Source organism: Pectinatus frisingensis (genome assembly GCF_014076555.1).
Classification (GTDB): Bacteria; Bacillota; Negativicutes; order Selenomonadales; family Selenomonadaceae; genus Pectinatus; species Pectinatus frisingensis.
In genome coordinates, this window is the sequence record NZ_CP045424.1 from 57,672 (window position 1) to 115,342 (window position 57,671).

Sequence of the window (57,671 nt, forward strand, 5' to 3'; positions counted from 1 at the left end):
AGTTGATATTATAGTTGACGTAGTTGACGCATCGTCATTGGAACGCAATTTATATTTGGCTTTGCAGCTTATTGAGTTAGGAAAACCATTGATAATAGCACTTAATATGATGGATGTTGTTGAAGAACGCGGAATGGACATAGATCTACATCGATTACCGGAAATGCTGGGGGTTCCTGTTATACCTGTTTCAGCTCGTAAGAAAAGGGGGCTGGAAATTTTGCTTCATGCTGTAGCACATCATAACAGACGGCATGGCATGGATAAAATTGAGCATCAGCATAAAAATGAGCGCGAAAAAAAAAGCAGTCATCAGCATCGACATCACAGAAATATTGTAGTAGTTTATGATGATTGGTTAGAAGATAAGATCGATATAGTAGAAACTGCTTTAAAGGAAAAATATGGACCAATAAATAATTTGCGTTGGTATGCTTTGAAAGTACTGGCGCATGATGAAGAAATAATGAATAAATACCCGCTTGATATAGCAACTGTAGCGGAAAAAAGTTATGAAAAAGAAATTATCAAGCAAAAATATGATTTTATCGAGGAAGTAATTGAAGAAGTTCTTGTTCACAAAGATAAAGAATCAAAGAATACTGACAAAATAGATACCATATTGACACATCGTTATTGGGGAATACCGATATTTTTATTGATAATGGCATTCATTTTCTTTTTAACATTTACAATTGGTGATTTTTTCCAGGATTGGATCGTTTTGGGAATTGATAAAGTATCTGATATAATAAAAAATTTTCTGACCTATATTAATGTCAGTCCTGTCTTAACATCACTTTTGGTTGATGGGGCAATCACCGGTGTTGGCAGTATATTATCATTTCTGCCCAATATTTTTATATTATTTTTGGCATTGGCCGTTCTTGAAGACAGTGGTTATATGTCACGAGTAGCTTATGTGATGGATGGAATAATGGGTAAAGTAGGGTTGTCCGGCAGGGCTTTTATTCCATTGCTGCTTGGATTTGGCTGCAGTGTACCGGCAATAATGGCTTCAAGGGCACTGGAAAATCCACGGGATAGATTGAAAACAATATTGATTACACCATTTATGTCATGCAGCGCGCGATTACCTATTTATATACTGATAGCAGGAATGTTTTTTGGGGATAATGCGATGTATGCAGCATTTTCTATGTATGTTTTGGGAATTGTAGTCGCAATAGCTTTGGCGTTAATTTTTTCTCGCATTGATAAAAATAAAAATACCAATACGCTTTTAATTGAATTGCCGGAATATAAATCACCTAATGCAGCATCAATATTCATCTACGCCTGGGAAAAAGTGAAATCATACCTTTCAAAGGCGGGAACTACTATTTTTGTGGCATCATTACTGATATGGTTTATTTTACATTTTAATATGTCCGGTATGGTAAGTGATATAGGACAAAGTTTTGGCGGTTTTATCGGCAGAGTTATAGCACCAATTTTAGCACCGGCGGGGCTTGATGTATGGCAGATCGCAGTGGCTTTATTATCTGGTGTGGCTGCAAAAGAGGTTGTGGTTTCAAGCATGAGTATCCTTTATGGTGTGAGTGATATAAGTTCACAGATGGGTATGACCAATGTTGTCAGTAAGCTGTCACAAATTGGTTTTTCACAGCTGAATGCATATGCTTTAATGGTATTTTGTTTGCTATATACTCCTTGTGTGGCAACTTTAGTAACGATAAGAAAAGAAACAGGTAGGGCGAGATGGGCATTGTTCTCTGTATTTTTTCAATTATTTGTTGCATGGGTTGCAGCAACAATTGTATATCAGGTGGGTAGCATATTTTTTAGGTAGGTATGTAATTATATATTAAAAAACCAAAGTCATTATAAATATTAAGATGATTTCCGAAGGTTAGACTTTTGTATCGAGATAGGTTTCGGCTATCTCGATATTTTTATGCTGTGGAAAGCTTCAGCCTGTACTGTACAGGCCTTAACAAGCTAAGTTTCTCTTTTCAACACTTAACAGGACCAGATCCCGACATATCATTTGCTTTTGCTAAACTTCCATATCCACCTTTTCCATTCAAGTACTCTTGTACGATACATTTTTTGAATTCATAAATATATTTTACCATGAAAATACCGACCTCCCCAAAGTTAGATTTTTAGGTCTGACTTTGGGGAGGTCGGTAGGTATGCTGCGGTTCTTTTTGTCCTTTTGTATGTAATTATAAATAACTGAGAATTACCATGTAGATAGGAATAGTAATTATTGAAAATATAGTGGTTATAGAGACAATGACAGTAGCATATTCAATATCAGTCTTATATAAACTGGATAAGACTACCGTTTGGATCATTGCCGGCAATGATGCCATGATGATAAAATCTTTAAACATAAGTTCTGGGATAGGAAAAAATGAACCTACTATGTAAGTTATAATTGGTGCTATTATAAAGCGCCCTGTAAGTACACCGTTAAGATCACGGTCAAATTTAAGTTGTTTGAAATTCATGGAGTATAGAGTTGATCCAATAAAGATTAAAGCGACAGGAGTCGTCATATAACCGAGATATTTGGCAGTATCCATTAAAAAAGGCGGCAGCGTTATATCAAATAAAATTAATAAAACAGAGATTAAAAAGCCGCATATTGGTGCCGAAAAAACTTTTTTTAAAGTAGACAGTGTCATGTAATCCCGCCATGATGCCGATTTGTTAGCGTCGGATTGAATTGAAGCATTGCCTATTGTCCAAAAAAAAGTGGTATTGGCGAAAAAAAATAATAAAGCGTAGGGCAGAGCTTTTTCACCGAAAAGAGCCAAGGTGACGGGGACACCAACAAAAATGGAATTGGAATTAGTGAAAGAAGCACTGAAAGTTCCACGATGTCCGTGTCGTATATGAAGAAGGCGGACGAATAATAAGCTGAGAAAATAACAAATAATCATTGAAATGAACGGGACAGCAGCTCCGGAAATTAAATGTTCTAATTGATCTTTGCTGAAAGTGGTGGTGAGATTATAGATAAAAAAAAGCGGCAGCGAAATATAATTTACCAATTTGGGTAGAAGCGATTTATTATTTTTATCTATCCAGCCTTTATAAGCCATATACCAACCGGCAAGTCCCATTAATAAAAGTGTTATAACACCTTCTATAGCGTGAAGAAAAACAGACAATATAAACGCCCCCTATAGTAAATTTAAAAATTAATCAGAATAAAAATACCGGTCATTAAATTGACCGGCACGTCAAACAGTAAATAAATCTGTTATGCTGTCATATAAAACATAATATAATGATTTGAAACTAAAGCCCCTATTGCTGGATCTGTCAGCGAGCATAGGAACTTCTCCTACTTTTTGATTGTTGTATAAAATATCGACGGTGCCAACTTTATCACCGGTCTTAATCGGAGCATTTACATATTTAGGAATATCAAGCTTAACAGAATAAGCTGAGCTGTCTTCATCATTGATCAATGGATAATATATGTCGTTTGCAGGGGTTATATTAATTTGGGCAACTTGTCCGTCATGTACATGGATTGAACGTTTTAAATCGGCTTTTTTATAAGCTGAATGGGATCGAACTTTTTTGAAACCATAGTCGAGAAGCTGACGGGCTTCGGTAAACCTTTCTTCTCCATCATCGGTGTGCATGACAACAGCGATTAAAGTGACGCCATTGCGGGTGGCAGAAGCGGTCAGGCAACCACCGGCTTCATCTGTATAACCGGTTTTTATACCATTGGCACCTGGGTAGTCCCATAAAAGATGATTAGTGTTATCAAAAACCATTTTTTTGTTGGGGGTCAGCCAGTGAATCTCTTGTTCTTGGACTGTGACTATCTTACGAAATTCTTTATTGCGATAAGCATATTGGGCAATTTTAGCCATGTCGCGGGCTGTAGAATAATGATTGGGATCGGGTAATCCATTGGGATTAGCAAAATGACTGTTAATAGCACCAATCTGTTTGGCCTTTTGATTCATGACTGCAGCGAAAGCCGTAGTGTTACCGCTTATTGCATCAGCAATAGCTACTGCAGCATCGTTACCTGATACCAGCATCATTCCTTGACGAAGTTCATCCATTCGCATGATGTCGCCTTTTTCCAGATATAATGAGGAGCCATCTACATCAGCGGCTTCATCTGCTATGTGAACTATATCATCGGGGCTGGACATTTCCAGTGACAAAATAGCTGTAAGTATTTTAGTCATACTGGCTGGATATTCACGGGCATCAGCGTTTTTTTCAAATATTACGCGTCCGGTAGAAGCTTCAATTAATATGGCGGATTTAGCAGTAAGACCATATTCCGGTGCGGCTGCTGTATTGAATTCTGTCGGCAGGCCGTCTGCCGAAACGAAAGAAATTGTCGATAGAGAAAATATTATTGTAAAAATAAAATAGCGTAAAAATTGCACATGAATGCTCCTTTGCTTTTATTTCTGCAATTGTCCGACAACAAACATTGTAGCACGGCTTTTGCAGCATAACTTATTGGTTTCATCGAAAATGGAACATTCTGCAACGACTGTCTGCTTACCATTATGGATAATTTCTGTTTGGGTTTTTATTGTATGCCCCTCTGGTACAGCTCTTAATAGGTTTATACTGAAGTCGAGTGTAACGACACGTTTGTTGAGGCTTAAACATGCAGCGCCTATCGCAGCATCTGATAATGACATCAAGACACCGCCGTGAGTTATTTGATAAATATTGGTATGGCGATGTTCTACCTTGAGGCTTATATCAATGCGGCCATAGTCAATTTTGTCGATTACTACGCCTAAATCCTTAGTAAAAGGGTTATCATCATAGAAAGAACGAATAGCGCTTTCTAAGGATTCATTTAAATGAAAATTAAATTTTGACATGTAGATGAGTGCTCCTTCGATTTTGAAATAAAATACTGTGAAAAGTGGGTGAATTAAGTATATTGATATGCTTACAGAAATAATTTAATATTATACACCATTGTAATTTAAACCTCAATCGGCGAACCGATAAATGCGCTTAATTGCGATATATAATATCAGTACTATAAAAGATGAATATCTTTAAAAGAAAAAGTAAAAGTTGCGCCTTTATTTAAGATACTATCTATTTTTATTTCAATATCATGGTGTAAGGCTATTTGTTTGGCAATGGCCAAACCCAGGCCGGTACCTTTTTTATTGCGCTCGTCATTGGTTTTGTGAAAACGATCGAAAATATGCGGCAGGACAGCCGGGTCTATACCACAGCCATTGTCACTTATGGAAAGAAAGGCGGTAGATTTTTTTTCTGGTTTATTATAAAGATGGATGGTAATAAAATCATTTTTTTGCGAAAATTTTATAGCATTATCGATTACGATCATCAACATTTGCCGTAGTCGTCCATAATCACCGATTAATTGGGCAGGTGGTAATTCGATGTTGGTGTTTATGTGTATTTGCTTGGCTGCGGCAAAAGGCCGCATTGATCTTGAGGCATCATTTACCAAATCATTGAGAATAAATTTTGTCATTTCTATTTTAAAATCAGGATTTTGTAATTTTGAAAGTTCCAGCATATCGTTGACCAGCCGCTCGAGATAAATAGTTTCATTAAGCATTTGTTGATGATATTCTTTTTGCTGGACATCATCTTTTATAAGACCATTGGTCAATGCCTCGAGTGAGGCACGCAAAACAGTAACAGGTGTCCTCAATTCATGCGATACATTGGCAATGAAAATACGGCGGGCTTTATCAAGCCGTCCACTTTCTTTTGCGGCAGCATCAAGCCGCACAGCCATTTGATCAAGTGATGAGGCGAGATCGCCAATTTCATCAGATTGATGGACGTGTGCTCTTGTAGCATAATTTCCCTCGGCAATGGAAAGAGCCATTGTTTTCATTTTCCGCAAGGGTTCTGTGCAATAATAAGATACCAGTAATGAGGCCGGCAGGGAAATAACCATGGCAAAAAGTGAACTTATAATGAGAAGCCTTATAGCATAAAAAATGGAATTATTGACTTCATTTAAGGGGACATGCATTAATACGGCACCAACGTAACTGCCATCGGCACCACGTATGGGAGCTGCCGCTGTAGTAGCCGGTGTACCCAAAACTCCGCTGAAACTGTCAGCAACGACAATATTTCCTTGTAAAGCTTCATTTATTACATCAACACCACCTGTAGGCAGTTCATTGTATTGTACGGGATGATGATGTCGGTTATTGCTGATTAAAAACTGGTGATTATCGTTTATCAGCCAAATATCTGACATATCCATACGATTCAATAGTTTTATATAGTAAACTAATGCCCGGTAATAAGGCATAGCTGTGCCGGACATACCCATATGCATGTGCATATTTTCATGCGGCGGAACTGTTTGTACCGATGGAGATGGCTGTTGGTCATCTGTCGGGGCGTCATTTTGCAAAAACATACTTATTGTGTTGGCGATTGTTCCAACTTTTTCCCGAAGATCGTTGCGGCGCAGCTCAACGGTCTGTTTGTTGAAAAAAAAGTAGAAAAAACCGTTTAAAATAAGCATGAAGATAAACAATACTGCCGTAAAAAAAGCAAATAATTTATAAACAATTTTAATCTTCATTTTCGGCGGCTTCAAATTTATATCCCACTCCCCATACCGTTTTTATCATTTTACCATAGTCACTTTTGGTATTCAATTTGGCACGCAGTCTTTTTATATGTGAATCTACTGTTCTGGTGTCACCAAAATAGTCATATCCCCAGATACTGTCCAAAAGATTATCACGGGAAAAAACTTTGCCATAGTTAGAGGCTAATAACCATAGCAGTTCGATTTCTTTTTTTGTTAAAGAAACATCTCTTCCGTTAATAGAGACAGTATAGCTGTTAAGATCGATGGACATATCATTATATTTTAAAAGCCGTTTTTGATCGCTGGAAGTGACTTCCATGCGGCGTAAGACAGCTCTGACTCTGGCCATTACTTCTCCTGGGGAAAACGGTTTTACAATATAATCATCGGCACCGATATCAAGGCCCATTATTCGTTCAAAATCTTCACCACGTGCGGTTATCATTATGACCGGAACATTAGAGGTTTGACGAATTTCACGACAAACGGCAAACCCATCTTTTTTTGGCATCATTATATCAAGGAGAATAATATCGAGGCTTTCTTTATTAAAAATATCAATGGCTACTGTACCATCTGAAGCAAAAAAAACATTAAAATTTTCCTGTTTGGCGTATTCTCCTAAAACTGTGGCAATTTGTTTATTGTCTTCAGCAATGAGCATATTTTTCATAGTATATCCCTCTTTTTATAACAGTTTTGAATTTATTTAAAGTATTTAATATATTTCAGTATATAAATTTATTGTTATAATAACAAATAAATTTGTTTTTTTTATGGAAAAAAATAAATTGAGAAAAATATCTGTGATATATTTTTCATACGATAATATAAATATGAAGTGACATAAATTTGCCATATTTTAATGATAATATAATATAAATGATAAATATGGTATTGGTTGATAAGTGAAATTATTTATACGAAGGAGACGTTATAATGTCAAATAAAAAAATGAATATTATTACTGCAACAATATTTGCTATAGGATTGGCATCGATTACAGCGTTTTCGGCAACAGCCAGTGAAGCTGGAACAGCAAAAATTGTTGCGGATTTGACTGATAGAAGTGTGAATAGTGTAATGGAAGAAAGCTATAAACAGCACAAATCATTTGCACAAATTGCTGATGAGGCCGGTAAACTTGATGATTATAAGATGCATGTAATGGTTGATGGTAAGAAAACAGGACAATATAGCAGTAATAAAAAAATTACAGAACTAAAGATAGATTAAAATCAATATTATTTAATAAATATTATTGCGATAAAATACTATAAATACTTGACAATTTCCAGGGGATAAAATATTATATAGTTAATCGGATATATATAAATGAGAGGAGGATCTGCAATGGCTATAATACATGCAGACAAGGAGCTATTTAATAAAATGATAGCGGAAAAGAAAACATTTATGGTTGATTTTTTTGCTACGTGGTGTGGCCCGTGTAAGATGTTGGGGCGTGTTTTTGAAACAATAGAAGGCAAGAATGAAGTAGATATAGATATTGTTAAGGTGGATATAGATCAGGAACCAGAATTAGCACAAAAATATAATGTAACAGTTGTACCTACACTTTATTTTATCGTTAATGGTGAAGCTGAAAATAGTATGAGTGGTTTTATTCCTGAAAATGTCTTACTTCCTAAACTTAAAGAATTGGCAGCTAAAAAGGTTGGCTGACATTATGGAAAACAATGTTGTTTATGATGTAGCTATAATTGGTGCAGGACCTGCCGGGATGACAGCAGCCGTATATGCCTGCCGTGCGGGATTAAAAGCGCTTATTTTGGAAGCTGATGCACCAGGGGGCAAGTTAGTCAAGACATTCGCAATTGAAAATTGGCCGGGAACAAAATCAGTAAATGGTGCTGATTTGGCCTGGTCCATGTATGAACAGACAACTTCATTCGGGCCGGAATTTGTTTTTGCTGAAGCAGCAGATATTGTTGATGAAGGAAAAGTGAAAACAGTTATATGTAAAGATGGCAAGAGATTTCAAGCTTACAGCGTGGTAATTGCATCAGGGACAGTCGAACGTTTGATGCATATTCCGGGTGAGCAGGAAATGATTGGCAAGGGAATAAGTTTCTGTGCTGTTTGCGATGCCGGTTTTTATAAAGATAGAGATGTTATAATCGTTGGCGGCGGCAATTCTGCCTTAGAGGAAGCTATTTATTTAACAAGAGTGGTAAATAAGGTAACAATTGTTATCCGGCGTGATGTGTTCAGAGCGGATGAAGTTGTTCAGAAAAAAGTTTTGACTAATAATAAAATCGAGATTATTAGAAATAAATTACCGCAACAAGTGCTTATTGAAAATGATAGAGTATCCGGTTTGACTGTGAAGGATGCAAAAAGCGATGCACTCATGCAGATTCATGCCAGTGGAATTTTTCCCTATATTGGCAGTGATCCGGTAACTGGGTTTGCTAAAAAATTAGGAATCACCGATAAAGACGGTTATATTATAGTAGATGAAAATATGCAAACGAAAGTTAAGGGCATATATGGTGCCGGTGATGTTTGTAAGAAGTTTTTGCGCCAAATAGTAACAGCCGTTAATGATGGTGCAATTGCGGTTCAAGTTGCTGGAAAATATATAGAAGAGTTTCATGATTAATATGCCTGTGTAAAGTTAATCCCCCTTTAGTAGAAAATTCTATTAAGGGGGGATTAATTTATAATGGCGTTTTATTTATTCGATAAGCCGAGTCGTTCGAGTATTTCCAAATCATCATGTATCGTTGTACCGGAGGTGGTCAGCATATTGCCTGTAATAGAGGCTGATGCACCGCTGATAAAGGCTGTTTCACCATTATCGGGCAGTAGTTTCCTTCCTGCAGCAAGCCGAATATTAGCTTCTGGGTTGATAAATCGGAAGAAAGCAATTGTCCGAAGAATGTCCTTATCGGCGAGCCGGGGCAGATTTGCCAGCTTAGTGCCTTTTATTGGCATTAATGCATTTATTGGTATTGATTGAATACCAAGTTCAGCTAAACTGACCGCCATATCAAGCCGGTCATTCCAATTTTCTCCCATTCCGATAATTCCACCCGAGCAGACGCATAATCCCTCATCCTGAGCTAATTTTATTGTGTGGATTTTGTCATCGTAAGTGTGCGTGGTGCAGATACTGGGGAAAAAACGACGGGAAGTTTCAATATTATGGTGGTAGCTTGTTACACCGGCTTCATGCAGCTGATGAAATTGTTCAGCGGTCAAAAAACCATGTGATGCGCAAAGTTCTATATTTAGAGTTTGTTTCATTTTTCGATATGTTTCTAAGGCACGTGAAAAATCTTTTCCGGTTAATGCCCGTCCGGAAGTGACGATGGCAAAACGATTCACACCGGCTTTTTCATTGGCACGGGCATTATTGATGATCTCATTTTGTGGCAGCAGATCGTATTCCTCGATACCGGTGTGATGGCAAGATGCTTGGGCGCAATACTTGCAATCTTCACCGCAGCGACCGCTGCGGCCATTTATTATGGTACAAAGATCTACATGATTACCACAAAAATGTTTTTGTAAAATGTAGGCATTTTTTTGCAGTTCATCAAGCGGAGCATCTAGAAAAATCGAAAGATCGTCGCCACGCATAATACGATCTCCCTGGATAATTTTTTCGGTAAGTTCGGCAAGGGTTGTACCAATATGCATTATTATAGCCTCTTTATCATTCTGCCCAGCTGTGATCTGAATAGATGCCGGCAGAGTAGTTTTCCTTAAGTATATTAATTAATGCATATATTGTCAACTGGTATTAGCAATAAAGTTAACTATATTTAATGATTGATAACTGCTGTTAATTTTTAATCTAATGTTTTGTTTAATGCAGTTTTTAAGCGATTTAAAGTACTTTCCAGGATCGATGTCGGGCAAGCCAGATTTATTCGTTCGAATCCGTCACCTGAGTGCCCGAAAATATAACCTTCATCACCAAATATTAAAGCCTGCTGTGTCATAAAAGTTTCCAATTCATTTTTTGTCATACCAAGAGCACGACAGTCCCACCATTGCAGATAAGTACCTTCCATGTTTGTTATCTTTATTTGTGGAATGTTTTCTCTTATAAAGTCTTCACAAAGGGTTTTGTTTTTAGCAATAAGCAATATAAATTGATCCAGCCACGCAGAACATTCAGTATAAGCTATTTCACATGCTTTATAACCAATTATATTGAGAGCACCATAGCCTGCTTTTACCGCTGTGCTGATAAACTGACGGCGCAACAGATCATTTTTGATGATGATATTTGATACCTGCAGACCAGCCAGGTTGAAAGTTTTGGAAGGGGCAGTACATATTATACAATTTTCAGCTATGGTATCATTCAATGAAGCCAGTACGGTGTGCCGATAACCAGGCAAAACTATATCGGAGTGTATTTCATCAGAGACGATGTTAACGTTATTGGACAAACATATATCGGCAATCTTTTGCAGTTCTTTTTTTGTCCATACACGTCCCACCGGATTATGCGGACTACAGAGAATTAATAATTTGTTTTTTGGATTATGAGCTTTTTTTTCAAGATCGTCAAAATCAATATAGTAATCAGTACCCTTCTTTAATAGAGAATTTTCTATTATACGGCGATTGTTTTTGGTGATGGCACGGGAAAATGGATGATAAACAGGAGGCATGATTATAACACCGTCGCCTTCTTCAGTAAAAGCCCGGACAGCATTAAACAATGCCGGAACCACACCTGGAGATGGAACTATCCAGCTGTGGTCAATTGTCCAGTTGTGACGCTGCTGCATCCAGTTGGATATGGCATGCAGATATCCTTTTGTCGGAATAGTATAACCGAGAACTGTGTGCGAGAGAAAAGCCTGCAGGCCGGAAATGATTTCCGGCGGTGTCATGAGTTCCATATCAGCTATTGAAAGAGGGACTATTTTTGATGGGACTTGTGGGTTTATTTTTTTCATGGCTGACCATTTAACCGATCCCGAATCGGCTCGATCGGGGTTTACAGAAAAATTATACATGTTAATTACCTTCCTTTTAGAGGATATAAATGATATGTTAATTTTGCAATAACCTTACATTCGATTATGAATATAAGAGTTAAATAAAATAGTAATTATATATGACTATATAATTTCAGAGTGTAGACAATAACCCCAAATTCCTCCCCAATATGGTAAAATTATATTGGGGAGGAATTTTTTATGTATGAAAAGAAAAATAGACAATCACAAAAACAAATACAATTTGTAGCACTGGACGATTTAGTTCCCAAAGATCACATACTTCGTGCTATAGATGAAGCAATAGATTTTAGTTTTATTTATGATGAAGTGGAAGGAATGTACTCAACTTCACAAAAAGGCAATTTAGGAGTAGATCCTGTATCCTTATTTAAAATAGTATTTATTCAATATTTGTTTGGAATAAGAAGCATGCGTCAAACAATAAGAGAAATAGATGTTAATGTTGCATACCGCTGGTTTATAGGCTACGGATTAATGGAGTCAGTCCCCCATTTTACAACGTTTGGTAAAAATTACAAACGAAGATTTGAAGGTACAGATATATTTGAACGAGTGTTTTATAGGATTTTAGATGAAGCACAAAAAGCAGGTTTCGTAGATACCAGTGCAATTTTTATAGATGGAACTCACATAAAGGCCAATGCTAACCGTAATAAAAAAGAACGTGTAAAAGTTGATCAAACAATAAAAAATTACCAGCAAGAATTGGAAAAAGAAATAGATGCTGATCGAAAAAAGCATGGTAAAAAACCTACAAAAAAAGGGCCTAAGCCACCATCAGGGAAAAGCATCTGCAAAAGTAAGACAGATCCAGAAAGTGGATTATTTGTAAAAGGAGAACATGAACGTTGCTTTGCCTATGTAGCTAATACAGCTTGTGATAAAAATAATTTCATATTGGATTTTGTTGTTGGAGCCGGCAATATCCATGACAGTCAAATGTTTCATGGCGTATATAAAAAACTAGATAAATACAATGACACAAATGAAGTAGTTGCGCTAGATGCCGGCTATAAAACCCCTGCTATTATGAGAGAGATTATAAAAAATGGAAAAATACCATCAGTTCCTTATAAACGACCAATGACTAAGCAGGGATTTTTTCGTAAGTACGAGTATGTATATGATGAATATTATGACTGTATGATTTGTCCAGCAAACCAAGTTTTAAAGTACTCAACCACCAATAAAGAAGGCTACCGTGAATACAAAAGTGATGCTAAAACATGTAAAAACTGTTCACTTTTAAGTCAGTGTACTAATAGTAAAAATTGTGTAAAAGTCATAACCTCGCATGTATGGTCAAAATATATGGAGCTTGCAGAAGAATACCGGTATGTTCCTAAATACAGGGATATTTATAAATTAAGAAGCCAAACAATAGAGCGCGTTTTTGCTGATGCAAAAGAAAAACATGCAATGCGTTATACAAGAATGAGCGGCCTAGAAAAAATTAAACTACAGGTAACGCTCACTTTCGCATGCATGAATTTAAAGAAGCTGGCAATGTGGAAGAAAAAGAAGAGGAAACTACCACCAGCAGTTTCCTCTTCTTTGACATTTTTAATGAAAAAATTCATTTTAAGATTAAATTTTGTGGATAAATATGATGAAAGCACCTGCTGTGGATAAATGCAGGTGCTTTCGTCTTTAGCCTGTAATTATATATGACTATATAATTTGTTTTTATTGATAATATCAATGCTGTTTTGATAACTTTAATCAAATAAGTTTATTTACAATTATATAATATTTTTTGGAAAAATAACAATTATTTAAAATATCGGTGAGAAGCAAAAAAATCGGCAAGATAAAAATAGTAATATTTATGTTAAATGATAATATGGTTATGTAAATTTTTGCTGGTAATTTTACTGTGTATTCGGTATAATTTAAGAAGTGCAGTGTAACTGCTAGAGAATTAATTTTTTATAAAAGGGGATATAACTCATGGAAAAAACATTAACTATTGAAAACAAAACAGGTCTGCATGCTCGTCCGGCCTCGATGTTTGTTCAGACAGCAAACAAATTTAAATCAAAAATCAAATTAACAGCTAAGGGCAAGACCATTGATGCTAAAAGTATTCTTATGATCATGAGCCTTGGTTTGCAGCAAGGTACAGATGTTACAATCAGTGCTGAAGGTGAAGATGACCAGGCAGCTATTACTGCATTGTCAGATCTTATAAAATCTAAATTTGGTGAAGAATAATAAAATGATCTTTTAGTATGAAAATGGCTCCAAGGGGGGACTATCTATGTCAGTTAAATTGCGTGGCAAGGGTGTCATTACCGGTATTGCTATAGCCAAGGTTCTGCTCGTTGGGCAGGATTTTGAAAAATACATGGATTTATATACACCGGAGAATGTTGAATCAGAAATCAGCAAGGTAGAAAAAGCATTTGCTGCTGTTGCTGATGACCTCGCAGAAAATGTTAAAACCTTGAAAAGTAAGGGAATGACCGAACAGGCGGGCATTATGGAAGCACATCGTACGATGGTGCAGGATCCAATGTTTAAAAATAATGCCATTGCCAAAGTAGGAGAAGTTAAGTCTGCCCCAAGGGCTGTTTTATTGGCATCGGAAGAAACGGCTGCTATTTTCGAAAATATGGCTGATGAATATTTTCGTGAACGTGCTGTTGATATTCGTGATGTTGGTAAACGTGTCGTAAGTCGTATTTTAGGGTTAAAAGGTCCGGATATAGGTAATGATCCGATTATTCTATGCGGACATGAAATTGAACCATCCGTCATTGCTAACATTCCTACAGAACAGATCGCTGGTGTAATTTTAGGGCAGGGAAGCACGACATGTCATGCCGTTATTATTGCCAAAGCACGCGCTATTCCGACTGTTGTTGGTTTGGAAAAGAGCATTGATGAGATTAAAAATGGCGATGAAGTGATTGTAAATGGGGAAACTGGGGAAATATTTGTCAATCCTACTGAAGAATTGATGGAATCGTTTGAAAAGCTTATTGATGAACAAAATAAGCTGAAGCAGCATTATGCGGAGCTTACTTCGCTGCCGGCAGAAACCACTGATGGGCATAGGGTAATGCTTGTGGCTAATATTAGCACGCATCTTGATGTAGAAACTGCCGTCACTGACTTTGGTGCTGAGGGTGTTGGGCTTTTCCGCTCAGAATTTTTATTTATGGGAAAAGATGAACCCCCTGATGAAGAAACTCAATTTGAAGCTTATAGGGATGCTGTTGAAAAGTGTAATGGTAAGTTGTGTGTAATCCGTACAATGGATATTGGCGGTGATAAACCTCTGCCTTATCTTAATGTACCTAAGGAAGAAAATCCGTTTTTAGGCTGGCGGGCATTGCGTATTTGTCTGGCACGCCGTGATATATTCATGCCGCAAGTGAAGGCGATATTGCGTGCTGGAGTGTATGGCAAAGCTGCAATGATGCTTCCGATGGTCATAAGGCTCAGTGAAATTGATAAGGTTAAGCAGATCATTGGAGAGGCTAAGACTATGCTAAAGCAGGAAGATAAAGTCTTTTCTGATAATGTACAGCTTGGTATAATGGTGGAAACACCAGCAGCGGCGGTTATGACACCAATATTTGCCAAACATGTGGATTTCTTTAGTATCGGGACAAATGATCTTATTCAGTATACCCTGGCAGTTGACCGCGTCAATAGTAATGTAAGTTATTTATATGATCCGTTTAACCCTGGTGTGCTTGCGCTTATTAAGCGGACTATTGATTCTGCCAATGAACATAAAATATGGGCAGGAATGTGTGGCGAAATGGCCAGTGATCCGTATGCAGCAGTTATTTTAATGGCTATGGGAATCACTGAACTTTCAATGAGTGCACCTTCCATACCGCGTGTCAAAGAATTGATTCGCAGTGTTAGTATGGCTGAAGCCAAAGAAGCCATGAATAAGGTAATGTCCATGGAACATGCTGCGGATATTAAGGAATATCTGCAGGGAAAATTTGGTAAGAGAAATAATCTTTGATGCAGCGTGTGAATAATGAATAATAAATTTATTGAACCGGCATATGGTAAAGATCAAAATATAAAAATGGATATCATGAAGATGATTAATGAGGGAAAAAATCCTTATGAAATAATTTATTATATTGTTGATTATTTAGAAAAAGTGTCGGGTGAGAAGGGCTATGCCGCAAATGTGCGTGAGTGTATAGATTCTATTTATGGTATAGGACTGGGTGCAAAGCAGCCATTGACTGATGAGCTTTTTGCAGTACAGCAGCGCTGTCATAAAATGGAAGAAGCGTTGAATGATATTGATGATGAAGATGTAAAAAAACGCATCGGTTTCGCTATTGGTCAGCATAAAAAATTTGCTGCCTTTCTTGAAGAAAAAATAAAAAAAGCAAAAAAATAAAATCGGTAGTAATAGATATCAATTGCACAGCTATTGATTTTGTTATATATATTATTGACACGTATTGGGGCTTATATATTATTAGTAGTATAATTTATTTTATATAATGTATATTGTAGGGGCTGTGACAAAATGAGAAATCATTTTGTCACAGCTCCTTTTTGTATCCATTTTGAAATTTTCACAAGATAAATCCAAAAAAAGAGTATACTTCCCCTTTCCCCATAAGAACTGCAATTTTTCAGCTTATGCAGCTTTTTTGATTCTCAATCTTTTATTGTAATATTTATATAGATTGTAACCGATAGAAACTAGGAAAATCTCTAAACGTACCTGTTCCATGCCTTTTCGAACTATTCTTTTGTACCAGCGGTTGTTTTTCATGATACCAAAAGTACCTTCAGATTGAATGGAGCGATTCATACGAAGAAGCGCTCCTTGAATGCTTTCTAGGTTGTTCACTACTTCTTGATGCATAGAGGTTAGTTCTTGATTAAGACGAATCGTCCTGTTTTTATCCGTCTTTTTACATTCGGCAGCATAAGGACAATCTGTACAATTTTCGCACTGATAAACCTCTTCCTGACGTCCGTATCGATTCCCGTTTACATTTTGTCTGTATTGCAGATGAAATGCTTGTCCAGCCGGACAACGCAGAGTGCCTTCTTCATCAATCTTGAAATTTACTGGGCGAAACGGATTATCTCGATACTTTGCATTCGTGGTTTCTTTCTTGTACATTGTAAATTTCATGTATTTTTCCATACCGTGTTGCTCACAGTAAATATAATTGTTGTATGAACCATACCCTGCATCTGCAACAGGATACTTTGGATAAAATCCGTAGGTATTATGAAATTTCTCCAGTAAAGGAACAAAACAATCCATATCTGAGCGGTATTGATTTACATCAGTTACAGCTATGTACTCATCCGCAATACCAAATTGAACATTGTAGGCTGGCAGAAGCTGGTCGTTGCCCATATAATCTGTCTTAATCCTCATGAATGTAGCGCAATGGTCTGTTTTGGAATAACTGTTCCGGTCTGGACCACAAACTTTTATCTTTTCAACATATTCTTTAAGTTTGGCTGTATATTTCTGAAGACATTCATAATAGCGCTGCTGAGGTGTTTTTCGATGGCCTTTTCCATATACAAATTTTGTTTCATCTATTTCATAGATTTTGGCATACCGATCCGTTATTTCATCCAAATATTCAGGAACGTATTCGGAATTCGTATCAATTTTAATGCCAAAACTAGCAAGATCGTCGTTGATTTCATCGAGTAAAACCGTGACTTTTTCAAAAAGCCTATATCTGGATTTTTCCGTTGCTTTCTTCCATACCCAGCTATATTTATTGGCATTTGCCTCAAATTTGGAACCATCGATATACAGATGGCTTAAATCCACATGATCTTTGGCAAAAATTTTATTGTTGATCTCACTGAACAATTCCTCAACGGATGGTTTGAGCATAGTTTCGATAAAATAACCAAATGTGCGATAAGATGGAGTCTCATGTTCCATGAGATACATAAAGCGAAGATTGACTTTACAGGAATCTTCGAGCTCTCGGAGCGATATATATCCATTTGTCATAAATCCAAATAAGATTGTTTTCAACATGCTGGTTGGGTTGTATCTGATGCGTCCGATAACGTGTTCCGGAACATTTTTCAGGTACTTCTCCAAGTCGATTTCCTCCATAAATCTGTCAAAAACCAGCACAGGATCACAAATATCTAGAAAATCCGAAATGAATAGTGGCAAAAATGCCTGTTTTACTTTAAAATGATTAGGGGTAATGTTTTTCATTCGTACGTAAAATTTTACCACAAAAAGAGGTCCATCGGCTCTTCCGAGCTGACGGACCTCTTTTTTATTTGTCAGGGCGTTATTTCACAGCCCCTTTTTATTTTATGATATTTTGGTTCAAAATTATGTGATTTATGGCGTAAGAAAATGGGAAGGAATATAGCTGAATAACAGCGTATACTATATATAGAATAGTCTTATTATAAAGAGGATTTTAATTATTAATTAATAATAGATTGCATTTTATGCTGTAAAAAATTATACTATAAGAAGAATTTATAATTTAATTTTGGAGAGGAAGGGTGCAGATATGGACGTTATCACATTGTCGCGCCTGCAATTTGCTGTAACGACAATATACCATTTTTTATTTGTTCCATTATCACTTGGATTGTCGTTCTTAGTCGCTGTATTATCGACAATATATTTAAAAAATGGGAAAATTGTTTATAAACAGTTGGCGAAGTTATTTGGCAAATTATTTGTAATTTCATTTGCTATGGGCGTAGTCACAGGCATTGTACAAGAATTTCATTTTGGGATGAATTGGTCGGAGTACTCAAGATTTATGGGAGACATCTTTGGTGCACCGTTGGCACTGGAAGCATTGTCAGCATTTTTTCTGGAGTCAGTTTTTCTTGGGGTATGGATTTTTGGTGAAAATCGTTTACCAGCTAAAGTACATTGTTTATCCATATGGTTGGTAGCATTTGGCAGTAACTTGTCGGCATTTTGGATTTTGGTGGCGAATTCTTTTATGCAGCATCCGGTCGGTTATGTAATTAATAATGGCCGAGCTGAAATGACTGACTTTGGAGCATTACTTACTAATCCGTATGTATTTGGGCAATTTGCTCATGTATTGACTTCAGGGATAGTGACAGCAGGGATATTGGTTGTATCAGTGAGTGCCTATAAACTGCTGCGTCGTGAAAATGTTGCTATTTTTAAGACTGGTATTAAAATAGGGGCTATATATGCAATTATTGGAATTTTTTCAGTTATGGGCAGCGGACACTTGCACACACAGTATGTGGGACATAATCAACCGATGAAGCTGGCTTCAATGGAAGCTCTTTGGAACAATGCAGATCCCGCACCATTTACGATATATGCGAATATAGATATGAATAAGGAAAAAAATACCAATGTCATAGATATACCGTATGCATTGTCATTTATGCTCAATAATTCACCAACAGGAGAAGTTAAAGGAATAAAAGCATTGCAGTCTGAAGAACAGCAGCAGTACGGATATGATAATTACATACCAAATGTAGAACTTTTGTTTTGGAGTTTTCGTATTATGCTGGCTTGCGGCGGCATCATGCTGTTGTTGATGCTTGTAACTTTGTATATGAGTTATACAAATCGTCTTTCTGAATATAATACGGGCTGGCTTCGCCTATTGTCGCTCGCTATATTTTTACCGTTTATAGCTAATACGGTTGGCTGGATTATTGCTGAATGTGGACGTCAGCCATGGATGGTTACCGGATTGCAAAAGGTCGGCGATGCTGTTTCACAAAATATAACTTCATTGGAAGTTTGGATATCGTTGATTGGTTTTACTGCAGTATATGCTTTACTGGCAATAGCTGCGATATTTGTAGCTGTGAAGATTGTCAGAAAGGATGTAACTGAAGAAGGGAGCGGTTTATAATGGATTTGCAGGTGTTGTGGTTTATTCTTGTTGTTGTCTTATTTACCGGCTTCTTCTTTTTAGAAGGATTTGATTATGGCGTTGGCATATTATTGCCTTTTGCCGCTAAGAATGATATTGAGCGTCGTATGTTTATAAACAGCATCGGACCTGTATGGGATGGTAATGAAGTGTGGATGATTACAGCTGGAGGAGCAATGTTTGCAGCTTTTCCGCATGTGTATGCCACGATGTTCAGTGCATTTTATATGGCATTGTTTCTGATGCTCATAGGTTTAATTGTACGCGGGGTGGCTTTTGAATTTCGGAGTAAGCATGATACATCCTGTTGGCGCAGCCTGTGGGATTGGATGATTTTTATCGGCAGCTTTTTACCAGCCTTTTTATGGGGAGTAGCAGTGACTAATCTCATGAAAGGTTTTATGATAAATAGTGATAAGATTTATATGGGAACATTTTGGGATTTATTGTCAATATATACTATTGTCGGTGGAATAACATTTGTTCTTGTATTTGCTTTTCATGGCGTGACTTATTTATCTTTGAAACTTGATGCAAAGTCGCATCTTATGCCGCGGCTGCGTTTAGTCGGCACATGTCTGGGTGGTACAGCAGCAATTTTTTATGTATTATGCATGGCATTGACTTATGCTAATACGGATATGTTCAAATCTTCGTTATGTCTTGGTTTAATGATACTGGCGGCAATTGTTTTTGTACTGGCAATTATTGCTCGTCGCCAGGGCAGATGCGGTGCAGCATTTATTGGCAGTGCTTTAGCAGTTGTGTTCACTACTATAAGTGTTTTTGTCGGTCTTTTCCCGCGGATATTGATTTCTACGATGAATCCGGACTGGAGCCTCACAATAACTAATGCATCATCTTCTCCTTACACATTATCTATTATGACGGTTGCTGCGGTGATTTTTGTGCCGCTTGTATTAATTTATCAGGCATGGTCGTATTGGATATTCAGGAAACGTGTAACGGCTAAAGACTTGGAATATTAATAGTAAAATTATAAAGTGATAAGGAATTTCATTTATGTTTGATAAGAATTTGCTAAGTGAGTTACAGCCGTATAGATGCAAAATATATGCTATTATTTTAGCGGATATTGTTTTAGCAGGTGTAATTATCGCACGGTGTTATTATCTGGCAGATATAATCAATGGGATGTTATTCTTTCAATTAAGTTTACAAACAGCAGTACCACAGTTAGTACTGCTGTTTGTGCTTTTTTTGGCGGAAACGGGATTAGGATATGGGATACATGCTGTAACACATTCAATTTCTGTCGGCATTCGCAGACGCATACGTCGGGCGTTGGTGTACAAATTGAGTGAAAGCAGTCCACTTTCTTCTATATACGATAATACGGATTTGTTACCATTGCTAACCAGAGGAATTGATTCATTAGATGCATATTTTGCCCAGTTTTTACCGCAAATGATAGTCACTGTCGTGATACCGCTTGTTATACTTCCCGCAGCTTTTTATTGTGATTGGATATCTGGATTTATATTTCTATTGACAATGCCACTTATTCCATTTTTTATGATACTTATAGGTAAAAAGGCTCAAGTTGAAAATAATCGTCAATGGACAGCTTTATCGCGGCTTAGTGAGTTGTTTATGAATCTTTTGTCAGGAATGTCAGTTATTAAAGTTTATAATCAGACGAAAAATCAGTTAAAAAAAGCTGTAGATACCGGAGAACTATTTTCCCAAGCAGTTTTAAGAGTTTTGCGTATAGCTTTTTTGTCAGCATTTTTTTTGGAGTTGATTGCGACGCTGAGTATTGCAATAATAGCGGTAAACATCGGTTTTAGGTTATTATCAGGGCAAACGATTTTTTTAGCGGCATTTTTTATTTTATTATTGGCTCCGGAATTTTATAAACCACTGCGTCAAACTGGTAGTATGTTTCATCAGGCGATGGATGCTTTGACAAATTCACCTAAAATATATAATTTACTTGATGATAAGATTACCAGAGAACAGTTTTGTAAGAAAAAAATACATTTAGACTCTGCACCTTGTATTGTTTTTACCGGAGTGGGGTTTAATTATAATGCAAATCGGGAAAATGTTCTTCGTGATATCAACATGGAGTTTGCTGCCGGAAAAGTTACGGCGTTGATCGGTAGGAGTGGTGCTGGAAAATCAACTGTTTTCTCATTACTGATGAAATTTGCTAAGCCTGATAAAGGTAAAATATTGATAAATGGAGAGGATATAGGAACTATTGCAACTGATTCATTGCGGGAAAATATAGCATATGTAGCGCAGCGGGCATATATATTTAACGCAAGTATAAGGGAAAATATCTGTCTTGGCAGAAAAGTTAATGCTGAGAGATTGCAAAAAGCGATTAGCGCAGCAGGATTAACAAAGGTTATTGCGGCGATGCCACAGCAGCTTGATACCATTATCGGTGATGATAGTAGAAAATTGAGCAGTGGGCAGATGAGACGATTGTCTTTGGCACGGGCTTTTTTATCTGATGCTCCACTTTTACTACTTGATGAACCACTTGAAAGTCTTGATTCAATAACAGAAAAAGTGGTAAAAGAGGGAATTCGGCAACTGTCAGAAGGTAAAACGGTAGTAATTATTGCGCATCGTTTGGCATCAATAAAGCAGGCTGATGCCATATATGTGATGGACCGTGGAAAAATAGTTGAACATGGATCTGACAGTGAGTTGAAACGTAATAAGGCATTGTATTATAAAATGGTTAACAGTACAATGGGGGGAAGCCTGATTTGAAAGAAAAATTATGGCAGATGACAAGGCCGCTTTTGCCCATTATATTGTTGTCAGTATTGCTGGGATTTTTATGTGATATGAGTATAGTAGGTTTGATGGCGGCATCAGCATATTTGGTGACTAATGCAGCATTGCATACTCCTCTTTACATGCTTTCTTTGGCGATAACCGGTGTCAGGACCTGTGGTATTTTTCGTGCTGTATTTCGTTATGCTGAACGCTATATTTCCCATAATGCAGCTTTTTTAGTCTGGCAGCGACTCAGACAGGTAATATATATAAACGTGGCAAATGCTTTGCCATTCAGCAAGGAAGTTTTAAATAATGGTGACGTATTTACTATAGTGATAGAGTCCCTTGATGAGTTGCGTGATGCTGTTTTAAGATTAGTTTTACCACCAGTGGGTGGAATGTTGCTGACTGTTGCATTATTTTTATTCATACTGCCTTATAGTCTGGGGGCGGCGGTTGTTTTGGCTGCGGCATTTTTATCAATAGGGTTGTTGCTGCCTTATATTTTCTGCCCGCATAGGGAAAAACAAATTTCTTTGGAAGGAGAAATTTGTGAATATATTAATGGTGTAAGAGACATGGCTGCGTTTAATTACGGAAGGGTAAGAAGACAAATTACTAATGATAAAATTGACTTCTTGATCGGACAGGAAGAAAAAAGTTTTCATTTAGAAATTTTAGCAGGTACTATGGCTCAGGTCATAGCAGCAGCGGCAGTGGTTAGTATTTTGGCAATTTTTATAACGATATTACCGTATATCACTGCGGTAAAGGCAGCAGTATTGCTGCTGGCGGTACTGGCCGCTTTGGAAATATTGGTACCATTGTCCGGAATGGGAAAACAATGGAATAAGGCTGCATCAGCCATTGAACGACTTGATTCATTACTGCAGGTTCGCAATACAATGTTACCCATCCAACAGACAAAACGCATTCCAGATAAAAATTTGCTGACAGTTGAAAATATATCGTTTGGATATGATGAAAAAAATTTGTTTGACGGATTAAATTTTCATCTGCAGGTTGGAGAAAAAGTAGCGCTTGTGGGTGGCAGTGGAACTGGGAAGAGTACACTGGTAAATCTTTTAGTACGGCTTTTACCGTATAATGATGGGACTGTTTACTGGCATAACGATCCTTATAATGATATTCCTGTAGAAAAAATCAGAGAAAATATAAAAGTAGCCTTACAGGAACAGTATATTTTTGCGGCCAGCATCCGTGAAAATTTTCGGATACTTTATCCGTCAATAACTGATGAAGAGATATATAAGGCATTGATGGCAGCAGGTTTAAATGATTTTGTAACAAATACGCCACAAAAATTGGCAACTAAAACAGGACGCTCTGGCATGTTCTTGTCGGGAGGACAGCGTAAACGATTGATAATTGCTATAGCACTTGCCGGTAAAAGCGATATGCTTATTCTTGACGAACCGACAGCCGGGCTCGATGCTATAACAGCTCAGGAAATAATTGATACAATAGTGAATATTGGCAGACAACGTACAATTTTAGTAATAACACATGATTTGGCAGCCATTGAAAGATTTGATAAAGTATTAGTATTGGCAAATGGGCGCATCGTGCAAACTGGCCCACCGATGCAGCTCGCAACGGTTAAAGGACCGTTTGCTGCTATGCTGGCATATCGCAATGCAGTTTGATTATGTGTGTAATGAATGATATGACAGGATGATACAATAATAGAAGATGATGAACTGGGGATAATCTATGGAAAATAAAATAAGAATAAAAGTCTTGACGAGTATGTCAATGCTGATTGCCATATCTTTAGTATTAGTAGCTGCTGTTAATTTTCCGCTCATACCGGCTGCCCCTTATTTGAAGTACGATCCGGCGGATATTCCTATTTTGATAGGTACTTTTTTGTTTGGAACGTCGGCAGGAATTATATTAACAGCTTTTACTGCATTGCTGCAGGGAATATTGATTAGTACGGATGGCGGACCTATTGGCATTTTAATGCATTTTGCAGCAACGGGAAGTTTTGTCGTGATGGCAGGACTTTTGTATAATCATACTAGGACTAAACGTGCTGCTAAAGTTGCTCTGATCTGTGGTACAATAACGATGACCGTTGTAATGGTTGTGTTTAATTTGCTCATTACGCCATTTTTTCTTGGGGCATCAATAAAACAAGTAATTGAAATGCTGTTGCCGATAATAATCCCATTTAACTTGCTCAAGGCCGGTATTAATTCCATATTGGTATGGATTATTTATAAACCGGTCAGTCGGTTTATAAATAAAATATAATAATTATAATAAAAATAGACTTTTGCCATCAAGACAAAAGTCTATTTTTATTATAATTATTTTTAAAAGAGATACATGACCTTTTTTATGTGAATTTTATGTAATATATTTGGTAATGTAGATATTATAAAAATTCGTAAAAAGAGGTAAAAATTATGTTTTTTATAATAAACTGTTTCGATATAGTTATTTTTATGGCAATAGCAGTGTTATTTTCTAAGAAGAAAAAGTGTATTAATTGGCGCTCAGTCGGTATATTATTTGTGTTAAATATATTTGTAGCATGGTTTTTGACGCAATTTTCCGTAGGACGTCAGATTGTCAGTGCCGCTGCCGCTGGTTTTGTATAGCTGGTTGGAGCAACTTATAAAGAAATTGGATATTTTTTTATAGTCAGTGTAAAATAGCTTTTATCATACGGTAAGTGTTGGTCAATAAGATAATGCAAAAGTTTTTGTTTACCGGACATGAATTTAATAGTACCATTATTATTAGAGCTGGGGTACATTTTTGTGGCAACCAGCTGAGCCATCAGCAGTGAAAAGGAAGTATCACTTTCCAGCCAGTGCCAAAAAGTGGAAGTGGGCATGGATAAAGTGGTGCAAGGGGTAACAGCCTGCACATTTGCAGCATAAATGGGCTGTTCAGCCAAGCTTTCTACTTCGCCAATAAAACTGGGAGCTCCGAATTGGGCAAAAGTATACGTTGACCATTTTTGAATTTGCTGCTGACACTGACTATTCCTTTGATGAGAATATAAACATGCTGGACATCCTCACCTTTATAAAGGATTGTTTCACCAGCAGAGATATTTCTTTTAATCAGCTTACCTTGTATAGATTCGGGAATAGCATCTATAAGTTTGTACAACTGTTGCATGAAATCACTTCACTTAAAAAGATAACTATATTTTAACAACTATAAATTAATAAAACAATTTATTTAGAAGAGGAGACTTATCATGAGTACACATATTGAAGCTAAAAGTAATGAAATTGCCGAAAGAGTTTTATTACCAGGAGATCCATTGCGGGCTAAGTACATTGCCGAAACATTTTTAGATGATGTAAAGTGTTACAATAAGATACGAAATGCATTTGGCTATACAGGGCTGTATAAAGGGACGCCGGTTTCAGTACAGGGGACAGGCATGGGAATGCCCTCAATTTCAATATATACAAATGAGCTTATTAATGATTATGGTGTAAAAAAACTTATTCGTGTGGGTACTTGCGGTGCGGTAAACAATTCTATACGGGTACGTGATGTAGTAATTGCCCAAGGAACCACTACTGATTCAGGAATAGTGCTAAATACATTTGGAGCAGGAATAAATTACGCACCATTAGCCGATTTTTCACTTTTATATAAAGCCTACGAAGTGGCTGAAAATAATAAAATGCCAGTAAAAGTCGGTAATGTTCTTTCTGAAGATAGATTTTATAATGACGAGATAGATATTCCCAAATTGGCATCTTATGGGATATTGGCTGTGGAGATGGAAGCAGCAGCCTTGTACATGCTGGCAGCAAAATATCATGTGCAGGCATTAGCTGTTCTGACAGTCAGTAATCATTTGATTACGGGGGAAGAAACCACTGCTGAAGAACGAGAAAAATCATTTAATGATATGATAAAAATTGCTTTGGAAACGGTGAAAAAATAAAAGGAAGATAAGTGTTGACAACTATTGGAAATAAAAATAGAACAGATTTAAAGACAGAAATTATAGCGGGGACTACAGCATTTTTTGCTATATCATATATTATTATGGTGAATCCGCTTATTATGGCTGATGCAGGTGTTCCGATACAGCTTGGTGTATTTGCTACTGTCTTTGTTTCTATCATAGGTTGTTTAATGGCAGGAATATGGGCGGATGCACCGATTGTATTAGCACCAGGGATGGGAGTCAATGCGTTTTTTTCTTATACAGTAGTATTGAATATGGGATTCAGCTGGCGGGCAGCTTTGGGAATATCATTGACTTCCGGAGTGATTTTTACCATTATAGCCTGCACACCTTTGGCTGAAATTATTGCTGAAGCTGTACCACAGTCATTGAAACACGCTATTACCGCTGGTATAGGGATGTTTTTAGTTGAGATAGGACTGGAAAAAGGTGAATTAATAGAAACCGGAAAAAATTCGATTATTCAATTGGCATCACTGCAAAATTCGGCAGCAATACTAACGCTTTTAGGATTGGTATTGAGCATAATATTATATTTGCGTAAGGTAAGAGGTAATTTTTTCATTGCCATTGCAGTAGTCAGCATTATTGGTACTGCTATGGGAATTGGAACTGCTTCACCAATATCAGTCAGTTTAAACGATTTATGGTCATATAAGGATATTGTATGGCAGATGGATTTTACAAATATTTTTAGCCTTCGTTTTTGGTTGGCCGTTTTTTCAATGACGATGATATTAGTTTTCGATACAATTGGAATATTAGAAGGTATATTGCCGGATAATAAAAATTTTGGCAGAGCCTTTTCAATATCATCGATAGTAGTTGTATTTTCAAGCATGCTGGGAAGTTGTCCTACAGTCGTGGCAGCTGAAAGTGCAGCAGGAATTGCCAGTGGAGGGCGCAATGGCAAGATGGCAGTTACAGCAGGGATGCTATTTATTGCAGCGTTATTTTTTATACCGTTTTTAGGTTACATACCACCAAGTGCTATAGCACCGGTTATTATAATAACCGGCACGATGATGATGTGTCAGCTGCAATATGTAAAGTTTAATGATTTTACTGAATGGTTTCCGGTGCTTTTGTTAGTGATGATGATTACTTTTTCCGGCAGTATTTCTACAGGTCTGGCTTTTGGATTTATTATGTATCCGCTGATGAAGGTTTTTGCAGGTAAGGCAAGGCAGGTTCATCCTTTGGTATACGCATTAGGTTTGTTATTTCTTGTTGATTTATTTTCTGATTTTCAATAATCAATGATGGCAGTATTTTGTGTAGGAGGCAGTAAATGATGAAAGTGAAACGTGTATTTTTGATTGTTTTGGACAGCTGTGGTATCGGGGCAGAACCTGATGCCGCACAGTTTGGTGACAGTGATGATTGTAATACGCTGCACTCTATTACGACATCTCCATATTACGCAACACCAAATATGAAAAAAATAGGTTTATTTAATATCGATGGTATCGATTATATGGATAAAGAAGAAGGTCCAAGTGGTTCATTTGCCCGATTGAGAGAAAGATCAATGGGCAAGGATACAACTATTGGACATTGGGAAATCGCTGGAATAGTTTCATCGGAGCCATTGCCAACGTATCCCAATGGATTTCCAAATGAAGTTATAGATGAATTAGAAAATGCTTTTGGCAGGAAAATTCTGTGTAATAAGCCTTATTCAGGAACGCAGGTAATTCATGATTATGGGAAAGAACATGAGCAGACTGGTTCTTTAATCATCTATACATCAGCTGATAGTGTATTGCAGATTGCGGCTCATGAATCGATAGTGCCCTTGGAAAAATTGTATGAATATTGCCGAATTGCAAGGAAAATAATGCAGGGAGATCATTGTGTCGGACGCATTATAGCCAGACCTTTTGTTGGCAGGTTTCCCAATTATGAACGAACACCGCATCGTCATGATTTTTCTTTGCTTCCGCCGGCTGATACTATGCTGGATGTCCTGCAGAAAAATAATCTGGCTACTGTCTGTGTGGGGAAGATATCTGACATATTCGCCGCCCGGGGTGTAGGTCGTCATATCCCCATTGAGGGTAATGAGGACGGAATGAATAAGACGATAGCATTGCTGGATGATGATTTTCAGGGACTTTGTTTTGTTAATTTAGTGGATTTTGATATGAAATATGGACATCGGCGCGATGTTGACGGTTATGCCAGAGCGGCAACAGTGTTTGATAGACAATTGGGCAGTTTTATAAATAAAATGCATAATGACGATGTTTTGATGATAACAGCTGATCATGGTTGTGATCCTAAGGCTCCTGGAACTGATCACACGAGAGAATATGTACCGCTGCTCATTTATGGCAGGCCGATAAAAGCAGGGGTCAATTTGGGGACAAGGCCGACGTTTGCTGATGTTGCAGCGACAGTGACAGATTTTTTTGACGTTGAACTTATGACACAGGGTAAAAGTCTGACTGACAAAATATGGAATAGATGATTTATCTGTATGAGGTGAGTAATTATGCGAATATTTGATATTATTACCAAAAAAAAGCATGGTAATGTTTTAACTGATGCGGAAATTGAATATATGATCAATAAATTTGTTGGCGGAGAAATTGCTGATTATCAGATGGCAGCAATGTTGATGGCTATCTGGTTCGAGGGCATGAATGATCATGAGTTATCGGTTTTGACACAAGTGATGGCAAAATCAGGAGATACGATAGATCTATCAGCGATACAAGGGAAAAAAGTGGATAAACACAGTACAGGTGGTGTAGGTGATAAAACTACTTTGGTAATTGTACCGATTGTTGCTGCCTGTGGAGGTAAAGTCGCTAAAATGTCCGGCCGCGGCTTGGGACATACTGGTGGGACAATAGATAAAATGGAAGCAATTCCCGGTATGAGGACGGCACTTACTCAAAAGGAATTTTTTGCTGTTGTCAACAAAATCGGTGCAGCAGTAATTGGACAAACGGGTAATCTGGCTCCGGCTGATAAGAAAATATATGCACTACGTGACGTGACAGCAACTGTGGATAGCATTCCGTTGATTGCATCATCGATTATGAGCAAAAAATTGGCTGCAGGCAGTGATTGTATATTGCTTGATGTAAAAACAGGCAGCGGTGCTTTCATGAAAACTTTGGACGATTCTATTGAACTGGCACAAAAGATGGTTGCAATTGGTGAACATGCCGGACGGAAGATGGCGGCTGTTATCACTGATATGGATGTTCCATTAGGACATGCAGTTGGTAATTCATTAGAAATAATAGAAGTGATTGATACACTGCGGGGTAATGGTCCGGAAGATTTGACTGAAATATGTTTACAGTTGGCAGCCAATATGCTTTATCTTGTGGATAAAGGCAGTTTGGCTGAATGCCGGATAATGGCAGAAAAATCTATTGCTGATGGCAGCGCATTGGAAAAATTTATTGAAATGGTCGCGGCCCAAGGCGGTGATACCAGTGTGCTGAAAAATACGGATAAGTTTGCCAAGGCGCCGTATAGTAAAGAAGTGTTGGCTGATAAAACAGGATATATTACCAAAATGGATGCTGAAAAATGTGGCGTAGCTTCAGTTGTACTGGGAGCTGGACGTGAAATTAAGGATGCTCCTATTGACTTTTCAGCAGGTATAATAATCAAAAAGAAATATGGACAATATGTGCGGAAAGAAGAAAGTCTGGCGACACTTTACACATCTCAAAAAAATACATTGGAACAAGCAGAAAATATGTATGAGGAAGCAATACAAATAGGTAATGAAAAACCACCGGCAATACCATTGATATTTGCACGTATTGAAAAGGATAAGGTTGAAAAATTGTAAATGGGCGAGAGATATATGCAGACTGATAATTTAATTGAGGCTGCAAAAAAGGCGCGGGAATTTTCTTATAGTCCGTATTCTAAATTTAAAGTCGGCGCAGCGGTGCTGGCTAAAAGCGGAAAGATTTATAGTGGCTGTAATATTGAAAATGCATCATATGGCATTACTAATTGTGCGGAACGGACGGCAATATTTAAGGCTGTTTCGGCAGGCGAAAGAGAATTCACAGCGTTGGCGGTGATTGCTGATGCAGATGGGCCGGTAGCACCATGCGGTGCATGTCGTCAGGTGATAGCTGAGTTTAATATTGGGCAGATAATCATGGCAAATTTAAAAGGGAATATTAAGATAGTAACTTTGGAGGAACTGCTGCCATTTTCTTTTTCTGCTAGTGATTTTGCAGATGCTTAAACCAAAAGGGGCGTCGTATGTAACTGAGCCCATTCATAAATATGCAATAACTCACTTCCTTTATCTGCCCTTAAAAAGGACAGGAAACCGCATCACGGCAGTGAACTGCATCTTTATGACAGACAAGTCCATGCGATACCCCTTTTGCATAATCTGAGTCAATCAGCGGGTAGTATAACCACCATTGGCAAATATAGTCTGGCCATTTATCCACCAGCCATCACCAGTTAAAAATAATATAATTGGAACAATGTCTTCGACTTTAGTCAGATTGTTTCCTAGTGCCTGCGATTTATGAAAAGCAACTCGTTCAGGAGTTTCCTGACCATAGAAGAATGGCGTATCCATTGGCCCAGGGGCTATGGTGTTTACGGATATTCCACGTGCCATAAATTCTTTCGAAGCGGCTCGGGTATAATGTTCGAGTGGAGCTTTATTGCCGGCATAAGTGGAGTATCCATCTGTATAAGCAGCTAATAACGAGGTGGTTATACTGATGATTTTCCCATTATCATTCATATGTTTTTCGGCTTCTTTGATGAAAAAATAAGCTATTTTGTTATTTACATTATCCATTTGGTCAAATTCTTTTTCTGTTGTATCAGCAATTGGTTTTCGCAGTACTTTGCCAATGGTATTTATGGCAATATCAATTTTCCCATAAGTTTTTTCAGCAAAATCAAATAAATTTTTAAGATCGTCAGCACTTTTTAAATCTGCTTGGTAAAGGACTGCTTTTCCGTTCAGTGACTGTATTTTAGCCAAAAGCTGATCAGCCAGGGGCTGATCAGTAATACTATGATAATGGATTACAACTTTGGCACCTTGTTTGATAAATGCCTGGGCCGAAAGCCCGCCTAAATTTTTGATACCACCTGTTATTACAACGACTTTATTTTTAAATGAGAGAAACTTAGCCATTTACATCATCTCCTGTTGGTGTAATAATTATTTTGGAAATATTATAAACTTCCTGATTCAATACTACTACCTAGAGTTGACTGGAGGTCAAGTGAAAAAGTATGTATTTTAAAATAGGTGAAGCAGCAAGACGTACGGGATTATCAATATATACAATCCGCTATTATGATAAAGAAAAATTACTTAGTTTTTTAAAACGTGATAAAAATGGACAAAGAATTTTCGATGAAGATGGATTACTTTATCTGGGGATGATTTGCTGTCTAAAGGATACAGGGATGCCGATAAAAGATATTCGGCATTTTATTGAATGGAGTATGGCTGGGGAAACGACAATTGATAAACGGGAATGTTTACTGCGGGAACATAAACAAAAAATTCTTGAAAAAATTGTCAAGATGAATGGACAATTATTACAAGTGGAAAACAAGTTAAAAATGTACGCAAGACAGAAGAAAAGTATAAATGATGACTAAAATAAAAATCGACTTTCTAAATGATTATAGAAGGTCGATTTTTATTAATAGTTTTCGTTAAATCGCAGTCAGTAAGAAATTATTTATTTGTTATGACAGCCTTTTTTACACCTGGGCCATAAATAGTTTTAAAATCATTCTTCATTGAAATTACTGTCCAGCCATTGTCCTTAGCACTTTTAGCCATAGCATCAGCTTTCTGTTGATTGCCAAACTCGCGGCTGGTATCATCACAAAGTAAAGTAAAAGCAGCACTCTTGTATTTGTTATTTGTGATAGTGTACTGGTACATACTAAAATCACCGCTGCTGTTGCCGAAGGCTAATATTGGCTGTTTGCCTATTTCTCTGGCAATATTAGAAACCTTGTTCATTTTAACATTTTTAAGTATGAAATCACCGCGAACTAATTGATCATCCTTAGAATAGACATAATCGAGACCGTCTTTGCCATTTTGATGAGAAGCTAGGATAGCGGTATCGGTACCGATGATATTGTTGGGAGCAATTTTTAAAACTCCGTCAACAAGTACACGCAAAGCAGGTCTGTCAGTACCAGATACGATATAGACAGTAAAGTCGTTTGATTGTAAGTAGGAGACTACTTCAACCATTGGCATATAGAATGATTCACCGCGTTTAAGATTAATCATTCCTTCTGCAGGAGTCTGCATAAAATCACGGACGTATTTGGTATATTCAGGGAAAGTCATATTGGAAAACGCTTTCGCTTGAGAAATAGCTTCATCCCGTTCCATTTCCGGCGGCATATGACCCTCTTTGATAGCGTCTTTAACTGCGAGAGCTTCAGTACGAACATCTGCTGGTGGTGTATATGTGGGATCATCCAGAACACGATGCAGATACATCATCCATTCAAAATAAGATGGAGTCGTTTCACAAATTAATGTACCATCCAGGTCAAAAACTGCGATACGATCTTGCACAGGGACGAAATCAGGACTTTTCTTGTTGGTAATGTCTTTGACATAATTGACTAGTATCTGCTTGGCAGGGGAATTGTCCGTCCAATATTTGAAATCACCTGCTTGGGAGACATGAATACTAGACAGTTCTTCTCTGGATGCTGCTTGTGTGTAAACTGTGATGCCAATTATCATTGTAATTGCAATGATAAAAGAACACAGTTTTCTCAAATTTTTCATTTCCTTCCTCCTCTAAATATTATGAATATATTGTATATTATAACATAATAAGCAATAAAAAATCAAAAAACAACATAATAAGGATATACATTTGATAAATTTTAGGATAAAAAAATCAGAAAATAGCAGCGAGGTTTATATCAAAGGAAAATATGCATTGAATAAGTTAACCATTTATAATATAGTAAAATTAATTAAATAAATATGGGAGAGTTTTATATGTTGATAAATATTGACAGGCATATAATGGAAACACTGTCAAAAACTGAAGTCTCTATTATTCAATACATAAATGACAATGAAAAAGAATTGTCCAGTATGTCGATTGTGGACATTGCATTTGAGACTTTTACTTCACCGGCAACTGTTTCCAGGGCTATCAGAAAATGTGGTATAAATGGATTCAACGAATTGCGATATAAACTGAATTTGCCAAAAGATAATAAAGATTTAATAAGTATAAATGAAATAATGAAAAAAACATTAGTAGAGGCAAATGAAGTTTTACAAAGGATATCATTAAAAGACGTATTGGATGTGGTAAATGAAATAACGGGAGCTGTTGATAAACAAATTTATGTTTTTGGCAGAGGACCTACAGAACAGGTAGTGCGTGAATTTGCTTTGCGGCTGCAATTGCTGGGATATAATGTGCTGGCCACGGAAGACCCTACGATTATGGTTAAATTAAGCCAACGTTCCAATAATCAGCTGGTTATATTATTTTCGTTAAAGGGAGAAACCCGGGAACTTATAAAAGTGGCAGAAAATTGTTATTTGAACAAGGTAAATCTGGTGGTTATAACTTGTGCCTCCAGCAGTCCACTGCTAAAATATGCATCACATTACCTGCTGGGATATTATCATAAGAAAATTGCTATTAAAGAATTTGATGTTACCTCGCGTATTCCATTGTCGATGATTTCACGTATAATAATTGATTATTTAGTAGAAAAAAATAATGATAAAGTATAAAAAAAGAAAAGTGTTATAAGCGTTATATTAATTACTTATGCTGTAATTAATATAACGCTTTTTTCGTTTTTCAAATTGCGAAAAGATTTTCATAATTAATTATTTTATAATGACACCATAAGATGAAATGAATAGGAGTGGTAATAGTGATATTATCAACAAAACAGATGCTCATTGATGCACAGGAAAAAAATTATGCTGTTCCTGCCTTTAACATTCATAATATGGAAACATTGCAGGTTGTTGTAAACGTGGCGGCTAGAATGAAGTCACCGTTGATTATTGCTGCTACACCGTCAACTGTAGAATATGCAGGTGCTGCGTATTTGGTAGCAATGGCTCAAGTAGCTGCTGCGGAAACAACCATACCTGTTGCTGTTCATTTGGATCATTTTGAAGATATAGGAAAAATAAAGCAATCAATTGATGCGGGGGTTAGATCTTGTATGATAGATGCTTCAAAATTACCATTTGAGGAAAATATAATTAAAACTAAAGAAGTAGTAAAATATGCACATCGTTATGATACTACTGTTGAAGCAGAATTAGGTAAGCTTGTAGGAATCGAAGACGATGTGGTGGTAGATGAAAAAAATGCTGTTTATACCGATCCGGATAACGCAGTTGAATTTGTAAAAGCCACTAAAGTAGATTCACTGGCTGTAGCGATAGGTACGGCTCATGGATTATATAAGGGAAAACCTAAACTTGATTTTATCCGGCTCAAAGCTATTAAGAGTAAGATTGCCATTCCCTTGGTATTACATGGAGCATCAGATGTACCTGATGAATTAGTGGAAAAAGCTATTGGGCTGGGAATATGCAAAGTAAATATAGCAACTGATTTGAAAATACCTTTTTCACAGGCGGTAAAAGAATATTTTATCAATAATCCGGAAGCAAATGATCCACGCAAATACATGACACCGGGGAAAAAGGCAATGGAAAAAGTAGTAGAACATAAAATTAATGTTTGTAAAAGTGCAGGTAGATATTGATTTAAGGAGAATGATGAATGATTTATACCTTGACGATGAACCCTGCTATTGACTTCAACATGACAGGAGAAAATATTAAGAAGAATTATGTAAATAGAACATGGAACCCAGTATATACTCCAAATGGCAAAGGGGTGAATGTATCGATTGTATTAAAACATTTTAATTATAAATCAATTGTCATGGGATTTTTCGGTGGATTCAGCGGCAGATATATTGTGGATGCATTAGAAAATATCGGTATTGCAGTAAATCCGGTATGGATTGATGATATTACAAGAATAAATGTTTTTTTAAATGACGGAACTGATGAGTATAAGTTTGTCAATAAAGGGCCGTTTATTAAACCGACGAAGCAGATGGAGATGTTAAATGAGATAAAAAATCTTTGCGATTGTGAATACCTGTTGATAAGCGGCAGCCTGCCACCTGGGATAAAAGATGTATATTATGAACAAATAGCTCAAATATGTCGAGAAAAAGAAATAAGACTGATATTAGATATAAGCTCTCCTAAGATGAAAGATTTGCTGAAATACAGACCTTTTCTAATAAAACCGAATGATGATGAAGTCAAGGAAATCTTTGGTTATGAACTTGACACGAATAAAAAAATCATTGTCGCATTGCAGAATCTTATTGCCCAAGGGGCGCAGAATATTTTGCTTACGATGGGAGACAAAGGAGCCTATTTTACAGATGGAAGCCAAATATATTATTCAACAGCACAAAAAATAAAATTACTCAGTTCTGCCTGTGCTGGTGATTCGGCTTTGGCAGCATTCTTGAGTGAATTTTTGCAGGGGGGTGAAGTCGAACTGGCATTGAAGAAATCTGCGGCGACAGGTGCTAATGTTGCTGAAAGTAATGCTTTAGGAGATTTTTCTAATGTGGAAAAATATATAAATAATATAAATGTGATAAAATTGTAAATAATTTGAAAGGGAGGTCATATAATTGATTGGTATTTTATTGGTAACGCATGGTGGTTTTGCCGACGGATTAAAAAGTGCTGTTGAATTGATTGCCGGCAAGCAAGAACAATTTCAAACGGTAGGACTTTATTACGGAGACAGCATGGAGAAATTTACTGATAAGATTTTGGAAACGATAAATAATCTTAATTGTGATAAGGGTGTTTTAGTGTTTGTGGATATCTTAGGAGGTTCACCATCTAATGTAATTTTGAAACTGTTGAAAGATAATAATTTTAAAGCTATTGCCGGTGTTAATATGCCTATGGTATGTCATGCTGTATTATCGAGAAAATCAGATATAGAGCTGGAGGAACTTTTTAAAGATTGTCTTTTAGTTGGGAAAGATGCATTGATTTCATTAAATAATGTATTTTCTGATATGCAGGAAGATATTAAAAATGATTTTTAGGGGGAGTTTATAGTGAAAAATGTGGTATTGATCAGAATAGATGATCGACTTATTCATGGACAAGTTATGACATCGTGGCTCAATTTTACCCAAGCAACCAAAATAATGGTAATTGATGATGAAGTGGCAGCAGATCCATTTATGAAAAATATTTTAAAAAATGCAGTGCCAGGGAATATTGGATTAGGTGTTTTTTCAGTTGATAGGGCGGCTGAACGATTAATAAAAGGATTCAAGGATGGGGATAACGTTATTATTCTGGTTAAATTTCCAAAGACAGTATCGAAGCTGATTGAAAAAGGAATTAAATTTGATTGTATAAATATAGGTGGTATGGGAGCTAATATAAATAGGCATCAATTTTATAAAAATATATCAGCATCAGATGAGGAGCGTGAGATATTTAAAAAAATACTGGATAGTGGCTGCAAATTAGAAATACAGATTATTGCTGAAGATAAAAAAATTAATGTCGCAAAATATTTGTAAATTTCAAATTTTTATTAAAAGGAGAGAAGTTAGTATGGAAATTTCTGTATTACAGGCATTTTTGATTGGTATAGTTTATTATTTGGGTATTAATGGGACACCTTGGTTGACGTGCATGGGAAGCACTATTATACAAAAACCACTTGTTTCAGGGCTTATTGTTGGAATAATTTTAGGTGATCCATTGGCAGGAGCAATAATTGGTGCAGCAATAAATTTACCATTTATTGCTTATATTTCAGCAGGTGGTGCTCCACCAACTGATCCTGGGTTGGCCGGAACTTTAGGAACTGCACTGGCATTGGCAGCAGGAGTAAGTCCTGCTGTTGCAATAACTATAGCTGTTCCATTAGGTTTATTGGGCACAATAATTTGGGTGGTGCATATGACTGTAGATGTATTTTTTGTTCATATGATTGATAAATGCGCACTGAATGGAGATATGAAAAAAGCTTGTTTTCTGCACGTCGTACCTCCACAGATAATAGCTTTTATAATAGGGGTAATTCCTGTTGCACTTGGTTGTTATTATGGTGCTGGTGTAGTGTCGAATATTATTGCAACACTAGATGGAACACCTCTCAAAGTACTTGAAGTAATAGGTGGAATTCTTCCTGCTATTGGTATTGCGATGAATTTACGGGCTATAAGTAAACCAGGTATTCTTTTATGGTTTATTTTAGGATTTGTGGTTACAGTATATTTAGGACTTACAACTATGCCTGTTGCCATTATTGCTGGGATAGTTGCTTATTTATACACAGGATTAACAGCAAATGCTGCCACAGTATCTGCAGCTGATGATGACTTTTAATAATAAGGGAGAAAATATTAATATGGAAAATAAAGTCAGTCTTAGTAAAAAGGATGTTCTCAGTGCTTTTTGGAAATGGACGTTTTTTTCTCATGCCAATTATAACTATGAACGTTTGCAGGCAAGTGGTGTTTTGTTTTCTATGTCACATTTGCCTAAGAAATTGTATCCTGGTGATGAAAAAGCCCAGAAAGCTTTTATGCAACGTCATATGCAATTTTATAATACAGAACCACATTTTGGCGGTATAATAAACGGCATGGTTTTATCTATGGAAGAAGCTAGAGCTAACGGAGCTGATATTCCAGATGACGCTATCAATAGTGTGAAGACAGGACTGATGGGACCATTTGCTGGAATTGGTGATACTTTATGGCAGGGAACATTACAACCAATATTACTTGCAGTTGGTATAGGTATTGCTTCAGCAGGAAATATGCTTGGTGCAGCAGTATTTGGAGTGACAGAAGCTATAATAATGCTTACGATTGCCTATATTATGTACATGCGTGGTTATAAAACTGGTAAAGAAGGTGTACAGGCAATTTTAAGCGGAGGGAAAATGAAACAACTTATAGCAGCAGCTTCTATAATGGGGGCGACTGTGTTGGGATCATTGACCGCTAGTTATGTAAAAGCACAGTCAACGATGAATATACCTTTGGGGCAAGCTCAATTGTCTTTGCAAACAGATATATTGGATAAATTATTTAAAGGCATGATTCCTTTGGGAATTACTTTGCTGACATTATATCTGTTAAAGGATAAACAGTTAAAATCAACTACAGTTATGGGAATATTAGTTATAATAGGAATTATATTGGGTGTAACGGGAATTGTTGGTTAAAGGAGTAAGATGGTAATGAAAACAGCGGTATTTACGGGAATTAGAAAAGTGGAGTTACAAGAATGCGAAACTCCGCATGTAAGTGGTAATAAAGTTTTAGTTAAGGTCAATTCCTGTGCAATATGTACATGGGAGCAAAGAGTTTATACAGGGGTAAATAAGGTTGAATTTCCTTTTATTGGGGGGCATGAAATCGCTGGTGAAATTGCGGCACTTGGTGAAAATGTCAATAAAATTGAGTGGGGTGTTGGTGATAAAGTAGTTGTAGGTGCTACATTGCAGTGTCGTAATTGTTATTATTGTAAAACGGGGAATTCGCAAAGTTGTGAGCATTTTGACCATAGTGCTCATTTGGAAGGATTACCATATAAAGGAATGGGCGGATTAAGTGAGTATTTATTGGTATCACCTGATTGTATATTTAAATATAAAAATGTAACTCCAAATGAGGCTTGTATCATAGAACCGCTGTCATGCGTAATTCATAGTGTAGAAACAGCAAATGTGCAAATGGGTGATTTTGTATTGATCATTGGTTGCGGAATTATGGGATTGATTCACACGATATTGTGTCAAAAACGAGGAGCCGCGGTAATAGTTTCAGATGTGAATGAAGCAAGATTAGAATTGGCTAAGAAATTGGGTGCAATATGTACGATTAATCCGGCAAAAATCGATTTGAGTGAAGCGGTAAAAGATATCACGGGAGGAATAAAAGCACAGGTGGTTTTTGATACAACACCTATTCCTACAGTGGTGCAGGATACTTTTGGATGTGTCAGCAATGCGGGAAAGATTGTCTTGTACAGTTCTATTCATCCAGCAGAACCGGTTTTGTTCGATCCTAATTGGGTGCATGGAAAATCAATACAAATATTGGGAACAGCTAATTCCAATGATCGCGATTTTATGCGGGCAGCGCAAATGGTATCAGAACATGTAATTGATTTAAAACCATTCATAAGTGAAATATATCCGATAGAAAAGATAGAGAAAGCATTTGAATCAGCGGCTAAAGCGGATAAATTCAGAGTAGTAGTAAATTTTTCGTGAATTGAAATAAAATTTATTTCCTAAAGGATGATGGAATATATATGCCAATAAAAAATAAATCAGTGGTAATAACAGGTGCTGGCAGTGGTATAGGAGCTTTTATAGCAAAAGCATTTTCACAAAAAGGGGCTAATGTATCATTACTAGACATAAACGAAGAGGGGCTCAATAACAGTTATGATGAAATAAATAAAATGGGAAGGATATGTTTAAAACAAAAAATAGATATAACATCTAAAAATGATGTATTTGGTGCAGGAAATACAATTATTAATAAATTTGGTAAAATCGATGTTTGGATAAATTGCGCGGGAATTTCAATTATTATTCCTTTTTTGGAGTGTACTGAAGAGATATGGGATAAGACACTGGCGGTAAATTTAAAGGGAATGTATTTAGGATGTCAATGTGCTGTGTCCAAAATGCTTAAAAATGGGGGAGGTAGTATTATTAATTTTTCGTCGCAATCGGGCAAAAAAGGTGGTGCAAGATATCAGGCATATTGTGCAAGTAAGGCAGGGGTTATTGGTTTAACACAATCAGTGGCTGTGGAGTTTGCCAAGCAAAACATTAGAGTAAATGCTATTTGCCCAGGTGTTGTTAAGACACCTATGTGGGATAGACAAATAGGTGATTATGCCCAAAAACGGAAGTTGAAACCAGAAGAGGTTATGCCTTATTTTTGCGGGACTATTCCTATGGGACGGGTTTGTGAATATCAAGAAGTCGCTGATTTGGCATTTTATCTGGCGGGAGAAAAATCATCATATATCACGGGACAAGCAATAAATCTTACTGGTGGAAGTCTAATGAGTTAATCATAATCATTGCAAGTATATTGTTATTAAATAGCGGAATATAAACAAATGGACTGTATGCACTTTTTCTGTGCGACAGTCCATTTGTTTTTGATAATAGTATATAAAGAATTTATATATCAGGTAGGTTATTTGTAATTGAGTCGATATATTTACCGGCTGTTATTGCTGCAGTGGCACCATCACCTATGGCTGTGGCTATTTGTCTCACTGTTTTTTCGCGTATGTCACCAGCGGCAAATATACCGGGCCTGCTTGTCTGCATTTGTTCATTTGTTTTAATATAACCGGCAGAAGAGCAATTTATCTGATGGGCAAATATTTCACTGTCAGGAGTGTAGCCAATAAATAAAAAACAGCGATCAATCGGCAGCGTTTCTTCGCTGCCGGTAAGTGTATCTTTTAAAGAAACAGAATCTAAGTAAGTGTCTCCGTTAAAAGAACTAACGGATTTGTTCCAAATGAAGCTAAGTTTGGGATTGTTTTTGGCTTCAGATTGGATTGCTTTGCCGGCTTTTAATTGTGATTCATCTTTACGAACTGCGATAAAAATTTTCTTTGCGAATTTGCTTAAGAATATGGCCTCTTCCAAAGCGGCATTACCACTGCCGACGACCAAAATTGTTTTATTTTCACAGGCTGCGGCATCACAGGTGGCACAAAAGGAAATGCCCTTATCAAAAAGGAATTTTTCCTCGTTTTTTGCATTGGTAAGACGGGGAATTCCTCCAGCGGTGATGATTATTGACTTGGCATGGTAAATGGTGCGGAAGGTATCTACGGTATAGTCGTTTTGAGTGGAGAAATTTACTTTTTTAGCAGCAGTAAGTTTAAATTCTGCACCGAGTAACTTGGCTTGTTCATGAAATAATTTTGTGAGAGCCAGTCCGGTTATTCCCGATGGGAATCCGGGGTAATTGATAATTTCACTGCTGGATGAAGCTGATCCTCCGATAAATGATTTTTCCAAGACCAATGTTTTTAATTTTGCTCTTCCTGTATAAATGGCAGCAGTTAAACCGGCCGGTCCGCCACCGATAATTATGATATCATAGTATGCATGTTTTTTCTTCATTAAGGAACCTCACAATAAAAAATGGTTAAGTATTTTAGATAAAGTATTTTGTCAGTAATTTGCTGCCAATAATAGCGCCGATGAAAATGAAGAGCATGAATACCCAGCCATGCAGGGACATGGAAGCTGTTCCGCTGAAAAGTGCTCCGATATTACAGCCAAAAGCTATGCGGGCACCATATCCCATTAAGAGGCCGCCGAGGATGGCACCAAAGATTTGTTTTTTAGATTTGATTTTTTTTATTTTAAATTGTGATGCGAGCAATGTCGCTAAAAAAGCACCAAAAATTATACCAATATTGGAAACTGAATGACCGTTATTCCAAAAACCGGCGGTAATAGCTGCGGCATGTGTTTTTTGCGAGAAATAAAACCATGTATCGGGTTGTCCACCTAAAATTTGATAAAACCATGCACCCCAGTATGAAAATGGCGTTGTGACACCCCAGGCACTGCCGGTAATGCTGAGCATGGTAATATTTGCCATACCTAAAATAATTGCACCTGTCGTGTAACTCCAGGGATTTTTGAGTAATTTTGCATATAAAGAAGTGTTGTCCATACGGGTCTCCTTATTTTTCTATATATATTTCCCATTCTCCATCGTTTATTTCTTCTATTTCCACATTGTGGCCCTCTTTTCTAGCCCATTCAGGAATGTTTTTCATAGCACAACTATGGTCAATGGATACGATGAGAATATCATTTTTGTTTAATGCAGCTAATTTCTTTTGTGTTTTTATTAAAGGAACAGGACATATTTCTCCAAGACAATCCAGTGTATATTCTGACATATTAATTATCTCCTTAAATTTTATCTGATCTTTTACCATATTTGTTTGCTAAAACATATAATCCTATTAAGAATCCGAACTGAATTACTAAAGCAGGAATCCAGCCAATAAGCGTCGGTAAGAATATTTTGGTTTTAGGAATGATATTGGCTGTCCACCAGCCGAAATCATGTGCGCCCCAAAGTGAACCGATGATAAAAAAAATTAAAGTTATTATCTGAATTAAGAACCCTTCTCCTACACGCATTAATGTGCCGGAAGCGCACCCTCCGGCAATGACCATGCCAATACCGAACATAGCAGCGCCAATAGCTGTGTTCGGACCTACCGGCGAAATATTACCTGGAATTGGCAAACCACTGACAGCAGCAGAATGTTGAATATAAGCAAAGCCAATGGAAGCTACACCAATTGCCAATAACACTGCTTTGGTCAAAGATGTGCTGCCGGTTAAGACTGGATCTCGCATGGATGCGGTAAAACAAAAGCGGGATCTTTGCAATGTAAATCCGATGATTATGCCAAATGCCCACATAATTGCAGCTTGGGGAACATTTGCAAATAAGAAGAAAGCGATACCGATAATTGCAGCTAATACGACTATTCCCCAAGGAAGCTGATTGTGCTTTGTTTTATGATTCCTTCTGGCAGCAGCCAGTGATGATAATGATTGATTCATTTTGTACCTCCTTGATATGCTTGAAAACAAAAAAGGCTTGGAAAAGCAGAAAATATCTGCCTTTCCAAGCCTTTAGTCTTCTAATGAGCTTGTCATTAGTTGATAATATATCATTATATTCATTTATTGTCAATAATTAGTACAATAAAAATTGGATATTTATATTATCAATCTTATATTATCAATCATTTTTGATTTTGGTCGGAAGTATTATTATATTGAATTAAACCAGCTGTATTTGATAATACTGCCGGAGTATCATCGGAAGGATCAACATGCTCCTGCTATTCCGCTGAGGAACTAGTTTGGGTCACTGTCTGAGCTGTTGAATTTAGAGTGTTATTGGAAGAGGTACTGTTGGCCGGAGTACCATAAAGAGTAATATCTGATTTTGTTTGGATAAATAATTCGGTGCCGGCAGGAAGATTTATATTTTTCCCTTTGACAAAAACACCGCCAACGATACCTATAGGGCCTAATAATACCATACCGGCAACACTGGCACCGGCGGCCATGGCCTCCGATTTCATTTCTTTTTTTGCTTTCTCACCCAGAATGGTGTCTACTATTGTTCCGTCAAAAGCCTGCGTTTTGGCAAAGTCTATACCGATTTTTCCATCGCGGCCAAAATTTTTAGCAGAGCTTACGCTGGTCACAGTACCTTCACCAAGTCCACCAGCGGCAAAAACCATGCTGCCATTATAAATAACATCTTCAGCTACTTGATATTTTACTTCATCTCCGGCTTTCATCGTTTCAGAATTGAGTGGAGTGACGAGTTTGATCTTTATGAGTGTATTAGCGGGGACAAGTGTATGTGAAAGTGGAATAGCTTGTTGTGAACTGCCAAAAGCAGCGTTGCCTAATGACAACATACGGCTATAATATGTACCACTCTTGGGTTTCCCATAAAGCATGGTTTCAAGATCGGATAAACGTTGTCCTATAGGATGCATTGAGACCTGATGCATTAACGACCATTCAATACCATTCATTTGGGCTATTGCTGAAGGAGAATAGGTATTAGTGAAGATTTGTGCATATATGTTATTGATGCGGTCGAACAAGTTACCGTTTTTAGATGTCCCATAATAATCTTGTTCTAATTTATTAATACGATCAATTATGGCCCCCGTCTGGGTGGTCCCATACACGGCTTTTTCTACAGAGGCTAATTTGTCCTGCACGGCATTGCTGTCAGAAATATCACTGGCTGTTGACAATGTAGTGCCTGTGGTTATGGTGCTATCGGCAAATGTAATGGAAGTAGTGGAAAAAGTAAGTGTTATACATAAAACAGTAGAAAGAATTTTTACATTCTTTTTAGAGATAAAATTCATTATAGTCACCCTTTCAAAATGATTTTAAATATATTTAAAGCATGGGAATGAGTTGGTGATTTTTGAAATATACAGGTACTAAGCCGCATTTTTTTAGAAAAATGCAGGCTTTTTTTAGTCCCGAACCTAAAGAGGCAGGTACATGGGCATCAGAACCAATTGTTGCATATTTACCACCTAATTCATGATATCTTCTATAGACGGGAATTAAAGTCTTTATAGAAATGTCATTTGAAAAACGACGTGTGTTTATTTCGGGAATCACATTATTGACTAAGGCTGTTTGCCAAATCTTGTCAATATAGGGGGCAAAGTCATTATAATATAATTCTTTGTCATCGTAAGGTGCTTTGCGGCAAATGTAATCTATATGCCCTAAAACGTCACCGAAAGAATGTAATGAAATCATATTGGCAATAGCCTGTAAGTATATGCGGTAAGCAGTCAGCTTATCTTTACCGTAAAAATACTCAGGATAATAAATATCATAACCATCGATGATATGTTGTGATATTATGATCATGTCAAAAGGTGATTGTTGTGAAAATATTTTACTGCGGACGGCAGTTTGTTTTTGCATGCCTATTTCAACACCCAGCAGCAATGAATTATTATATTGATATTTCCGATAGTGATCGAAGTACTCGATTGGATCAAATTCATATATGTCAGAACCGGGAAAATCAAAATCGATGTGTTCAGTTGTAATAAGTCCAATATTGAGCTTTTGAGCAATATCAAGAGCATCAGTGAGCTTCATTACAGAATCAGCAGAAAATTCAGTATGGGTATGACAATCGAATAAAATGGTAATCACCCCTTTTGGCAAAATATTAAATTAATGCCAGTAAATTATCGTTTATTTAAAGCTTCCTGAAGGGCTTTGGCCAGCTGATCAGGACATGAAGTCTGACGTGAACCGCATTTAATACCGCTAAAATTATTTATTATATCATGAGCATCCTGGCCTTGGACCAGCTTGGTGATTCCCTGTAAATTACCGTTGCAGCCGCCGATAAAAGAGATGTTTTTTATTATATTACCATTTAGTTCAATGTTTATTTGTTGAGAACATGTTCCTGCTGTTTTATATGAATACATACTCATTTACACCTCATATTATAATTTACAATCAATATTATCATTATAATCTAATGAAGGATTTTTTTAAAGCCCTTGTAAATTTCCTACAAATATAGGAGAATATAGATTAAAAGATTTATTTTTGCAAAAGAATAGACAATCCAAGGAGAAGATTATTTTGAAGATAGCGATGATTGGTACGGGTTATGTGGGTTTAGTGACGGGTACATGTTTCGCAGAAACCGGCAATGATGTTATTTGTGTCGATATAAACGAAAAAAAAATAAAAGAATTAGTCAGCGGTCATATTCCAATTTATGAACCAGGTCTTTCTGACATGGTGAAAAATAATTATATAAAGGGTAATTTGTCATTTACTACCAATATAAAGGAAGCATTGCAAAAAGCAAATATTTGTTTTATTGCAGTTGGTACACCAATGGGAGAAGACGGTAGTGCCGATCTTCAGTATGTTTTAGCCGCGGCGCGTGATATTGGCAGATATATGATACACGATATGTATGTTGTTGACAAATCTACTGTGCCGGTCGGCACAGGAGCAAAGGTAAGAGAAACCATTGCAATTGAATTGAAAAAACGGAATAGTAATCTTAAATTTGATATAATTTCTAACCCGGAATTTTTGAAAGAAGGAAATGCCTGCGCCGATTTTATGACGCCGGACAGAGTAATAATTGGTTCGGAAGAACCTGCGTCTATTGAAATGATGAAGGAATTATACGAACCGTTTATTCGTTCACGGGAAGTATTTATAATAATGGATGTCAAGAGTGCCGAACTGACCAAATATGCTGCGAATGCTATGTTGGCGACAAAAATCTCCTTTATTAATGAAATAGCTAATATAGCTGAACGTACCGGTGCCGATGTGAATAAGGTCCGTCGGGGCATAGGCAGCGACAGGCGCATAGGCTATAGTTTCATCAGTCCTGGCTGTGGTTATGGGGGCAGTTGCTTTCCTAAAGATGTGCAGGCATTGATAAAAACCAGCAGTGAGTATGGTTATGAGGCAAAATTATTGCAGTCGGTAGAAAAAGTTAACATGGAACAGAAAAAAGTATTGGGGAAAAAAGTAGTAAATATTTTTGGCGAAAATCTATCAGGAAAAACATTTGCCGTGTGGGGACTGGCATTTAAACCGGAAACTGACGATATGCGCGAGGCACCGGCAATTTTTCTTATTAAAGAACTTGTCAGGCGCGGTGCGGCTGTAAAAGCTTATGATCCAAAGGCAATAGCAACGGCACGTGATTTCTATCTCAATACTGTTGATAATATAACATATAGTGAAAATAAATATGACGCTCTTGATGATGCTGATGCTCTTATAGTTGTCACAGAGTGGAAGGAGTTTCAAAGTCCGGATTTTTTGGAAATCAAAAAAAGAATGCGCGGAAAATATGTTTTTGATGGGCGGAACCAGTATAAAACTAAGATTTTGGCAAAATTTGATTTGTCATATATACAGATAGGCGTAAAACAGGAGAAATAGATTATGCAAAAGGGAATTATTCTGGCTGGCGGAGCGGGAACACGGTTATATCCGCTGACCAGAGTTGTAAGTAAGCAGCTGATGCCTGTCTATGATAAACCAATGATATATTATCCGCTTAGTACATTTATGCTGGCAGGTATAACAGAAATACTTATTATCACTACACCACATGATACAGAGCTTTTTCAGGCACTGTTGGGTGATGGCAGTCAATGGGGAATTTCTCTTCACTATGCAGTGCAGCCAAGTCCTGATGGATTGGCGCAGGCGTTTATAATTGGCAGGGACTTTATTGACGGACAGAGTTGTTCATTGATTCTCGGTGATAATATTTTTTACGGACACGATTTATCATTAACGGTAAAACATGCTGCGCAAAGACAAAGTGGAGCTACTGTATTCGCTTATTATGTTAAGGAGCCGCAGCGCTATGGCATTATTGAGTTTGATGCAGCCGGTAATGCTGTTAGTTTAGAAGAAAAACCGTCAGAACCAAAATCAAATTATGCAGTAACCGGGCTTTACTGCTATGATAATAATGTAGTTGATTATGCCAAAAGTTTGAAACCGTCGGCACGTGGCGAATTGGAAATTACTGATCTGAATCGTCTTTATTTAAATGAGAAAACACTGCATGTTGAGATTATGGGACGTGGTTATGCCTGGCTTGATACGGGGACACATGAATCGTTATTGCAGGCGGCTTCGTTTGTTGAAACGGTGCAGGATAGGCAAGGTCTTAAAATAGCCTGTCCAGAGGAAATTGCTTATCGGCTTGGATACATAAGTGCTGAGGATGTAGTGAAGTTAGCGGCACCATTAGTGAAAAATGAATATGGCTGCTATCTCATGAATATGTTAAAAGATAATAACCTGAATAGGGAGATTTGGTAAAGTGGATGTGATACAGACACAAGTAAAAGATGTATATATCATTGAGCCAAAAGTTTTTGGCGATAATCGTGGTTGGTTCATGGAAACCTATTCTGCCCGCGTTTTGAGGAAATATGGTGTGAAAGCTGATTTTGTCCAGGATAATCAATCTTATTCGGCACCAAGGGGGACATTGAGGGGGCTGCATTTTCAAAAACCACCAATGACACAGGCAAAACTTGTTCGCTGCACGCATGGTACGATGATGGATATTGCAGTAGATATAAGAAAGGGTTCACCCACTTATAAGAGATGGCTGGCTGTTGAATTGTCAGATAAAAATAAGCGTCAATTATATGTGCCGCGTGGTTTTGCACATGGATTTGTGACTTTAAGCAATGATGTTGAAGTTCAGTATAAGGCAGATAATTATTACGCACCGGAGACGGAAGGAAGCATTATCTACAATGATCCGGATATTGGTATCACCTGGGATAAGTGGCAGCAAGGCCGATATACTTTTTCGGCGAAGGATAAACAGGCACCGCTTTTCAAAGATTTTGTCACGCCGTTTGTTTATGGTGAAATTTAAATGGAATTGCTGCGATTGAGTGAAAAAACAGAAAACCATGTACCTGTGACAGTGAAAGTGCCAGGTTCCTGTGGTGAATTGGTACAAGGTGTAATAGATGGTGAACCGTTTTTAATAACCTGTCCGATCAATATGTTTTCTACAGCGATAATTATTGACAATGGGGTTAAAAATGTTTTGAAAAGCAAGGCTTCCAAAGCACTAAAAATATTTTGCACAGAATTTGGTCTGGATGCGGAGTTATTGAATGTAAAGTTGCAGACACAATTGATAAAAAGTAAAGGCATGTCATCGAGCAGTGCTGATATAGCAGCTGTGTGCAAAGCAGCTGCTATTGCCTTCGGAATAGACATAACTGCTGAAAAAATTGCTCAAATAGCAGCACGTGTTGAACCCACTGATGGTGTTTTTTGTGATGGAATAGTCAAGTTTAATCATATAACTGGGGAAGTGCTGCAATATCTGGGAACGCCACCGCCGTTGAAAATACTTGTATTTGATTGCGGAGGCAGTGTCGATACAATTGTGTTTAATCAACGTGGTGAACTGCCATATCTTAATGAGAAAAAAGAAGAACAGGTGAAACAAGCCCTGGAATTGGTTGAATATGGTGTAAAGTATAAAAATGCGGCAGCGATAGGTAAAGGAGCAACAATAAGTGCATTGGCTAATCAGGATATTTTGTGCAAAGAAGATTTGGAAGTGATCATAGATATAGCTGAAAAATGTAATGCGGTTGGAGTCAATATAGCTCACAGCGGTACTTTGATAGGTGTATTGTTTTCCATTACAGTTAGTGAAAACAAGTTGCTGGAATGTGTACATGCTGTTCATGAAATGTGTCCGTATATGAGGTATTTATTTACCGCTGAGCTGATAGCCGGTGGTTTTTTTACTGTATAATTAAGATATGTAATATTATTAATAGCGTGAACAAAACCGGAAAGGAAGTATTTTTATGCCGGAAAAATTTGAACACGGCGGTGCCGTTTATGCGGCAGCTGCAAAAACAGGTGACAATGCTTTAATCGATTTTAGTGCCAACATCAATCCATTGGGATTGAGTAAAATTGTCAGGCAGGCAATAATGGACAATGTAGATAATGTTATACATTATCCAGATACGGCAATGACTGAGTTAAAGAATAAAATTGGTACAGTTTACGATATAGCACCGCAAAATATAATAATGGGAAATGGTGCCGTGGAACTGTTATATGTTTTGTGTCATGTACTGCAGCCCAAAAATGTTTTGCTGATCGCACCGACTTTCAGTGAATATGAAAGGGCCGCCAGAAGTGTCGATGCCACAATAAATTATTGCTTTTTATCGGAACAGCATGAGTTTGAACTGCCACTGCAAAAATTGATTATTTCATTGAAAAATAAAGATATGTTGTTTTTATGTAATCCCAATAATCCCACTGGAACATTATATTCTGCTGAAGATATTGCAATTGTTGTAGAACATGCGGAAGCCAATAATTGTTTTGTTGTTGTTGATGAATCATTCATGGATTTTATCAGTAATAGCGGAGATTTTTCTGTAAAATCTCTATTAAATGGATGTCATAATCTGTTGATAATTCATTCAATGACAAAATTTTTTGCTTTGCCGGGGCTGCGACTGGGATTTGCTGCTTGTTCCGATGCCGAGGTAATACGGCGCATGAATTTGGATAAAGATCCCTGGAATGTTAATTGTCTGGCACAAAAGGCAGGTTTGGCAGCATTGGATGATAAAATATATCGTCGGCGCAGCCGCAGTTATACGCGCAGTGAGATAAATTATTTATATGAAGAACTCTCTCAGCTGCCACTGCTTAAAGTCTATAAACCATCAGTTAATTATATACTTTTAAATATACATAAATTGGGAATGGATTCGGCTCGGTTTTATCAAATAATGTTGGAGAAGGGTATTATTGTCAGGGACTGCGCTAATTATCCTGGATTGTCCGGTGACTTTGTCCGCATAGCCGTTAAGCGTCGGGAGGAAAATGATAAATTGCTTGATGCTGTGGAAAGTATTATGGAATAAGAAATTGGTGGGAAAGGATGATGAGGCATGAATATATTGGTCACTGGCGGTGCCGGGTTTATAGGCAGCAATTTTATTTATTATGAATTGGCTGCACATGAGGATAAAGTAATTTGCCTTGATTTGTTGACTTATGCCGGAAATGTATCAACGCTGAGTACAGCGATGCAGAATGAAAAGTTTAAATTTATTAAAGGTGACATAACCGACAGAGTATTTGTATATGATTTATTTAAACGGGAAAAACCGGACATTGTTGTTAATTTTGCGGCTGAAAGCCATGTGGACAGATCTATTGAAACACCAGAGATTTTTTTGCAGACTAATATAATTGGGACTGGTGTATTGCTGGATGCCTGCAGGAAATATGGAATAAAGCGTTACCATCAAGTATCTACCGATGAAGTTTATGGTGACTTACCGCTTGACAGGCCGGATTTGTTTTTCACAGAGGATACTCCTTTACGTACATCAAGTCCATATTCAGCATCAAAAGCGGCTGCTGATTTATTGGTACAGGCATATCATCGTACATACGGATTGCCTGTGAGTATATCGCGTTGTTCCAATAATTATGGACCGTATCATTTCCCAGAAAAACTCATACCGTTAATGATAATAAATGCGCTTAATGATAAACAATTACCAATTTATGGTACGGGCAGAAATGTACGGGATTGGCTTTATGTGGAAGATCATTGCCAGGCTATAGATTTAATTGTAAGAAAAGGGCAAGAAGGAGAAATATATAATGTCGGCGGGCATAATGAAAAAACAAACCTTCAAGTTGTGGAAATGATTCTGAAATATTTACACAAACCATATGAACTTATAAAGTTTGTCACTGACAGACCGGGACACGACCGACGTTATGCTATTAATCCGGCTAAAATAAACGATGAACTGGACTGGCAGCCAAAAACCAGGTTTAATGAAGGAATGAAAAAAACAATAAAATGGTATCTAGCGCATCGTGACTGGTGGCAAAAAATAATCGATGGTTCGTATAAGGATTATTATGCCAAAATGTACGAAGATAAATAACGATAAATCACAATATAAAAAGAAGCTGCCACACGTAGCATTTCTATTCATAAATATGCAATATGCCAAATCTCTTGTCCGCTCTTAAAAAGAGGATGGTAGCTGCATATTTATATGAAGTCAATGTCATTCGTGCGACAGCTCTTGTAATATGTTTGGGAATTATTTATTTAATGGCTATAGCTTCTATTTCAATTAGCAGGTCTTTAGGCAGACGAGCCACTTCTATACAGGAGCGGGCCGGATAAGTATTGGTAAAATATTGACCATAAATTTCATTTACCTTAGAAAAATCATTCATATCCTTGATAAAAACAGTGGTTTTAACCACTTTATCCATAGAAGATCCAGCTTCTTTTAAAATAGCTTTCAAATTAGTTAGGACTTGATTAGCCTGAGCTTCAATGCCTTGAGCGGGTTTGCCGGTTTGTGGCATGACACCGATTTGTCCTGAGATAAAAATTAATTTATCAAAAACAGCTATTGCCTGTGAATATGGACCAAGGGCAGCAGGCGCATTATCAGTATAGATGATTTGTTTCATAAAAAATAACCTCTTTTATTGATACATTTTGCAGTGATCAAGTTTGATAAACAGCAAGTTATTGTTGACGAGATGCCCAATGGCATAAAGAACCAGTGTATTTATTGAGTTTAAATGAATTTTCTACAGCTTTTTGCATAAATTTCTGTGTGGTTTTAAAAGCAGTATGGATGTCAAGTCCCTTAGCAAGACAGGCTGTGATCGCTGCAGAGAAGCTGCAGCCGGCTCCGCTGTTGTAGACATTGTCAAGTTTGGTTTTTTCTTCAATGGTAAAGGCAGTTCCATCAAATAAAACATCAACCATATTACCACCCGTGAAACGGCTGCCGGATTTTATTACGATATTTTTGGCGCCCAATTTGTGAATACGCTGGCAGGCTTCCTTTATATCGTCAACCGTTTCGACTTTGTCCATATCGGCCAAGTAAGCTGCTTCTAAAGTATTTGGTGTTATTACATCAGCATATTTTACAAGTTTGGTTTTTATAGCTGCGGCCGCTTCCGGCACCATTATAGTGTCAATGCCCTTGCAGACCATTACCGGGTCAATGACAATATTTTTTAAATGATATTTTTGAATTGATGCTGCGACCATTTCAACTAAGGCAGCTGAACCGAGCATACCGGTTTTCATCGCATCGGTGCCAATACCGCTGCCAACAGTGGCAATTTGGCGTTCGATAGTATGAAGATCGATGGGAAATATGTCGTGCGCCCAATTAGCAGGATTTTGGGCAACGATAACAGTGAGAGCAACCATGCCATAGACGCCCATTTCTTCGAATGTTTTTAAATCAGCTTCCATACCAGCACTGCCGGAAGTGTCAGAACCGGCAATCGATAGCGCTTTAAATTTTTTTGACATGAAAATCATCCTCATTAGTTTATTATCCATATATATGGGATTGAATAAAATTATAGAGACAATAGGTCGGAAAGTCAATAATTGAGCTTGCTGAGAAACTGTAATCGTGTATAAAATGGGTTTTATCGTTGGGATGACTTGACAGGAGAGAAAAATAAACTTATAATACATCTGTTCGGGACGTGGCTCAGTTTGGTAGAGCACTACCTTGGGGTGGTAGGGGTCGTGGGTTCAAATCCCGCCGTTCCGACCATTATATTGACATTAGTTTGTGTAAACAATATGCTTAAGGCCATTCATCAGATTGTGGTGGATGGCTTTGTTTTTATGTATGTGGTTTTTATTTGAAAAATATTATCAGAAAACACAAAATGCTCTATTATATTTTCCAATAGGGTTATGCTATAATATCATTGATATGTAAAAATAATACATAAGCTTGGCGCGGTTATAGGAAATTTTATGAAAGAGGTGAAATCCGCGATTATGCGGTTTATAATATGAGGACGAAAAAGGCTGCATGGCATATGTCTAACAGAAAAACAGATGTAGTGGACAATAAAAAACTAAATGATGAAAATACTGTCTTTGCCCTTGATATAGGTACACGCAGTGTAATTGGCATTGTGGCAGAAAAAAATGAGGATAATCTTAAAATTATTACAACAAAACGGCAGGAGCATAAGACTCGTTCAATGCTCGATGGGCAGATACATGATGTTCCTCAGGTAGCACAAGTGATTTGTGCAGTAAAGGAAGGCCTTGAGGAATCTGTCGGGCCACTGAAAAAAGTCTCGGTGGCAGCGGCGGGACGTGCATTATATACGATGACGGCTCAGGCAAAATTGGAAGTTGATGGTGTTATAGATGACGAACAAGAAAAGCACCTTGATTTTATAGCAGTGCAAGCGGCACAGAAAAAATTGGCAGAGTCAAATATGGCAGAAGACATGTCTCTTTATTATTGTGTAGGATATAGTACAGTATCTTATGCTCTTGATGGAGTTAAATTAAAAAGTTTGGTGGGGCAGCGTGGTAAAACAGCTGTCGCTGATGTAATCGCTACGTTTTTACCGCGACAGGTTGTAGATTCTATGCAGTCAGCCTTAAAGGCGGCAGGGTTAGAAATGCATGCCTTGACATTAGAACCAATTGCAGCAATAAGTGTTTTAATACCTACAACGATGCGCCATTTAAATTTGGTACTTGTTGATATAGGTGCAGGAACATCTGATGTCGCTATAACCAGGGATGGTTCAGTAGTCGCTTATGGTATGGTGCCGATGGCTGGCGATGAGATAACAGAAGCAATATCAAAGCAATATTTATTGGATTTTAATGTGGCGGAAGCAGTAAAGAGACAATTATCGATGGATGGTGTTAACGAAGTAAAATTTACGGATATATTAGGAATGGATTATGCATTGTCTGGAGATGAAATAGTCGATAGTGTGATGGAAAATGTAACCGAGCTTGCTCAAGCAATAGCCAATCAAATATTAGAACTCAACGCAGCAGCGCCACAAGCTGTGATGCTGGTGGGAGGCGGAGCATTGACACCGCGTTTGTCTGAGAAAGTAGCTGAAAAGCTTAGCATGCCGGTATCACGTGTAGCGGTCAGAATGCCGGATAAAGTAGATGATATAACGGACATACCTGATACGTTAAAAGCGCCGGATGCGGTGACTCCATTGGGAATATTAAAAACGGCCTGTATTCAAACGCTCAATCTTATTGCAATGTATGTAAATGATGCAGAATATAATATGTTTAATTTTAAGGAACTTACCATTGCCGATGTGCTTTTGAATGCAGGGATAAATTTACATAAATATAATGGTAAACCTGGTTTGGGTATTGGGATCAATATAAACGGTGAACAAAAAATGATTAGCGGAACAATGGGAACATTGGCCAAACTGAAACTTAATGGACAACCAGCCTCATTGAGTGACAAGGTGGAAGCTAAGGCGCATATTGTAATAGAGCATGGTGAAAATGGTGCACCGCCACAGATGCATCTGTGTGATGTGATTAAAGCGGGGAAATCGGTAAATGTGTATATAAATGGTGAATTAACAGTCGTACAGCCGCGCTATTTATTAAACGGACAATTATGTACAGATACAGCTGTGTTCCTTAAGGATAAGGACGAAATAACCTATTGTGAACATGTTACTATTGCAGATGCATTGGAAAATACTGGCTATGATATAAGTAATGCTGTTTATAATTATACGCTTAATGGCATTAGTAAAGTATATGAATCTGCACCGCAAATTCAATTAAATGGACAAACCGCATACTTATCTGATGAAGTTCAGAAAAATGATGAAATAGATTTTAAGGAACCGCAGCGAGTTCCCTTGAAAAATATTTTACATGATATGAGCGTTTCTTCTGATATAACGGTACTCTTTAATGATAAACCGTGTGTCGTACATACGGCTTCCAATGGGCAGATTTCTGTTAATGATAATGCGGCTGCTTCAGATTATTTGCTTAATAATGGCGATGAAATAACTTGTACTGCGGGAAAACAGCATCAAGCTATAATTGGTGATGTGCTGCTGGCTGCTGATTACACACCGCCGAAACCTGGCAGTCAGGTTTCTTTTGAATTATTAAGAAATAATGCTCCGGCTGAATTTACTACGCTAGTTAATGAAAATGATAATATAAAAGTGGTATTGAAACCGTTTGATGTAAAAACGGTGCCAGAAAACGGTAAGAATTAGAATAATATTACAGTATTATATAATTTATATTATTTCTTAGATGGTTAATATTATAATGAGACCCCGAATTTCTTGAATGTGTTGGGAAATTCGGGGTCTCATTGTTTTTTATAACTGTTCAAAATAATCCACCGGCTCAGCCGGCGGAATCGAAGGTTTTGACTTTAGTCGAAAAAAAGTCCCTGTTATAATAAATGCAGGTCTAGCCAACCGCATAAAAATAACAGGGAGGACTTTATCATGAAAGATAAAGATATACAAAGTTTAGAACATACAAAGTGGAGATGTCAATATCATATAGTATTTTCACCAAAATATCGTCGAATGGAAATTTATGGAGAATTGAAAAAAGATATAGGATGGATATTAAGAAAACTGTGTGAGGATAAAGGTGTTGAAATTATAGAAGCAGAAGCTTGTCCAGATCATATACATTTATTGTTGAGTATTCCCCCAAAGTATAGTGTTTCAAGTTTTATGGGATATTTAAAGGGGAAAAGCAGTTTGATGATATTTGATAGGCACGCAAATTTAAAATATAAGTATGGAAGCAGAACCTTTTGGTCAAGAGGATATTTTGTAGATACAGTAGGAAGAAATAAGAAGCAGATAGAGAATTACATTAGAAATCAGTTACAACAAGATCAAATAACAGATCAGATAAGTTTAAGGGAATTTGTAGACCCGTTTACGGGTAGCAAGAAGTAAAAGGCAAAAAAAAACCCCTTTAGGGGTCGCTCGAAAAAGAAAAACGTTGGTTAGACCTTTCGGACGCCCCTTGAGGGGCTTATGTTAGTAATATGCCCTTCCAGGGCTAGAACAAGCCTCCAGTTTACTGGAGGTCATGACTAAAAAATTATATTTGATTTGCTGTAAATTGTTAATTATAGTATTATTTTACTTTTCCGTTATAACTAGTTTAGTAAATTTTTTTAATTCATTAGCAGTTTTAGGGTTGATGTCGATATCGGTTATTAAATAATCAATATCACTCCACAATGCATATTCAACTAGTGCAGTCGAGCGTGATTTATTACTGTCGGCTAAAACAATAGTGATACTAGTTAATTTGCACGATTTCACTATTATGAAATAGATATAGATATTTTTCCTTAACAGGTTTATTTAAGATAGACTGGACAGCTTCGCTGTAAAGGTTGATTTGTATATTATACTTGTCCTTGGCTTCAGTAGGATTGCAATTGTCAGTTTTATAATCGATTAATACTAATCCATCGGGCTCATCGAATAAGAGATCTACTACACCTTGAATAAATATTTTACTGCCCGTTGGACTGGTATTGTAAAATCTGACAGCATCCAGCATACGGGAAAACTGCATCTCACGCCGTATTTTATTTGAAATAAGCATTCTTTGACCCAGTTTTGAATAGATAAAATTATAGATAGAAAGTTGATTTACTTGAGGAATATTTTCCGGTGCAATTATTTCAGTTCGTGCCATTTGGTTCAGCTGCATTTTTATACCACTTTTACTTAAGTCGTCTGTTAGGTCAAGATGCTGCATGACAGTGTGCATCAAAGTTCCGTATTCAATACCTGTTAAGGTTGACTTTTTTTGTAGGAAACGCGGGCGAGTATATTCATTGTTAACAAAGATATTAACAGCATTTTCATCCTCAGAGGAAAAACGACGTTTTATTTCTGTAACAGATAACTTGGAAGGGATATGGCTGTCGGGGAGGTGTGGATAATGCCAGGCAAGGCGTTTATCAACCCAGCTTTTATTAACAGTAGTGGCAAGCGGTGCGTGCTTTTTCAATTTATTGAAGATGGCGGTCAATTCGACGGGTTTTTCTTTTGTACTGTCCGCATTGGCGGAATGAATGGTTATATTCCATTGAGAATCGTCGTAGTCAAGATGTGGCATATCATCCACCATTTGGCCATTCCAGAGTCGGTATAATGCGGTACCGGCACTGTGTCGGGACAATGCAGGACAGATCCAGTCTAGATAAGAGCCGGCAGAAAGAATTTGGTAACTTGACAATGTTGGTTTATTGTCATTGTTTTGATGGCACCATTTTTCAGCCTGTCTGGGTAAATTTCTCACAGTACCAGTTAAAATTAGCTTTTCCC

The 57,671-nt window shown here is 37.2% G+C and carries 60 protein-coding genes and 1 tRNA gene (2 of these 61 cut by a window edge); 39 read left to right on the forward strand and 22 right to left on the reverse strand.

The window, feature by feature from the left end:
• A protein-coding gene (feoB, locus tag F8M42_RS00260; protein WP_182187446.1) for a ferrous iron transport protein B crosses the window boundary here: on the forward strand, nt 1–1,813 show its 3' portion. The gene continues 245 nt to the left of window position 1, outside the view; the window shows 1,813 of its 2,058 coding nt (coding positions 246–2,058); the start codon falls outside the window, past its left edge; the stop codon is at nt 1,811–1,813.
• A 379-nt stretch (nt 1,814–2,192) separates the two neighbouring features.
• Here feoB and F8M42_RS00265 read toward each other — a convergent pair whose 3' ends face one another.
• The 5 genes from F8M42_RS00265 to F8M42_RS00285 form a co-directional block, all read right to left on the reverse strand.
• On the reverse strand, nt 2,193–3,146 hold the full coding sequence (locus F8M42_RS00265; RefSeq protein WP_182187447.1) for an AEC family transporter: 954 nt from the start codon (nt 3,144–3,146) through the stop codon (nt 2,193–2,195).
• 72 nt (nt 3,147–3,218) lie between these two features.
• The gene (locus tag F8M42_RS00270; RefSeq protein ID WP_182187448.1) at nt 3,219–4,400 is read right to left on the reverse strand and encodes a D-alanyl-D-alanine carboxypeptidase family protein; all 1,182 of its coding nucleotides are present in this window, start codon (nt 4,398–4,400) and stop codon (nt 3,219–3,221) included.
• Between the two features lie 18 nt (nt 4,401–4,418).
• Nucleotides 4,419–4,853 (reverse strand): PaaI family thioesterase, encoded by a 435-nt coding sequence (locus F8M42_RS00275; RefSeq protein ID WP_182187449.1) that lies wholly within the window; start codon nt 4,851–4,853, stop codon nt 4,419–4,421.
• A 164-nt stretch (nt 4,854–5,017) separates the two neighbouring features.
• The gene (locus tag F8M42_RS00280; protein ID WP_182187450.1) at nt 5,018–6,568 is read right to left on the reverse strand and encodes a sensor histidine kinase; all 1,551 of its coding nucleotides are present in this window, start codon (nt 6,566–6,568) and stop codon (nt 5,018–5,020) included.
• Nucleotides 6,558–7,253, reverse strand: coding sequence for a response regulator transcription factor (locus F8M42_RS00285; protein WP_182187451.1), 696 nt, complete (start codon nt 7,251–7,253; stop codon nt 6,558–6,560). The genes F8M42_RS00280 and F8M42_RS00285 overlap by 11 nt, the downstream gene beginning before the upstream one ends.
• A gap of 266 nt (nt 7,254–7,519) precedes the next feature.
• Here F8M42_RS00285 and F8M42_RS00290 point away from each other — a divergent pair, with 266 nt between their 5' ends.
• From F8M42_RS00290 to F8M42_RS00300, 3 genes are all read left to right on the forward strand, one after another.
• Nucleotides 7,520–7,816, forward strand: coding sequence for a hypothetical protein (locus tag F8M42_RS00290; RefSeq protein ID WP_182187452.1), 297 nt, complete (start codon nt 7,520–7,522; stop codon nt 7,814–7,816).
• Nucleotides 7,817–7,933: 117 nt separating this feature from the next.
• Nucleotides 7,934–8,266 (forward strand): thioredoxin family protein, encoded by a 333-nt coding sequence (locus F8M42_RS00295; RefSeq protein WP_182187453.1) that lies wholly within the window; start codon nt 7,934–7,936, stop codon nt 8,264–8,266.
• Between the two features lie 4 nt (nt 8,267–8,270).
• A complete protein-coding gene (locus tag F8M42_RS00300) occupies nt 8,271–9,206 on the forward strand; it encodes an NAD(P)/FAD-dependent oxidoreductase (RefSeq protein WP_182187454.1) in 936 nt (311 codons plus the stop codon).
• A gap of 71 nt (nt 9,207–9,277) precedes the next feature.
• Here F8M42_RS00300 and bioB read toward each other — a convergent pair whose 3' ends face one another.
• Both bioB and F8M42_RS00310 read right to left on the reverse strand, forming a co-directional pair.
• Nucleotides 9,278–10,249 (reverse strand): biotin synthase BioB, encoded by a 972-nt coding sequence (gene bioB, locus F8M42_RS00305; RefSeq protein WP_182187455.1) that lies wholly within the window; start codon nt 10,247–10,249, stop codon nt 9,278–9,280.
• 152 nt (nt 10,250–10,401) lie between these two features.
• Nucleotides 10,402–11,586: a MalY/PatB family protein gene (locus F8M42_RS00310; protein WP_182187456.1), complete on the reverse strand. Its 1,185-nt coding sequence runs from the start codon at nt 11,584–11,586 to the stop codon at nt 10,402–10,404.
• Nucleotides 11,587–11,769: 183 nt separating this feature from the next.
• Here F8M42_RS00310 and F8M42_RS00315 point away from each other — a divergent pair, with 183 nt between their 5' ends.
• The 4 genes from F8M42_RS00315 to F8M42_RS00330 all read left to right on the forward strand — a co-directional run bounded on the left by F8M42_RS00315 (nt 11,770) and on the right by F8M42_RS00330 (nt 15,973).
• A complete protein-coding gene (locus F8M42_RS00315; protein WP_182187276.1) occupies nt 11,770–13,224 on the forward strand; it encodes an IS1182 family transposase in 1,455 nt (484 codons plus the stop codon).
• A gap of 318 nt (nt 13,225–13,542) precedes the next feature.
• Complete coding sequence (locus F8M42_RS00320; RefSeq protein WP_182187457.1) at nt 13,543–13,806, forward strand: HPr family phosphocarrier protein; 264 nt, start codon at nt 13,543–13,545, stop codon at nt 13,804–13,806.
• Nucleotides 13,807–13,852: 46 nt separating this feature from the next.
• The gene (ptsP, locus tag F8M42_RS00325) at nt 13,853–15,580 is read left to right on the forward strand and encodes a phosphoenolpyruvate--protein phosphotransferase (protein WP_182187458.1); all 1,728 of its coding nucleotides are present in this window, start codon (nt 13,853–13,855) and stop codon (nt 15,578–15,580) included.
• A gap of 15 nt (nt 15,581–15,595) precedes the next feature.
• Complete coding sequence (locus tag F8M42_RS00330; RefSeq protein WP_182187459.1) at nt 15,596–15,973, forward strand: hypothetical protein; 378 nt, start codon at nt 15,596–15,598, stop codon at nt 15,971–15,973.
• A gap of 246 nt (nt 15,974–16,219) precedes the next feature.
• Here F8M42_RS00330 and F8M42_RS00335 read toward each other — a convergent pair whose 3' ends face one another.
• Entirely contained in the window at nt 16,220–17,815 is a 1,596-nt protein-coding gene (locus F8M42_RS00335) for a transposase (protein WP_229711349.1), read from the reverse strand.
• A 289-nt stretch (nt 17,816–18,104) separates the two neighbouring features.
• Between F8M42_RS00335 and F8M42_RS00340 the strand changes: the two genes are divergently transcribed.
• The 6 genes from F8M42_RS00340 to F8M42_RS00365 all read left to right on the forward strand — a co-directional run bounded on the left by F8M42_RS00340 (nt 18,105) and on the right by F8M42_RS00365 (nt 24,871).
• The gene (locus F8M42_RS00340) at nt 18,105–19,457 is read left to right on the forward strand and encodes a cytochrome ubiquinol oxidase subunit I (RefSeq protein ID WP_182187460.1); all 1,353 of its coding nucleotides are present in this window, start codon (nt 18,105–18,107) and stop codon (nt 19,455–19,457) included.
• A complete protein-coding gene (cydB, locus tag F8M42_RS00345) occupies nt 19,457–20,467 on the forward strand; it encodes a cytochrome d ubiquinol oxidase subunit II (RefSeq protein ID WP_182187461.1) in 1,011 nt (336 codons plus the stop codon). The genes F8M42_RS00340 and cydB overlap by 1 nt, the downstream gene beginning before the upstream one ends.
• Nucleotides 20,468–20,501: 34 nt before the next feature.
• Nucleotides 20,502–22,229 (forward strand): thiol reductant ABC exporter subunit CydD, encoded by a 1,728-nt coding sequence (gene cydD, locus F8M42_RS00350; RefSeq protein WP_182187462.1) that lies wholly within the window; start codon nt 20,502–20,504, stop codon nt 22,227–22,229.
• A complete protein-coding gene (gene cydC / locus F8M42_RS00355) occupies nt 22,226–23,908 on the forward strand; it encodes a thiol reductant ABC exporter subunit CydC (protein ID WP_182187463.1) in 1,683 nt (560 codons plus the stop codon). Before cydD ends, cydC begins: the two co-directional genes overlap by 4 nt.
• Before the next feature lie 67 nt (nt 23,909–23,975).
• On the forward strand, nt 23,976–24,521 hold the full coding sequence (locus F8M42_RS00360; RefSeq protein ID WP_229711371.1) for an ECF transporter S component: 546 nt from the start codon (nt 23,976–23,978) through the stop codon (nt 24,519–24,521).
• Between the two features lie 155 nt (nt 24,522–24,676).
• Nucleotides 24,677–24,871, forward strand: coding sequence for a Na+ dependent nucleoside transporter N-terminal domain-containing protein (locus F8M42_RS00365; protein ID WP_182187464.1), 195 nt, complete (start codon nt 24,677–24,679; stop codon nt 24,869–24,871).
• 14 nt (nt 24,872–24,885) lie between these two features.
• Here the strand turns inward: F8M42_RS00365 and F8M42_RS00370 are convergent, their stop codons facing one another.
• Nucleotides 24,886–25,173: a Crp/Fnr family transcriptional regulator gene (locus F8M42_RS00370; protein ID WP_182187465.1), complete on the reverse strand. Its 288-nt coding sequence runs from the start codon at nt 25,171–25,173 to the stop codon at nt 24,886–24,888.
• Between the two features lie 5 nt (nt 25,174–25,178).
• The gene (locus F8M42_RS13795; protein WP_182187466.1) at nt 25,179–25,400 is read right to left on the reverse strand and encodes a cyclic nucleotide-binding domain-containing protein; all 222 of its coding nucleotides are present in this window, start codon (nt 25,398–25,400) and stop codon (nt 25,179–25,181) included.
• A gap of 82 nt (nt 25,401–25,482) precedes the next feature.
• Here F8M42_RS13795 and deoD point away from each other — a divergent pair, with 82 nt between their 5' ends.
• Genes deoD through F8M42_RS00400 form a run of 5 tightly spaced genes read left to right on the forward strand, consistent with a single transcriptional unit; the run spans nt 25,483 to nt 30,445 of the window.
• Nucleotides 25,483–26,187, forward strand: coding sequence for a purine-nucleoside phosphorylase (gene deoD, locus F8M42_RS00380; protein WP_182187467.1), 705 nt, complete (start codon nt 25,483–25,485; stop codon nt 26,185–26,187).
• Nucleotides 26,188–26,201: 14 nt separating this feature from the next.
• Nucleotides 26,202–27,470 carry an NCS2 family permease gene (locus tag F8M42_RS00385; protein ID WP_229711372.1) on the forward strand — a complete coding sequence of 423 codons (1,269 nt, stop codon included), beginning with the start codon at nt 26,202–26,204 and terminating at the stop codon, nt 27,468–27,470.
• A 35-nt stretch (nt 27,471–27,505) separates the two neighbouring features.
• Nucleotides 27,506–28,687 carry a phosphopentomutase gene (locus F8M42_RS00390; RefSeq protein ID WP_182187468.1) on the forward strand — a complete coding sequence of 394 codons (1,182 nt, stop codon included), beginning with the start codon at nt 27,506–27,508 and terminating at the stop codon, nt 28,685–28,687.
• A 24-nt stretch (nt 28,688–28,711) separates the two neighbouring features.
• Nucleotides 28,712–30,034, forward strand: coding sequence for a pyrimidine-nucleoside phosphorylase (locus F8M42_RS00395; protein WP_182187469.1), 1,323 nt, complete (start codon nt 28,712–28,714; stop codon nt 30,032–30,034).
• A 15-nt stretch (nt 30,035–30,049) separates the two neighbouring features.
• A complete protein-coding gene (locus F8M42_RS00400) occupies nt 30,050–30,445 on the forward strand; it encodes a cytidine deaminase (RefSeq protein WP_182187470.1) in 396 nt (131 codons plus the stop codon).
• Between the two features lie 162 nt (nt 30,446–30,607).
• On the opposite strand, the gene F8M42_RS00405 is transcribed toward F8M42_RS00400, so the two are convergent.
• Entirely contained in the window at nt 30,608–31,366 is a 759-nt protein-coding gene (locus F8M42_RS00405; RefSeq protein ID WP_182187471.1) for an SDR family oxidoreductase, read from the reverse strand.
• Between the two features lie 101 nt (nt 31,367–31,467).
• On the opposite strand from F8M42_RS00405, the gene F8M42_RS00410 reads away from it, so the two are divergent.
• A complete protein-coding gene (locus F8M42_RS00410) occupies nt 31,468–31,842 on the forward strand; it encodes a MerR family transcriptional regulator (RefSeq protein ID WP_182187472.1) in 375 nt (124 codons plus the stop codon).
• A gap of 79 nt (nt 31,843–31,921) precedes the next feature.
• On the opposite strand, the gene F8M42_RS00415 is transcribed toward F8M42_RS00410, so the two are convergent.
• Complete coding sequence (locus F8M42_RS00415) at nt 31,922–33,007, reverse strand: haloacid dehalogenase-like hydrolase (protein WP_182187473.1); 1,086 nt, start codon at nt 33,005–33,007, stop codon at nt 31,922–31,924.
• A gap of 219 nt (nt 33,008–33,226) precedes the next feature.
• On the opposite strand from F8M42_RS00415, the gene F8M42_RS00420 reads away from it, so the two are divergent.
• From F8M42_RS00420 to F8M42_RS00460, 9 genes are all read left to right on the forward strand, one after another.
• A complete protein-coding gene (locus F8M42_RS00420; RefSeq protein WP_182187474.1) occupies nt 33,227–33,982 on the forward strand; it encodes a MurR/RpiR family transcriptional regulator in 756 nt (251 codons plus the stop codon).
• Nucleotides 33,983–34,128: 146 nt separating this feature from the next.
• Nucleotides 34,129–34,980, forward strand: a complete 852-nt coding sequence (locus tag F8M42_RS00425; RefSeq protein WP_182187475.1) for a tagatose bisphosphate family class II aldolase — start codon at nt 34,129–34,131, stop codon at nt 34,978–34,980.
• A gap of 17 nt (nt 34,981–34,997) precedes the next feature.
• Nucleotides 34,998–35,912, forward strand: a complete 915-nt coding sequence (pfkB, locus tag F8M42_RS00430; protein WP_182187476.1) for a 1-phosphofructokinase — start codon at nt 34,998–35,000, stop codon at nt 35,910–35,912.
• 25 nt (nt 35,913–35,937) lie between these two features.
• Nucleotides 35,938–36,366 (forward strand): PTS sugar transporter subunit IIA, encoded by a 429-nt coding sequence (locus tag F8M42_RS00435; RefSeq protein WP_182187477.1) that lies wholly within the window; start codon nt 35,938–35,940, stop codon nt 36,364–36,366.
• Between the two features lie 12 nt (nt 36,367–36,378).
• A complete protein-coding gene (locus F8M42_RS00440; RefSeq protein WP_182187478.1) occupies nt 36,379–36,855 on the forward strand; it encodes a PTS sugar transporter subunit IIB in 477 nt (158 codons plus the stop codon).
• 34 nt (nt 36,856–36,889) lie between these two features.
• On the forward strand, nt 36,890–37,669 hold the full coding sequence (locus tag F8M42_RS00445; RefSeq protein ID WP_182187479.1) for a PTS mannose/fructose/sorbose/N-acetylgalactosamine transporter subunit IIC: 780 nt from the start codon (nt 36,890–36,892) through the stop codon (nt 37,667–37,669).
• 22 nt (nt 37,670–37,691) lie between these two features.
• Entirely contained in the window at nt 37,692–38,516 is an 825-nt protein-coding gene (locus tag F8M42_RS00450) for a PTS system mannose/fructose/sorbose family transporter subunit IID (protein ID WP_182187480.1), read from the forward strand.
• Nucleotides 38,517–38,531: 15 nt separating this feature from the next.
• Nucleotides 38,532–39,569, forward strand: a complete 1,038-nt coding sequence (locus F8M42_RS00455; protein ID WP_229711373.1) for a zinc-dependent alcohol dehydrogenase — start codon at nt 38,532–38,534, stop codon at nt 39,567–39,569.
• A 41-nt stretch (nt 39,570–39,610) separates the two neighbouring features.
• Nucleotides 39,611–40,387, forward strand: coding sequence for an SDR family NAD(P)-dependent oxidoreductase (locus F8M42_RS00460; RefSeq protein ID WP_182187482.1), 777 nt, complete (start codon nt 39,611–39,613; stop codon nt 40,385–40,387).
• Between the two features lie 112 nt (nt 40,388–40,499).
• Here F8M42_RS00460 and F8M42_RS00465 read toward each other — a convergent pair whose 3' ends face one another.
• The 7 genes from F8M42_RS00465 to F8M42_RS00495 all read right to left on the reverse strand — a co-directional run bounded on the left by F8M42_RS00465 (nt 40,500) and on the right by F8M42_RS00495 (nt 45,376).
• On the reverse strand, nt 40,500–41,462 hold the full coding sequence (locus F8M42_RS00465; protein ID WP_182187483.1) for an NAD(P)/FAD-dependent oxidoreductase: 963 nt from the start codon (nt 41,460–41,462) through the stop codon (nt 40,500–40,502).
• Nucleotides 41,463–41,496: 34 nt separating this feature from the next.
• A complete protein-coding gene (locus F8M42_RS00470) occupies nt 41,497–42,024 on the reverse strand; it encodes a YeeE/YedE thiosulfate transporter family protein (RefSeq protein ID WP_182187484.1) in 528 nt (175 codons plus the stop codon).
• A gap of 10 nt (nt 42,025–42,034) precedes the next feature.
• Complete coding sequence (locus tag F8M42_RS00475) at nt 42,035–42,256, reverse strand: sulfurtransferase TusA family protein (RefSeq protein ID WP_182187485.1); 222 nt, start codon at nt 42,254–42,256, stop codon at nt 42,035–42,037.
• Between the two features lie 13 nt (nt 42,257–42,269).
• On the reverse strand, nt 42,270–42,935 hold the full coding sequence (locus F8M42_RS00480; protein ID WP_196590966.1) for a YeeE/YedE thiosulfate transporter family protein: 666 nt from the start codon (nt 42,933–42,935) through the stop codon (nt 42,270–42,272).
• A 284-nt stretch (nt 42,936–43,219) separates the two neighbouring features.
• Nucleotides 43,220–44,275 (reverse strand): hypothetical protein, encoded by a 1,056-nt coding sequence (locus F8M42_RS00485; protein ID WP_182187486.1) that lies wholly within the window; start codon nt 44,273–44,275, stop codon nt 43,220–43,222.
• Nucleotides 44,276–44,309: 34 nt separating this feature from the next.
• A complete protein-coding gene (locus tag F8M42_RS00490; protein WP_229711374.1) occupies nt 44,310–45,035 on the reverse strand; it encodes a PHP domain-containing protein in 726 nt (241 codons plus the stop codon).
• A 92-nt stretch (nt 45,036–45,127) separates the two neighbouring features.
• Nucleotides 45,128–45,376 (reverse strand): TIGR03905 family TSCPD domain-containing protein, encoded by a 249-nt coding sequence (locus tag F8M42_RS00495; RefSeq protein WP_326832812.1) that lies wholly within the window; start codon nt 45,374–45,376, stop codon nt 45,128–45,130.
• 160 nt (nt 45,377–45,536) lie between these two features.
• On the opposite strand from F8M42_RS00495, the gene F8M42_RS00500 reads away from it, so the two are divergent.
• Genes F8M42_RS00500 through rfbB form a run of 6 tightly spaced genes read left to right on the forward strand, consistent with a single transcriptional unit; the run spans nt 45,537 to nt 51,424 of the window.
• On the forward strand, nt 45,537–46,871 hold the full coding sequence (locus F8M42_RS00500; RefSeq protein ID WP_182187488.1) for a UDP-glucose dehydrogenase family protein: 1,335 nt from the start codon (nt 45,537–45,539) through the stop codon (nt 46,869–46,871).
• Nucleotides 46,872–47,768, forward strand: coding sequence for a glucose-1-phosphate thymidylyltransferase RfbA (rfbA, locus tag F8M42_RS00505; protein WP_182188566.1), 897 nt, complete (start codon nt 46,872–46,874; stop codon nt 47,766–47,768).
• A 1-nt stretch (nt 47,769) separates the two neighbouring features.
• Entirely contained in the window at nt 47,770–48,339 is a 570-nt protein-coding gene (gene rfbC / locus F8M42_RS00510; protein ID WP_182187489.1) for a dTDP-4-dehydrorhamnose 3,5-epimerase, read from the forward strand.
• A complete protein-coding gene (locus F8M42_RS00515) occupies nt 48,340–49,242 on the forward strand; it encodes a GHMP family kinase ATP-binding protein (RefSeq protein ID WP_182187490.1) in 903 nt (300 codons plus the stop codon).
• A 55-nt stretch (nt 49,243–49,297) separates the two neighbouring features.
• Nucleotides 49,298–50,380, forward strand: coding sequence for a threonine-phosphate decarboxylase CobD (gene cobD, locus F8M42_RS00520; RefSeq protein ID WP_182187491.1), 1,083 nt, complete (start codon nt 49,298–49,300; stop codon nt 50,378–50,380).
• A 27-nt stretch (nt 50,381–50,407) separates the two neighbouring features.
• Nucleotides 50,408–51,424, forward strand: a complete 1,017-nt coding sequence (gene rfbB / locus F8M42_RS00525) for a dTDP-glucose 4,6-dehydratase (protein WP_182187492.1) — start codon at nt 50,408–50,410, stop codon at nt 51,422–51,424.
• A gap of 166 nt (nt 51,425–51,590) precedes the next feature.
• Here rfbB and F8M42_RS00530 read toward each other — a convergent pair whose 3' ends face one another.
• Together F8M42_RS00530 and thiD are read right to left on the reverse strand one after the other, a co-directional pair.
• Nucleotides 51,591–51,968: a RidA family protein gene (locus tag F8M42_RS00530; protein ID WP_182187493.1), complete on the reverse strand. Its 378-nt coding sequence runs from the start codon at nt 51,966–51,968 to the stop codon at nt 51,591–51,593.
• 58 nt (nt 51,969–52,026) lie between these two features.
• Complete coding sequence (thiD, locus tag F8M42_RS00535) at nt 52,027–52,833, reverse strand: bifunctional hydroxymethylpyrimidine kinase/phosphomethylpyrimidine kinase (protein WP_182187494.1); 807 nt, start codon at nt 52,831–52,833, stop codon at nt 52,027–52,029.
• Nucleotides 52,834–53,009: 176 nt separating this feature from the next.
• On the opposite strand from thiD, the gene F8M42_RS00540 reads away from it, so the two are divergent.
• From F8M42_RS00540 to tnpA, 4 genes are all read left to right on the forward strand, one after another.
• A tRNA-Pro gene (locus tag F8M42_RS00540) sits at nt 53,010–53,086 on the forward strand.
• A complete protein-coding gene (locus tag F8M42_RS13710) occupies nt 53,059–53,181 on the forward strand; it encodes a hypothetical protein (RefSeq protein ID WP_268233951.1) in 123 nt (40 codons plus the stop codon). Before F8M42_RS00540 ends, F8M42_RS13710 begins: the two co-directional genes overlap by 28 nt.
• A gap of 179 nt (nt 53,182–53,360) precedes the next feature.
• Entirely contained in the window at nt 53,361–55,571 is a 2,211-nt protein-coding gene (locus F8M42_RS00545; RefSeq protein WP_229711375.1) for a cell division protein FtsA, read from the forward strand.
• A 240-nt stretch (nt 55,572–55,811) separates the two neighbouring features.
• Nucleotides 55,812–56,279, forward strand: a complete 468-nt coding sequence (gene tnpA / locus F8M42_RS00550) for an IS200/IS605 family transposase (protein ID WP_182186775.1) — start codon at nt 55,812–55,814, stop codon at nt 56,277–56,279.
• Nucleotides 56,280–56,631: 352 nt separating this feature from the next.
• Here tnpA and addA read toward each other — a convergent pair whose 3' ends face one another.
• Nucleotides 56,632–57,671: the end of a helicase-exonuclease AddAB subunit AddA gene (gene addA / locus F8M42_RS00555; protein ID WP_182187496.1), read on the reverse strand. 2,635 nt of this gene lie beyond the right edge of the window; 1,040 of the gene's 3,675 nt are visible here — the last part of the coding sequence; its start codon lies off the right edge, out of view; its stop codon occupies nt 56,632–56,634.

Bases quoted from the DNA above. Each gene is read 5' to 3' on its own strand.
- F8M42_RS00445 (WP_182187479.1), top strand. From the start codon at position 36,890: ATGGAAATTTCTGTATTACAGGCATTTTTGATTGGTATAGTTTATTAT.
- F8M42_RS00360 (WP_229711371.1), top strand. From the start codon at position 23,976: ATGGAAAATAAAATAAGAATAAAAGTCTTGACGAGTATGTCAATGCTG.
- F8M42_RS00455 (WP_229711373.1), top strand. From the start codon at position 38,532: ATGAAAACAGCGGTATTTACGGGAATTAGAAAAGTGGAGTTACAAGAA.
- ptsP (WP_182187458.1), top strand. From the start codon at position 13,853: ATGTCAGTTAAATTGCGTGGCAAGGGTGTCATTACCGGTATTGCTATA.
- F8M42_RS00390 (WP_182187468.1), top strand. From the start codon at position 27,506: ATGATGAAAGTGAAACGTGTATTTTTGATTGTTTTGGACAGCTGTGGT.
- F8M42_RS00475 (WP_182187485.1), bottom strand. From the start codon at position 42,256: ATGTCAGAATATACACTGGATTGTCTTGGAGAAATATGTCCTGTTCCT.
- F8M42_RS00415 (WP_182187473.1), bottom strand. From the start codon at position 33,007: ATGAAAAATTTGAGAAAACTGTGTTCTTTTATCATTGCAATTACAATG.
- F8M42_RS00295 (WP_182187453.1), top strand. From the start codon at position 7,934: ATGGCTATAATACATGCAGACAAGGAGCTATTTAATAAAATGATAGCG.
- F8M42_RS13795 (WP_182187466.1), bottom strand. From the start codon at position 25,400: ATGCAACAGTTGTACAAACTTATAGATGCTATTCCCGAATCTATACAA.
- bioB (WP_182187455.1), bottom strand. From the start codon at position 10,249: ATGCATATTGGTACAACCCTTGCCGAACTTACCGAAAAAATTATCCAG.
- F8M42_RS00460 (WP_182187482.1), top strand. From the start codon at position 39,611: ATGCCAATAAAAAATAAATCAGTGGTAATAACAGGTGCTGGCAGTGGT.
- F8M42_RS00490 (WP_229711374.1), bottom strand. From the start codon at position 45,035: ATGAAGCTCACTGATGCTCTTGATATTGCTCAAAAGCTCAATATTGGA.
- F8M42_RS00365 (WP_182187464.1), top strand. From the start codon at position 24,677: ATGTTTTTTATAATAAACTGTTTCGATATAGTTATTTTTATGGCAATA.
- F8M42_RS00515 (WP_182187490.1), top strand. From the start codon at position 48,340: ATGGAATTGCTGCGATTGAGTGAAAAAACAGAAAACCATGTACCTGTG.
- F8M42_RS00450 (WP_182187480.1), top strand. From the start codon at position 37,692: ATGGAAAATAAAGTCAGTCTTAGTAAAAAGGATGTTCTCAGTGCTTTT.
- F8M42_RS00530 (WP_182187493.1), bottom strand. From the start codon at position 51,968: ATGAAACAAATCATCTATACTGATAATGCGCCTGCTGCCCTTGGTCCA.
- cydB (WP_182187461.1), top strand. From the start codon at position 19,457: ATGGATTTGCAGGTGTTGTGGTTTATTCTTGTTGTTGTCTTATTTACC.
- F8M42_RS00485 (WP_182187486.1), bottom strand. From the start codon at position 44,275: ATGAATTTTATCTCTAAAAAGAATGTAAAAATTCTTTCTACTGTTTTA.
- F8M42_RS00465 (WP_182187483.1), bottom strand. From the start codon at position 41,462: ATGAAGAAAAAACATGCATACTATGATATCATAATTATCGGTGGCGGA.
- deoD (WP_182187467.1), top strand. From the start codon at position 25,483: ATGAGTACACATATTGAAGCTAAAAGTAATGAAATTGCCGAAAGAGTT.
- F8M42_RS00545 (WP_229711375.1), top strand. From the start codon at position 53,361: ATGTCTAACAGAAAAACAGATGTAGTGGACAATAAAAAACTAAATGAT.
- F8M42_RS00410 (WP_182187472.1), top strand. From the start codon at position 31,468: ATGTATTTTAAAATAGGTGAAGCAGCAAGACGTACGGGATTATCAATA.
- thiD (WP_182187494.1), bottom strand. From the start codon at position 52,833: ATGTCAAAAAAATTTAAAGCGCTATCGATTGCCGGTTCTGACACTTCC.
- F8M42_RS00405 (WP_182187471.1), bottom strand. From the start codon at position 31,366: ATGGCTAAGTTTCTCTCATTTAAAAATAAAGTCGTTGTAATAACAGGT.
- F8M42_RS00480 (WP_196590966.1), bottom strand. From the start codon at position 42,935: ATGAATCAATCATTATCATCACTGGCTGCTGCCAGAAGGAATCATAAA.
- pfkB (WP_182187476.1), top strand. From the start codon at position 34,998: ATGATTTATACCTTGACGATGAACCCTGCTATTGACTTCAACATGACA.
- F8M42_RS00300 (WP_182187454.1), top strand. From the start codon at position 8,271: ATGGAAAACAATGTTGTTTATGATGTAGCTATAATTGGTGCAGGACCT.
- F8M42_RS00320 (WP_182187457.1), top strand. From the start codon at position 13,543: ATGGAAAAAACATTAACTATTGAAAACAAAACAGGTCTGCATGCTCGT.
- F8M42_RS00395 (WP_182187469.1), top strand. From the start codon at position 28,712: ATGCGAATATTTGATATTATTACCAAAAAAAAGCATGGTAATGTTTTA.
- F8M42_RS00310 (WP_182187456.1), bottom strand. From the start codon at position 11,586: ATGTATAATTTTTCTGTAAACCCCGATCGAGCCGATTCGGGATCGGTT.
- cobD (WP_182187491.1), top strand. From the start codon at position 49,298: ATGCCGGAAAAATTTGAACACGGCGGTGCCGTTTATGCGGCAGCTGCA.
- F8M42_RS00420 (WP_182187474.1), top strand. From the start codon at position 33,227: ATGTTGATAAATATTGACAGGCATATAATGGAAACACTGTCAAAAACT.
- F8M42_RS00315 (WP_182187276.1), top strand. From the start codon at position 11,770: ATGTATGAAAAGAAAAATAGACAATCACAAAAACAAATACAATTTGTA.
- F8M42_RS00400 (WP_182187470.1), top strand. From the start codon at position 30,050: ATGCAGACTGATAATTTAATTGAGGCTGCAAAAAAGGCGCGGGAATTT.
- cydD (WP_182187462.1), top strand. From the start codon at position 20,502: ATGTTTGATAAGAATTTGCTAAGTGAGTTACAGCCGTATAGATGCAAA.
- F8M42_RS00290 (WP_182187452.1), top strand. From the start codon at position 7,520: ATGTCAAATAAAAAAATGAATATTATTACTGCAACAATATTTGCTATA.
- rfbB (WP_182187492.1), top strand. From the start codon at position 50,408: ATGAATATATTGGTCACTGGCGGTGCCGGGTTTATAGGCAGCAATTTT.
- F8M42_RS00280 (WP_182187450.1), bottom strand. From the start codon at position 6,568: ATGAAGATTAAAATTGTTTATAAATTATTTGCTTTTTTTACGGCAGTA.
- F8M42_RS00495 (WP_326832812.1), bottom strand. From the start codon at position 45,376: ATGTATTCATATAAAACAGCAGGAACATGTTCTCAACAAATAAACATT.
- F8M42_RS00285 (WP_182187451.1), bottom strand. From the start codon at position 7,253: ATGAAAAATATGCTCATTGCTGAAGACAATAAACAAATTGCCACAGTT.
- tnpA (WP_182186775.1), top strand. From the start codon at position 55,812: ATGAAAGATAAAGATATACAAAGTTTAGAACATACAAAGTGGAGATGT.
- F8M42_RS00470 (WP_182187484.1), bottom strand. From the start codon at position 42,024: ATGGACAACACTTCTTTATATGCAAAATTACTCAAAAATCCCTGGAGT.
- F8M42_RS00330 (WP_182187459.1), top strand. From the start codon at position 15,596: ATGAATAATAAATTTATTGAACCGGCATATGGTAAAGATCAAAATATA.
- F8M42_RS00340 (WP_182187460.1), top strand. From the start codon at position 18,105: ATGGACGTTATCACATTGTCGCGCCTGCAATTTGCTGTAACGACAATA.
- F8M42_RS00275 (WP_182187449.1), bottom strand. From the start codon at position 4,853: ATGTCAAAATTTAATTTTCATTTAAATGAATCCTTAGAAAGCGCTATT.